General features: G+C 68.6%; 50 protein-coding genes and 2 pseudogenes (1 of these 52 running past the window's edge). 20 read left to right on the plus strand and 32 right to left on the minus strand.

The genetic code is table 11. The features are described 5' to 3' along the window. On the minus strand, positions 1–675 hold the 5' portion of the coding sequence (locus tag AC0685_RS05820) for a sulfite exporter TauE/SafE family protein (RefSeq protein ID WP_478224521.1). It extends 117 nt beyond the left edge of the window; 675 of the gene's 792 nt are visible here — the first part of the coding sequence; it begins with the start codon at positions 673–675; its stop codon lies off the left edge, out of view. Between the two features lie 10 nt (positions 676–685). Then, on the minus strand, positions 686–2,044 hold the full coding sequence (locus tag AC0685_RS05825) for an MBL fold metallo-hydrolase (RefSeq protein ID WP_478224522.1): 1,359 nt from the start codon (positions 2,042–2,044) through the stop codon (positions 686–688). A 263-nt stretch (positions 2,045–2,307) separates the two neighbouring features. Between AC0685_RS05825 and AC0685_RS05830 the strand changes: the two genes are divergently transcribed. Continuing rightward, the gene (locus AC0685_RS05830; protein ID WP_478224523.1) at positions 2,308–2,469 is read left to right on the plus strand and encodes a hypothetical protein; all 162 of its coding nucleotides are present in this window, start codon (positions 2,308–2,310) and stop codon (positions 2,467–2,469) included. 90 nt (positions 2,470–2,559) lie between these two features. On the opposite strand, the gene AC0685_RS05835 is transcribed toward AC0685_RS05830, so the two are convergent. Further along, the gene (locus AC0685_RS05835; protein WP_340681391.1) at positions 2,560–2,823 is read right to left on the minus strand and encodes a metal-sensitive transcriptional regulator; all 264 of its coding nucleotides are present in this window, start codon (positions 2,821–2,823) and stop codon (positions 2,560–2,562) included. A gap of 168 nt (positions 2,824–2,991) precedes the next feature. Beyond that, positions 2,992–3,591, minus strand: coding sequence for an Rv1733c family protein (locus AC0685_RS05840; protein ID WP_478224524.1), 600 nt, complete (start codon positions 3,589–3,591; stop codon positions 2,992–2,994). Between the two features lie 422 nt (positions 3,592–4,013). Between AC0685_RS05840 and AC0685_RS05845 the strand changes: the two genes are divergently transcribed. From AC0685_RS05845 to AC0685_RS05870, 6 genes are all read left to right on the plus strand, one after another. Then, positions 4,014–5,513, plus strand: coding sequence for an APC family permease (locus AC0685_RS05845; RefSeq protein ID WP_478224525.1), 1,500 nt, complete (start codon positions 4,014–4,016; stop codon positions 5,511–5,513). Further along, positions 5,510–6,730 carry an arginine deiminase gene (locus AC0685_RS05850; protein WP_478224526.1) on the plus strand — a complete coding sequence of 407 codons (1,221 nt, stop codon included), beginning with the start codon at positions 5,510–5,512 and terminating at the stop codon, positions 6,728–6,730. The genes AC0685_RS05845 and AC0685_RS05850 overlap by 4 nt, the downstream gene beginning before the upstream one ends. A gap of 11 nt (positions 6,731–6,741) precedes the next feature. Beyond that, positions 6,742–7,743 carry an ornithine carbamoyltransferase gene (argF, locus tag AC0685_RS05855; protein WP_478224527.1) on the plus strand — a complete coding sequence of 334 codons (1,002 nt, stop codon included), beginning with the start codon at positions 6,742–6,744 and terminating at the stop codon, positions 7,741–7,743. Between the two features lie 2 nt (positions 7,744–7,745). Further along, a complete protein-coding gene (locus tag AC0685_RS05860; RefSeq protein WP_478224528.1) occupies positions 7,746–8,666 on the plus strand; it encodes a carbamate kinase in 921 nt (306 codons plus the stop codon). Positions 8,667–9,461: 795 nt separating this feature from the next. Further along, on the plus strand, positions 9,462–9,941 hold the full coding sequence (locus tag AC0685_RS05865) for a DUF6069 family protein (protein ID WP_478224529.1): 480 nt from the start codon (positions 9,462–9,464) through the stop codon (positions 9,939–9,941). Between the two features lie 93 nt (positions 9,942–10,034). Continuing rightward, complete coding sequence (locus AC0685_RS05870) at positions 10,035–10,370, plus strand: cupin domain-containing protein (protein ID WP_478224530.1); 336 nt, start codon at positions 10,035–10,037, stop codon at positions 10,368–10,370. A gap of 8 nt (positions 10,371–10,378) precedes the next feature. Here AC0685_RS05870 and AC0685_RS05875 read toward each other — a convergent pair whose 3' ends face one another. After that, positions 10,379–10,801: a pyridoxamine 5'-phosphate oxidase family protein gene (locus tag AC0685_RS05875; protein ID WP_478224531.1), complete on the minus strand. Its 423-nt coding sequence runs from the start codon at positions 10,799–10,801 to the stop codon at positions 10,379–10,381. Positions 10,802–10,942: 141 nt separating this feature from the next. On the opposite strand from AC0685_RS05875, the gene AC0685_RS05880 reads away from it, so the two are divergent. Then, on the plus strand, positions 10,943–12,730 hold the full coding sequence (locus AC0685_RS05880) for a GAF domain-containing sensor histidine kinase (protein ID WP_478224532.1): 1,788 nt from the start codon (positions 10,943–10,945) through the stop codon (positions 12,728–12,730). A gap of 231 nt (positions 12,731–12,961) precedes the next feature. Here AC0685_RS05880 and AC0685_RS05885 read toward each other — a convergent pair whose 3' ends face one another. Further along, positions 12,962–13,981: an Acg family FMN-binding oxidoreductase gene (locus tag AC0685_RS05885; protein WP_478224533.1), complete on the minus strand. Its 1,020-nt coding sequence runs from the start codon at positions 13,979–13,981 to the stop codon at positions 12,962–12,964. Between the two features lie 182 nt (positions 13,982–14,163). On the opposite strand from AC0685_RS05885, the gene AC0685_RS05890 reads away from it, so the two are divergent. Continuing rightward, on the plus strand, positions 14,164–14,826 hold the full coding sequence (locus tag AC0685_RS05890) for a response regulator transcription factor (protein ID WP_478224534.1): 663 nt from the start codon (positions 14,164–14,166) through the stop codon (positions 14,824–14,826). Positions 14,827–14,832: 6 nt separating this feature from the next. Here AC0685_RS05890 and AC0685_RS05895 read toward each other — a convergent pair whose 3' ends face one another. The 5 genes from AC0685_RS05895 to AC0685_RS05915 all read right to left on the minus strand — a co-directional run bounded on the left by AC0685_RS05895 (position 14,833) and on the right by AC0685_RS05915 (position 20,752). Then, complete coding sequence (locus tag AC0685_RS05895; protein WP_478224535.1) at positions 14,833–16,560, minus strand: sensor histidine kinase; 1,728 nt, start codon at positions 16,558–16,560, stop codon at positions 14,833–14,835. Positions 16,561–16,661: 101 nt separating this feature from the next. After that, on the minus strand, positions 16,662–17,819 hold the full coding sequence (locus AC0685_RS05900; RefSeq protein ID WP_478224536.1) for an ABC transporter permease: 1,158 nt from the start codon (positions 17,817–17,819) through the stop codon (positions 16,662–16,664). Continuing rightward, positions 17,816–18,967, minus strand: a complete 1,152-nt coding sequence (locus AC0685_RS05905) for an ABC transporter permease (protein ID WP_478224537.1) — start codon at positions 18,965–18,967, stop codon at positions 17,816–17,818. The genes AC0685_RS05900 and AC0685_RS05905 overlap by 4 nt, the downstream gene beginning before the upstream one ends. A gap of 9 nt (positions 18,968–18,976) precedes the next feature. After that, the gene (locus tag AC0685_RS05910) at positions 18,977–19,936 is read right to left on the minus strand and encodes an ABC transporter ATP-binding protein (RefSeq protein WP_478224538.1); all 960 of its coding nucleotides are present in this window, start codon (positions 19,934–19,936) and stop codon (positions 18,977–18,979) included. A 12-nt stretch (positions 19,937–19,948) separates the two neighbouring features. Next, on the minus strand, positions 19,949–20,752 hold the full coding sequence (locus AC0685_RS05915; protein WP_478224539.1) for a ribosome hibernation promotion factor: 804 nt from the start codon (positions 20,750–20,752) through the stop codon (positions 19,949–19,951). Between the two features lie 130 nt (positions 20,753–20,882). Between AC0685_RS05915 and AC0685_RS05920 the strand changes: the two genes are divergently transcribed. Then, the gene (locus AC0685_RS05920; protein WP_478224540.1) at positions 20,883–21,356 is read left to right on the plus strand and encodes a GyrI-like domain-containing protein; all 474 of its coding nucleotides are present in this window, start codon (positions 20,883–20,885) and stop codon (positions 21,354–21,356) included. Between the two features lie 35 nt (positions 21,357–21,391). On the opposite strand, the pseudogene AC0685_RS05925 reads toward AC0685_RS05920, so the two are convergent. After that, positions 21,392–22,154 (minus strand): annotated as a pseudogene (locus AC0685_RS05925) (universal stress protein). 174 nt (positions 22,155–22,328) lie between these two features. Between AC0685_RS05925 and AC0685_RS05930 the strand changes: the two are divergent. After that, entirely contained in the window at positions 22,329–23,369 is a 1,041-nt protein-coding gene (locus AC0685_RS05930) for a zinc-dependent alcohol dehydrogenase family protein (protein ID WP_478224541.1), read from the plus strand. Between the two features lie 275 nt (positions 23,370–23,644). Here AC0685_RS05930 and AC0685_RS05935 read toward each other — a convergent pair whose 3' ends face one another. The 5 genes from AC0685_RS05935 to AC0685_RS05955 form a co-directional block, all read right to left on the minus strand. Then, entirely contained in the window at positions 23,645–24,340 is a 696-nt protein-coding gene (locus AC0685_RS05935) for a CBS domain-containing protein (protein WP_478224542.1), read from the minus strand. A 22-nt stretch (positions 24,341–24,362) separates the two neighbouring features. After that, complete coding sequence (locus AC0685_RS05940; protein ID WP_478224543.1) at positions 24,363–25,952, minus strand: ABC transporter permease; 1,590 nt, start codon at positions 25,950–25,952, stop codon at positions 24,363–24,365. Continuing rightward, positions 25,949–26,845, minus strand: a complete 897-nt coding sequence (locus tag AC0685_RS05945) for an ABC transporter ATP-binding protein (RefSeq protein WP_478224544.1) — start codon at positions 26,843–26,845, stop codon at positions 25,949–25,951. Before AC0685_RS05945 ends, AC0685_RS05940 begins: the two co-directional genes overlap by 4 nt. Then, entirely contained in the window at positions 26,842–29,082 is a 2,241-nt protein-coding gene (ppsA, locus tag AC0685_RS05950) for a phosphoenolpyruvate synthase (RefSeq protein WP_478224545.1), read from the minus strand. Before ppsA ends, AC0685_RS05945 begins: the two co-directional genes overlap by 4 nt. 120 nt (positions 29,083–29,202) lie before the next feature. Further along, a complete protein-coding gene (locus AC0685_RS05955) occupies positions 29,203–29,469 on the minus strand; it encodes a DUF1876 domain-containing protein (RefSeq protein WP_478224546.1) in 267 nt (88 codons plus the stop codon). Positions 29,470–29,672: 203 nt separating this feature from the next. Here AC0685_RS05955 and AC0685_RS05960 point away from each other — a divergent pair, with 203 nt between their 5' ends. Continuing rightward, positions 29,673–30,830, plus strand: coding sequence for a site-2 protease family protein (locus AC0685_RS05960; protein ID WP_478224547.1), 1,158 nt, complete (start codon positions 29,673–29,675; stop codon positions 30,828–30,830). Between the two features lie 142 nt (positions 30,831–30,972). Here the strand turns inward: AC0685_RS05960 and AC0685_RS05965 are convergent, their stop codons facing one another. The 4 genes from AC0685_RS05965 to AC0685_RS05980 all read right to left on the minus strand — a co-directional run bounded on the left by AC0685_RS05965 (position 30,973) and on the right by AC0685_RS05980 (position 35,016). Further along, a complete protein-coding gene (locus tag AC0685_RS05965) occupies positions 30,973–33,174 on the minus strand; it encodes a heavy metal translocating P-type ATPase (RefSeq protein WP_478224891.1) in 2,202 nt (733 codons plus the stop codon). 71 nt (positions 33,175–33,245) lie between these two features. After that, on the minus strand, positions 33,246–33,902 hold the full coding sequence (locus AC0685_RS05970) for a CBS domain-containing protein (RefSeq protein WP_478224548.1): 657 nt from the start codon (positions 33,900–33,902) through the stop codon (positions 33,246–33,248). Further along, positions 33,899–34,093 (minus strand): hypothetical protein, encoded by a 195-nt coding sequence (locus AC0685_RS05975; protein WP_478224549.1) that lies wholly within the window; start codon positions 34,091–34,093, stop codon positions 33,899–33,901. Before AC0685_RS05975 ends, AC0685_RS05970 begins: the two co-directional genes overlap by 4 nt. Continuing rightward, positions 34,090–35,016, minus strand: coding sequence for a universal stress protein (locus AC0685_RS05980; protein ID WP_478224550.1), 927 nt, complete (start codon positions 35,014–35,016; stop codon positions 34,090–34,092). Before AC0685_RS05980 ends, AC0685_RS05975 begins: the two co-directional genes overlap by 4 nt. 176 nt (positions 35,017–35,192) lie before the next feature. Between AC0685_RS05980 and AC0685_RS05985 the strand changes: the two genes are divergently transcribed. Next, positions 35,193–35,816 (plus strand): hypothetical protein, encoded by a 624-nt coding sequence (locus AC0685_RS05985; protein ID WP_478224551.1) that lies wholly within the window; start codon positions 35,193–35,195, stop codon positions 35,814–35,816. Then, positions 35,813–36,391 carry a hypothetical protein gene (locus tag AC0685_RS05990; RefSeq protein WP_478224552.1) on the plus strand — a complete coding sequence of 193 codons (579 nt, stop codon included), beginning with the start codon at positions 35,813–35,815 and terminating at the stop codon, positions 36,389–36,391. The genes AC0685_RS05985 and AC0685_RS05990 overlap by 4 nt, the downstream gene beginning before the upstream one ends. On the opposite strand, the gene AC0685_RS05995 is transcribed toward AC0685_RS05990, so the two are convergent. The 3 genes from AC0685_RS05995 to AC0685_RS06005 form a co-directional block, all read right to left on the minus strand. Continuing rightward, positions 36,378–37,862: a WS/DGAT domain-containing protein gene (locus tag AC0685_RS05995; RefSeq protein ID WP_478224553.1), complete on the minus strand. Its 1,485-nt coding sequence runs from the start codon at positions 37,860–37,862 to the stop codon at positions 36,378–36,380. The genes AC0685_RS05990 and AC0685_RS05995 overlap by 14 nt on opposite strands. Then, positions 37,859–38,125 (minus strand): DUF1918 domain-containing protein, encoded by a 267-nt coding sequence (locus tag AC0685_RS06000; protein ID WP_478224554.1) that lies wholly within the window; start codon positions 38,123–38,125, stop codon positions 37,859–37,861. The genes AC0685_RS05995 and AC0685_RS06000 overlap by 4 nt, the downstream gene beginning before the upstream one ends. A gap of 1,083 nt (positions 38,126–39,208) precedes the next feature. Next, positions 39,209–40,279, minus strand: coding sequence for an acyltransferase family protein (locus tag AC0685_RS06005; protein WP_478224555.1), 1,071 nt, complete (start codon positions 40,277–40,279; stop codon positions 39,209–39,211). 48 nt (positions 40,280–40,327) lie between these two features. Between AC0685_RS06005 and AC0685_RS06010 the strand changes: the two genes are divergently transcribed. Beyond that, positions 40,328–40,993 (plus strand): CPBP family intramembrane glutamic endopeptidase, encoded by a 666-nt coding sequence (locus AC0685_RS06010; RefSeq protein WP_478224556.1) that lies wholly within the window; start codon positions 40,328–40,330, stop codon positions 40,991–40,993. A 3-nt stretch (positions 40,994–40,996) separates the two neighbouring features. On the opposite strand, the gene AC0685_RS06015 is transcribed toward AC0685_RS06010, so the two are convergent. Beyond that, on the minus strand, positions 40,997–41,521 hold the full coding sequence (locus AC0685_RS06015) for a flavodoxin family protein (RefSeq protein WP_340681354.1): 525 nt from the start codon (positions 41,519–41,521) through the stop codon (positions 40,997–40,999). After that, positions 41,521–42,912, minus strand: coding sequence for a DUF4389 domain-containing protein (locus tag AC0685_RS06020; RefSeq protein WP_478224557.1), 1,392 nt, complete (start codon positions 42,910–42,912; stop codon positions 41,521–41,523). Before AC0685_RS06020 ends, AC0685_RS06015 begins: the two co-directional genes overlap by 1 nt. A 168-nt stretch (positions 42,913–43,080) precedes the next feature. On the opposite strand from AC0685_RS06020, the gene AC0685_RS06025 reads away from it, so the two are divergent. The 4 genes and pseudogenes from AC0685_RS06025 to AC0685_RS06040 all read left to right on the plus strand — a co-directional run. Then, complete coding sequence (locus AC0685_RS06025; RefSeq protein WP_478224558.1) at positions 43,081–44,100, plus strand: Acg family FMN-binding oxidoreductase; 1,020 nt, start codon at positions 43,081–43,083, stop codon at positions 44,098–44,100. A gap of 15 nt (positions 44,101–44,115) precedes the next feature. After that, entirely contained in the window at positions 44,116–44,346 is a 231-nt protein-coding gene (locus AC0685_RS06030; RefSeq protein WP_478224559.1) for an SHOCT domain-containing protein, read from the plus strand. 27 nt (positions 44,347–44,373) lie between these two features. After that, the gene (gene ftsH / locus AC0685_RS06035; protein ID WP_478224560.1) at positions 44,374–46,254 is read left to right on the plus strand and encodes an ATP-dependent zinc metalloprotease FtsH; all 1,881 of its coding nucleotides are present in this window, start codon (positions 44,374–44,376) and stop codon (positions 46,252–46,254) included. Positions 46,255–46,272: 18 nt separating this feature from the next. Further along, a pseudogene (locus tag AC0685_RS06040) lies at positions 46,273–47,568 on the plus strand (wax ester/triacylglycerol synthase family O-acyltransferase); the annotation flags it as partial. Between the two features lie 69 nt (positions 47,569–47,637). Here the strand turns inward: AC0685_RS06040 and AC0685_RS06045 are convergent. From AC0685_RS06045 to AC0685_RS06065, 5 genes are all read right to left on the minus strand, one after another. Further along, positions 47,638–50,178, minus strand: coding sequence for a cation-translocating P-type ATPase (locus tag AC0685_RS06045; protein WP_478224561.1), 2,541 nt, complete (start codon positions 50,176–50,178; stop codon positions 47,638–47,640). Then, a complete protein-coding gene (locus tag AC0685_RS06050) occupies positions 50,175–51,077 on the minus strand; it encodes a universal stress protein (RefSeq protein WP_478224562.1) in 903 nt (300 codons plus the stop codon). The genes AC0685_RS06045 and AC0685_RS06050 overlap by 4 nt, the downstream gene beginning before the upstream one ends. A gap of 103 nt (positions 51,078–51,180) precedes the next feature. Further along, the gene (locus AC0685_RS06055) at positions 51,181–51,696 is read right to left on the minus strand and encodes an N-acetyltransferase family protein (protein WP_478224563.1); all 516 of its coding nucleotides are present in this window, start codon (positions 51,694–51,696) and stop codon (positions 51,181–51,183) included. Positions 51,697–52,254: 558 nt separating this feature from the next. After that, positions 52,255–53,628 carry an MBL fold metallo-hydrolase RNA specificity domain-containing protein gene (locus AC0685_RS06060; protein ID WP_478224564.1) on the minus strand — a complete coding sequence of 458 codons (1,374 nt, stop codon included), beginning with the start codon at positions 53,626–53,628 and terminating at the stop codon, positions 52,255–52,257. A 25-nt stretch (positions 53,629–53,653) separates the two neighbouring features. Next, entirely contained in the window at positions 53,654–54,634 is a 981-nt protein-coding gene (locus AC0685_RS06065) for an Acg family FMN-binding oxidoreductase (RefSeq protein ID WP_478224565.1), read from the minus strand. A 218-nt stretch (positions 54,635–54,852) separates the two neighbouring features. Here AC0685_RS06065 and AC0685_RS06070 point away from each other — a divergent pair, with 218 nt between their 5' ends. Next, entirely contained in the window at positions 54,853–55,518 is a 666-nt protein-coding gene (locus tag AC0685_RS06070) for a response regulator transcription factor (RefSeq protein WP_478224566.1), read from the plus strand. Here the strand turns inward: AC0685_RS06070 and AC0685_RS06075 are convergent. Next, complete coding sequence (locus AC0685_RS06075; RefSeq protein WP_478224567.1) at positions 55,515–57,236, minus strand: sensor histidine kinase; 1,722 nt, start codon at positions 57,234–57,236, stop codon at positions 55,515–55,517. The two genes, AC0685_RS06070 and AC0685_RS06075, sit on opposite strands and share 4 nt — an antisense overlap. Positions 57,237–57,267: the final 31 nt, after the last annotated feature.

The raw sequence follows: 57,267 nt of genomic DNA on the forward strand, positions 1-57,267 counted from the left end.
GACCTTCCCGGCCACCAATGACGCCAAGAGGGCCACCGCGGCGAATACCGCGACGATGTCGTAGGGCAGATCCGGCATCGTGGTGGCGTGGGCGGCCAGCCCGCCCAGTGAGGTGAGCACGATGACGACCAGTGAGGTCGCGACCGCTTCCGGCGCGGTGAGGCCGAGCAGCATGGTCAGGGCGGGGACGATGACGAATCCGCCGCCGACCCCGAACAATCCGGTCAGCACCCCGACGACCGCGCCGACGGCGAGGGCCTTGGGCACGCAACTTCGCCAGTTCACCCCGCCCGCACTGGTCCGGCAGGCGCCGTCGCGCTCCGACGCGGCGGTGAGCATCCGTACCGCTACCACCGCCATGAGCACGGCGAACGCGACCAGCAGCCAGCGGTCGGGCAGCAGTTTCCCCAGCGCGGTGCCGGCGAACGCGGCCGGGACACTGGCAGTGGCGAAGACCAGCGCCACCGGCCAGCGGATCACCTTCGACCGCCACCGCCCCACCAAGCCCCCGGCCGCGGACACCGTGACGACCAGCAACGACGTCGGGATCGCCGCGGACAGCGGGAGGCCGACCCCATAGACCAGTGCGGGGATGGCGAGGATGGAGCCGCCCGCGCCGAGCAGGCCCAGGGCGGCGCCGATGATCAGGCCGAACGCCGCCGCCAGGATCATCATGGTGGCCGCCTCAGCCGGTGGCCATGGCAAGCCCTGCCAGGGCCGCCCGGTCGAACTCGTCATCCACCGCGACGACCCGGCGCCCGGCCGCGGCGAGGACGGAGGCCGCGATCGACGCGCGGTAGCCGGCCTGACAATGCACCCACACCTCTCCGGAAGGCACCTCACCGAGACGACCCAGCAGGTCGTGCAGCGGGATGTGCACGGCACCGTCGATGTGGTTCCGCGCCCATTCCAGGTTGCGCCGGACATCGAGAACGGTCACCGGCCGATGGTGACGGACCATGGCCAGCTCACCGAAATCCGCTCGGTGGAACGACCCGAGCGGCGCGGCGCCCGACCACGCTTCGGGCGTGCCGGTGGCCGCGGCTTCGACACGATCGATTCCGATCCGGACCAGTTCGCGCTGCGCGCCGGCGACCTGCTCCGCGGTGTCGCCGAGCAGGGACAGCGGCGTACCCCAGGGGATCAGCCACCCCAGATAGGTGGCGAAATTGCCGTCGGCACCGAAGTTCAGCGTGCCTGCCACGTGCCCTGCCGCGAACGCGGTCCGCGACCGCAGGTCCACTACCCACTCCCCTGCCTCGATGCGCGAACGCAACTCGGCCGGATCGGCGGTCTTCGGTGCGGCGAGGTCGGGGAGGCCCGGGCCGGCGCTGTTCGCCGGTCCCATATGAGCGTAGTAAGCCGGGTAGGCGTCCAGCCCGGCGAGCAGGCTGTCCACGTAGTCGCGCTCCTGCTGCGTCAGGACCGGGTTGATCCGCTTCTCCCGACCGATCGTCGACCGATCCGCGTCGGACTGCGTGGCCGAGCAGAAACTGCCGAAACCGTGCGTCGGGTAGATCTCGGCGTCATCCGGCAGGATCTCGGCCAGCCGATGAGCCGACGCGTACTGCCGCTTCACCAGCTCATCGGTGTGGGCGGGGCCGAGCAGGTCGGGACGGCCCGTGGAGCCGTACAGCAGCGAACCGCCGGTGAACACCGCCGGGACCCGTCCAGGCGCCTCCAGCACGTAGGACAGGTGCGTGAAGGTGTGCCCTGGTGTCGCCAGCGCCCGTACGCGCATGTGTGGCCCGACTTCCACCACGTCCCCGTCCTCGATCGACGCGCGTTCGAAGGACACCTTGTCCGCGGCGTTCACGTGGTAGGCCGCGCCGGTCACACGGGCCAAAGCGAGCCCGCCGGTCACGTAGTCGTTGTGGATATGGGTCTCGAACACGTCCGTGATCCGCAACCCACGCACTTGCGCCAGGTCCGTCACCCGGTCGATGTCGCGCTGCGGGTCGACCACGAACGCCGTCTCGCCGTCCTCGACGAGGTAACTGCGGTCTCCGAGGCTCGGAGTGTCGATGGCGATGATCTCGATCATAAAGCCTCCTTATACCCCCGGGGGTATCTAACCTCCAGTGTAGCGCATCGGCCGGCACTTCGCCGGACACCTTAAAAGGCACTGCGACAGAAGGTGATTCGCCCCATCGAGACAGCGTCGCAGCACCGAGGACACATCTCCAGAGACCATGGTCCCCACTCCACCGCCGACGGCTCATCCGGACCGCGGCAGGCGTACACAGGTACCCCTGGGGGTATAGTGGCCGCAAAGGCCTTGTCGTGAGCCCCTTGGAGGAACACCGAATGTGCCAGCGAATCGTCTGTCCGAAATGCGGAAAGCCGTCCTATCGGGGCTGCGGCAACCACGTCGAGCAGGTACTGGGCGATGTGCCCGCAGCCCAGCGCTGTTCCTGCGCCACCGAGCAGCCCGCACGGAAGCCGTGGCGACTGTTCCGCCGTCGCTGAAATCCCGGGCGACGACGGCGGTTCGTCCCACTCGGCGCGACGCGGGCGTCTCGGTGTCGCGCCGAGTCCGCCCGCGGCCGGCCCGGACCCTCAGGCCAGGGTCATGAACAGCTTTTCGAGCTCCTCGCGATCGGCGGCCCCTTGCACGGAGTCATCGGCGAGGCACTGCTCCAACCCGCTGGCGATCAACCGGAAACCCGCCCGGTCCAGCGCACGGGAAACCGCGGCGAGCTGGGTGATGACCTCCCGGCAGTCTCGTCCGTCGTCCATCATCTGGATCAGGCCACCGACCTGCCCTTGCGCCCGCCGCAGCCGCTTGCGCACGTCCGCGACGACATCTTGGTTCAGCTCCACACCGACCTCCTCAGGTACCCCCCAGGGTACCTGGAACGCGTGTGCGGTGTTCGGCGGCGCGCGGTCGGGGCCAGCTCTCCTTGCCCGCCGGGAACCGCGGTCTTGAATGATCCGGCTCGGGCTCGGGGAGAGAACAGGACGAGGGCCGACGCGACAACTCCGTTCCCCTCACGCCGCGGTCCAGGTTTCCGACACCCGCCGCCATTCCCGCTCCCACGCGGCACCGCGCAGGCGACCCAGCATCGAACGACCGGCGAGAAAGAAGCCCGTAAGCAGCATCACGCACACGATCCAGAAGGCGACGCCGACGCCGGCCCCCTGGCCGGCCACGTCAGCGGGCGTCGCGGGCGCCTCGACCGCGTTACCCTTCGCGTCGAGCCAGATCCGTATTTCGTTGCCGGTGGTCAAGCCGGGGTCCACGGTGACCACACCCTCCCGGACAGGCCCGCCGGGGACCGTCCAGCGAGCATGCGCCTTCACCGTCTCTTCGACGGGCACTCCATCGAACCGGACCTGCGCGGGCGGCGCGTCGGCCACCAGCATCGCAGTCGACTCGTGCCGGTTCGCGGCCTGCTCACCCGCTCGCCGCAACCCGGCGTCGTAGGCCTCGGACCCCACTGCCACGGCGAACGGGATCACCAACAGGGCGACCAGGACCACACCGATCACCAGCGCGGCCTCCAGCCGATCCGACGGCCGGGCAAGCGGGTTCCGGCCGACATGAAGCCGCCGCCACACCGCCGTGGCGATTCCCGGCTGTGCTCGCATGATTCTCTCCTCGGTCAGGGGCCGATCCAGGAACGAATGTCGACGCCTGGCTTCCAGCCTCTCTCCTTGAGGGAGCACACGGGAGTGGCTGTGGACCCCTGCGAACCGGGACCTTCGGCATGCCACCGTCCGATCCGGCCCTTAGGCCCATCGACCGCGGACCTAAGCCCCATGGCACTGCCGCGCCGGACGTAGATCCTCTATTGGAGGGAAAGGCGAAGGTGTCATATCGGCCGGGTTCGCCGTGAGTGGCGATCCGGATCGCCGAGGCCTTGGCTGGCTGACTGTGCCGAGCTTGTGTCATCCAACGCAGCGAAATACACACGGTCCTGCCGCGGGGCTGCGGAAACGGGGGCACTCGACGTCACACGCCACCTTTGCCTCAGGTAAGTGGGCTTACGGACGGAAGATCGGAAAGACCGATGGCACAGCAGGAACAACCCGGAGACCTCGACGGAGCCGAGCCAGGCGCCGAGGCCCCGGCGGGCGGCAAGGAGTTCTCGAACCGGTTCGGCTTGCCGGCCGCGACGGCGCTGGTGGTCGGTTCGATCATCGGAACGGGTGTGTTCGCCCTTCCCTCGTCCTTGGCCCAGTACGGCTTGTCGAGTCTCCTGGCCTTCGCCTTGGTCACGATCGGCGCCTTGGCTCTGGGATCGGTGTTCGGTTGGCTCAACAAACGCGTGCCGGGCTCGGGCGGGCCGTACTTGTACGCACGGGACGCCTTCGGTGACTTCGGCGGCTTCGTCACCGCCTGGGCCTATTGGCTGACCGCCTGGGTGGGCAACGCCGGTATCGCGGTCGCCTGGGTCGGGTACGTGGAAGTGTTCGTCAACAAGGATCACAACCCGTGGTGGTCGATCGCCATCGCGCTGGTCGGTCTGTGGCTGCCCGCCGCGATCAACATCTCCGGCGTCCGGAACCTCGCGTGGTTCCAGATCGTCACCACGATCCTCAAATTCGTGCCGCTGGTGTTCATGGCGACCATCGGTTTGTTCTTCGTCAAGGCCGAAAACCTCGGTTCGTTCAATCCCAGCGGACTGTCGTGGGTGGGCGCCGTCTCCGCGGCGGCCGCGATCGCCCTGTTCAGTTACCTCGGCCTGGAGACCGCCTCGGTGGCCGCCGGACGCGTCCGCGACCCGCGGCGCAACGTGTCCAGGGCGACCGTGCTCGGCACCCTCGTCTGCGCCGTCGTCTACGTCCTGGGGACCGTCACGGTGTTCGGCACGGTCGGACAGCAGGCGCTGGTCGACTCCACTTCACCGTTCTCCGATTCGGCCACCGCCATCTTCGGGGCGAGCTGGGCCGGGCAGGCCATGGCCGTGGTGGCGATCGTCTCCGGGCTCGGCTGCCTGAACGGCTGGACGTTGATCTGCGCCGAGATGCCGATGGCCGCCGCCCGTGACCGGCTGTTCCCGACCCAGTTCGCCAAGCTGAGCAAGAAGGAGATCCCGGTCTTCGGCATCGTGGCCGCCACCGTGCTGGCGTCGGTGCTCACGGCTTTCGGCTACTGGAACTTCCAGTCCGTATTCACCAACGTGGTGCTGCTGGGTGTGTTCACCGCGGTGATCCCTTACCTGTACTCCGCCGCCGCGCATCTCTACTGGCTCATCGTCCAGGGTCGCGCGCTGAACTGGCCGCATTTGATCCGCGATCTGGTCGTGACCGCCTTCGCGTTGCTCTTCAGCTTCTGGGCACTGGCAGGCAGCGGTTACCAGGCGGTGTACTACGGAGTGTTCGCCTTCTTCCTCGGTATTCCCGTCTACGTCTGGATGAAATCCCAGCGCAAGGAGTACGGCGAAACCCCCGTCTCCCCTATCCGCTACCCCGCGGACAGCCCATATTTCCTCTCCCCGAACGGGAACAACGGCGCAAGCGACAAGAACGCTTCCCCGTCGCCGTCCGATACGCAGGAGCAGTCATGACTTTCGCCGTTCATTCGGAGGTCGGCCGGTTGCGGCAGGCCATCGTGCACCGTCCCGGACTCGAGCTCACCCGGTTGACCCCACGCAACATCGGCGATCTGCTCTTCGACGACGTCCTCTGGGCCAAGCAGGCGAAACAGGAGCACGACGCGTTCGCCGAAGCCCTGCGGGACAAGGGCGTCCGCGTGCACTACTACGGTCAGTTGCTGGCGGAAACGCTCGCGCTGCCCGAGGGCCGGACGTTCGTGCTGGATCGGGTGTGCACCCCCGAAATCCTCGGCCCGGCGCTGGTCGCGCCGCTGCGGGCCCTGTTCGACGACCTCGACGGCGAGAACCTGGCCGAGTATCTGGTGGGCGGAGTCCTCAAAGCCGACCTTTCCCCGCTGCGAGCGCGGAGTCTCCGATGGGACACCCTCGCCGCCGACGACTTCGTCCTCCCGCCGTTGCCCAATCACCTGTTCCAGCGTGACGATTCCTGCTGGGTGTACCGCGGTGTCTCGATCAACCCGATGGCGAAACCGGCCCGGCAACGCGAATCCCTGCACACCCGGGCCATCTACCGCCACCATCCGATGTTCGCCGGGGCCGGCTTCCACACCTACTACGGTGACGACGACGTCAGCCACCAGCCGGCCACGATCGAAGGCGGTGACGTGCACGTCCTCGGCGAGGGCGCCGTCCTCATCGGCATGGGAGAGCGCACCACGCCCATGGCCGTGGAGATCCTCGCCAAGGCGCTGTTCTCGTCCGGACAGGCACACACCGTGGTCGCCGTGGAGCTTCCGCACTCGCACGCCACGATGCATCTGGACACGGTGATGAGTATGGTCGACCGCGCCACCTTCGTGGTCTACCCCTACTTCGACCGCGGCGCCCGCAGCTGGACCATCACCGCGGGCGAAGAGCCCTCCACGCTGAGCGTGAACGCCAACGACAGCCTCTGGCACACCATCGCCGAAGTCCTGAAAGTCCACGAGGTCACCCTGCTCAGCACCGACGAGGACATCCGGGCCGCCGAGCGGGAGCAATGGGACGACGGTACGAACTACCTCGCCGTCGCACCGGGGGTCGTCCTCGGCTACGAACGCAACGTCGCCACCAACACCATGCTGCGCAAACACGGCATCGAAGTCGTCACCATCGCCGGAAGCGAACTGGGACGCGGCCGTGGCGGCCCGCGCTGCATGACCTGCCCGATCGACCGCGACCCGAGCTGAACGGATCCGAAATGGCCTTCAACCTGCGCAACCGCAGCTACCTCACCGAACTCGACTTCACCAAGGAAGAACTCGTCTTCCTGCTCGACCTCGCCGCCCAGCTCAAGTCCGCGGCCTACGCCGGAATCGCGCAGAACCGGCTGGTGGGCAAGCATTTGGCGCTCATCTTCGAGAAGGCCTCCACCCGGACCCGATGCGCGTTCGAGGTCGCCGCAGCCGAGGAAGAAGCGACCACGACCTACCTCGGCCCCCAGGACGCCCACTTGGGACACAAGGAATCCGCCCGTGACACCGCTCGCGTGCTCGGCCGCATGTACGACGGGATCGAGTACCGCGGCCACGAGCAGGCCACCGTCGAAGAACTGGCCCGGCACTCCGGCGTACCCGTCTACAATGGACTCACCGCGACGAGCCACCCCACGCAATCACTGTGCGACGTGTTCACCATGCGCGAGCACAGCACGAAGCCCTTGCCGGAGATCGCTTTCTGCTACCTCGGCGATACCCGGAACAACGTCGCCCGTTCCCTGCTCGCGATGGGTGCCAAACTCGGCATGGACGTCCGGCTGGCCGGACCCCGCGCGCTCTGGCCCGATGAGGAGCACTTGGCGGCCTGTCTGGCCGAAGGCGCGGCCAGCGGGGCCCGGATCACCGTCACCGACGACGTCGAGGAGGCCGTGACGGGCGCGGACTTCGTCTACACAGATGTCTGGGTGTCCATGGGCGAACCCGCCGGCACCTGGCACGCCCGGGTCGAGCTGCTGGCGCCGTATCAGGTCACGGCCAAGACGCTCAGCGCCACCGGCAATCCCGGCGTCCGGTTCCTGCACTGCCTGCCCGCACTGCACGACCGCGAGACCGAGGTGGGAGCCGAAGCGTTCAAGGAATTCGGGCTGGACGGTGTCGAGGTCACCGACGAAGTCTTCGAATCCCCGGCGTCGCTGGTGTTCGAACAGGCGGAGAACCGGATGCACACCATCAAGGCGATCCTGGTCGCCACGCTGGGGAGCTGACCATGCGGATTCTCGTCGCGCTGGGCGGCAATGCCCTGCTGCGCCGCGGTGAACGGCCGGACGCCGACCTCCAGCAGGTCAACGTGCTCGCCGCCGCCGAGGCCCTCGCGGAACTCGCCACCGAGCACGAAGTCGTGCTCACCCACGGCAACGGCCCCCAGGTGGGGATGCTGGCCCTGGAAAGCGCGGCGGACCCCGCCCTGACCCGGCCGTACCCACTCGACGTCCTCGGCGCGCAGACCCAGGGCATGATCGGCTACCTGCTCGGCCAGGCGCTGCGGAATGTCGTGCCCGGTAAGCAGGTCGCCACGCTGATGACGCAGACGCTCGTCTCCGTCGCCGATCCCGCGTTCGGCGATCCCACCAAGTTCGTCGGCCCGGTCTACGCCGAGGAGCAGGCCGCCTCGCTGGCCGCCGAACGTGACTGGACTGTCCGCCAGGACGGCCCGTCCTGGCGCAGGGTCGTTCCTTCGCCAAGACCGCAACGCGTGGTGGAGACCCCGGTGATCCGCGCGCTCGCCGAGGCCGGAACGATCGTGGTCTGCGCCGGCGGGGGCGGTGTTCCCGTGGTACGGGACGAACACACCGGACGGTTGCGGGGTGTCGAAGCCGTCATCGACAAGGACCAGACCGCCGCCCTGCTCGCCGAAGCCCTGGACGCCGACGCGCTACTGCTGCTGACCGACGTACCCGCGGTCATCGACGACTACGGCACCCCGCACGCCACTCCGATCCACCACACCACTCCGGCACGGCTGCGGTCCCGCGGTTTCCCGGACGGTTCGATGGGCCCGAAGGTCGACGCCGCCTGCCGTTTCGTCGAACTCACCGGCAACACAGCCGCCATCGGCGCCCTCGACTCACCCGCCGCGATGCTGCGGGGCACCGAAGGCACCGTCATCACACCCGGCGGCAAGGCGTGAGCGGTGGGCCACTCAAGCCTCGACTGACACCTTGCCATCGAGGGGTAGGTCGAAGGTGGCGTGACCGAGCCTCTGCGGTGAAGGCCTTCGCTGGGTCAAGGCAGGGAGGCGGCAGTCAGCTGCACCCTGAGTGTCCACAAGGGACACTTTCGCTGACTCAATGTCTGATTGATGCCCGGATGAGCGATTTCACGAGGGGGTCGTGAGTGGCGTTTCGGGTTAGAACCCGAAACGCCACTCACGACCAACCCGACCCACGACCAGGGGAGCCTTCACCTCACCCGTCAACCTCGCCCAAGATCAACTTAAGCTACGCGACATTGGGGTTCTAACCCTCTTTGCCACTCACGACCCCTCGCCAAACCGCACAAATCGCTCAACTCGGGCACCGACACCTCGGAAAATGCCCCTTATGGACAGTCAGGAGGTATCTCTTCGGCGAGTCCCGCCCCTGCCGCCGACTCCGGCACGCCACGTTTGACTTACCCCCCATAACCCGAACCGCCACTCACGACCCGGCAGGAACCGTGCATACAGGCATCATCCGGCCGCTCGCCCGCCCGAGTACGTCCCTTGTGGACACTCAGGACACGGCCGGCTTCCGTCGGACAGTTCACAACCACACCGCGGAGACCACCTCTCGGCCATGAAGCCGGTGACGAGGGCTGAGCCGGTGAGCAGCCGGAACGCATGCGCGGCGGCGCACGGAAGCATCCGGGCACGCAGGCCGTTGGTCCCGCCAACGGGGTTCCTCTGCCCCTTCTGCACGGCGGAGCCGACGAGCAAGGTTTCACCATGGACAACGACTTCGAGGAAGAGGATCGACCTACTGTCAACGGAGCAAGGCTGTGGGCGGGCGGGGCCGCGACGGCGGTGACCGCCGGCCTGACCGCGATCGTCGGGATCCTGATCGCGCGCGGCCTGGTCAAAGTCGCCGTGCTGGCACCCAGCCGCGAAGGTGCGTGGGGTGGGGCAAGCACCCTCACCTACTCCCTCGCGTCGGCGGCCATCGCACTCGCGGCGACCGCTCTGCTGCATCTTCTTCTGCTCACGGCACCGAAGCCCCGGAGGTTCTTCGGCTGGATCATGGTGCTTTTCACCGCGATCTCCGTCGTGATCCCGCTCAGCCTGGGTGCCGCACTGGACGCGCGGCTCGCGACGGCGATCATCAACCTGGCCATCGGGCTCGCCATCACGATCACGCTGTCCGGCGTCGCCGGTTCGGCCATCCGCCCCCGGCGGACGACCGGATCGTTCGAACACGAATCACCCTGACCCACGGTCAGCGGCGATCCACCTTTCATCCCGGGACAGGCCGCCGCACAGGAGAAGGAGAAACACCATGACACCGAGCGAACAGGAACAGCGATGAGCGGCCGTCCCGAGGTCGCGGACGTCGGCGTCCTGGCAGCCGAACTGCTCCAGCAAGCCCGCGAACACCACTCACGGCGTGCCGCCAGGACCCTGGTGGCAGGCAACTCCCAACGGGTCACCCTCATCGCGCTGGCCGAGAGCGCCGAACTGGCGGAGCACGACTCGCCCCCGGCCGCCACACTGCACGTCATCACCGGAAGCGTTCGCCTGAGCACCCACGACCACGACTGGCTCCTCGGCCGCGGTCAGCTGACCGCCCTCCCACCCGAGCGGCACAGCCTGGCGGCGTTCCTCGACAGCGCCGTCCTGCTCACCGTCGCGCTCCACTGAGCGTCCGGTCAAGCGGTGGTGGTCACCGGCGTGTGCAGACGTCGTCCGGTCACCTTCTCCACCTCGATCCGGACGAAATGGTCGCGGCGACCGTCGACCCAAGGCGCCAGCCATGTTCCGGACACGTCCACAAGCTCGGTGACTTCCGTGATCAGGTTCGCGCGGCCGACGACGGTCACACTCCATCCGGTCCGCAGCTCGGGATCGAGTTCGTCGGCCTGGAAGGCCACCACGGTGTTGCCGGTCGCGGCGGCCAGTTTCGCCCCGCCGGCCACCCGGATCACGACGTGGTCCCGCTTCAACCGGAAGTTGACCGGCTGCACCGCCGGCAAGGCGTCTTCGACGAAGACCAGACGCCCCACCCGCACTGTCCGCAGAAGGGCAAGGCACTGCTCGCGGTCCAGGACCTCGAGCTGTTGTCGATCCGCCACGATGACTCCCTGAAGACGTTGAAGAACAAGCACTTTCGAGCATGACCACCAGTTCGCCCACCGGTCAGGGCCGGACGTCCCGGTCTGCGAGGTCCATCGGCCATGACCGTGCTGTCAGTCGCAGCTCCGAAGCGGGCAGGCGTGATTGAATGGAAAACGCACTCTCTGCGGTGGAGGACAGCCGACCCGCTTCAGTTCCCCGACACCGGCCGGCTGAAACTCGACCAGGCGATCGACGTTCTGCTGGAGCACGCCCGCACAGTCCGTGACACCCAGGAGCGCCTACGGTCCTTGTTGCGGGCCAGTCATGTCGTGGCCTCGCACGTCGACCTGTCGCGGGTGCTGGGTCATGTCGTCGACGCGGCGAAGGATCTGGTCAACGCCCGCTACGCGGCGCTGGGCGTACTCGGACCGGACGGAACGGTGGACGAGTTCGTTTACAGCGGCCTCGACGATCAGCGCGCCGCCCGGATCGGGCAACCGCCCCACGGCCAGGGGATCCTCGGCCTGCTCATCACCGAACCCCGCCCGATCCGCCTCACCGACCTGTCCACTCATCCCGCATCGGCGGGCTTCCCACCCGGCCACCCGCCGATGCGGTCCTTTCTCGGAGTACCTCTGCTCGTCCGCGGCCAGGCGTTCGGAAACCTCTACCTGGCCGACAAGCAGGACGAGGACGAATTCAGCGCCGACGACGAGCAGCTTCTGCTCTCGCTCGCCGGGTTCGCCGCCGTGGCCATCGACAACGCGCATCTCTACGAGGAAGCCCAGCGCCGTGCCGCGTGGCAACGCTCGAGCGCCGAGATCACCGCCGCCCTGCTCGCGGGTACCGAAACCGGAGACGTGTTGCGCCTGATCGCCGCCAAAGCCCACGAGGTCGCCCGCGCCGATCTCGCCGCCGTCATGCTCCCGGCGGACGAAACCAACGTGCTCACGGTGCAGGCGGCCGCCGGCGAGGACGATGTGGAGGGTTTGGTCGGCCGGCGGTTGGACACCGAGAACTCCTTGTGCGAGCTGGCAATGACCGGCTCACAACCGCTCCTCAGTGAGAACTTGGGCAAAGACGAGCGCGGTCCCTTGTCCGACGAGACATGGGCGGGCAAGGCCGGGCCCGGCATGGTCGCCCCGCTGATGGCCCCTGACCGGCCACCGACCGGCGTGCTGGTCGTGGCCAATGCTCCTGGCCGTCGCGGCTTCCACGAACGCGACCTCGAGATGCTCGCGGCCTTCGCGTCCCAGGCCGCGTTGGCCCAGCAACTCGCACAGCACCGTGCGTACTCCGAGGAGCTGCAACTTCTCGAGGAGCGCGATCGCATCGCCCGCGACCTTCACGATCACGTCATCCAAGAGGTCTTCGCCACCGGCCTGTCCCTGAGCAACCTCGCCTCGGCCATCGACTCCGGCCAGAGAGATCGTCTGCTGACGGTCGTGCGCAAACTCGATCGGGTCGTCAGCGAGATCCGCGGCACCATCTTCGATCTGCACGCCCCGATGGGAGCGGGCGGGGAAGCCGAGCACAGCTTGCGCCGGGCGCTCTCCGAGATCGTCCGCACCACCACCGACTCGCTCGGCTTCACCCCCGTTCTGCGGCTTGACGGCCCGCTCGACACTCTCGTGCCGACCCGGCTCGCGGTAGATCTTTCCGCGGTCGTCCGCGAAGCCCTCTCGAACATCGCCCGCCACGCCCATGCGACCACCGCCACCGTGCAGGTCTCCGCGACGCCCACCACGCTCACAGCCCGCGTCGAGGACGACGGACACGGCCTCGGCGAGACCACCCGCCGTAGCGGCCTGGCCAACCTCCGCGCCCGCGCGGAGAAACACGGCGGCACCCTCAGGATCGACAGTGCTCCCGGCCAGGGCACGATCCTGAACTGGACGGTGCCGCTGCCCCACGGTGACCAGACGGGGCCGGGCTCGAACAATTAGCTTCCCGGCCAACGACGGGTTGAGCCCGAGCCGTACCGGGTACCTCACCGATCATGTGGATGGCGCTGCTGACCCCGCTGCTGGTCATGGCGTTCGCCTTGACCATGGAGCGCGTCGAAGCGATCGTCCCGAGCCGGGCCGCGCGCTCGATGGACCAGCTTGGCCGGCCCGGTCACCTCGCTACAACGCAGCTACACAGGCGACGTAGCGAAGGCCTTCACGGGCCGGTGATCACCGGCCACCACCGGCTTCGCCACCCCGGAAGCCGGTACCGAGCAGTTCGTCGATCGAGCGCCGCGGGGAATGCGGGACGGCACTCGAGGGATAGCCGAATCGCATGAGCACCTGGAGGGAACCGGGGAGCTCCAAGTCCTCGGTCAGGGCGGCACGCACCTCGGGCAGGTGCAGTGGCTGTGTCAGGACCGAGCCGACGAGTCCTTCGTGGACCGCGTCGAGCCAGGTCAGCTGCAACGCCCGCCCGGCACGAAGATGATCGTGCCGGGTGTCACCTGGTGTGACGAACGCCAGCAAAGTCTCCTCGGCCAGCCCGCGCTTGAGAAACTCACGATCGGGCAGCGCCGTCGACTCAAGGACCAGCCCCGCCCACGGCAGCGAACCGGCCGATCGCACGCTCGCGGCCAGGCCGGCGCCGTTGCGCTGGTCCTGGTCGCGGACGGTCCACAAGGCCAGCTCCCGCTGGTAGCCGAGGTCGTGCCGGTAGGCCTCGGCGGCGAACTCGAGCCGGTCCGCGACCATGGTCAGCTCGATCTCGTCGAGGATCGGCCTGGTCTGGACACCTTCGGCCGCCGCACTGTCCCGCAGATCCACGATCTGGTGCCTGGTCAGCGACCGCCCCGAAAAACGACGGCGATGACTGTGCCGCCGCTTGATCGCGGAATAGCGGTTCACCTCCGCGACCGAAGGGGGCAGCAGCCCGTTCGGTTCGACGGCGGCCACCACTTCGGGCCGGTCCGGATCGGGGAACTCGGCGGTGTACGTCCGGTGGCCGAGCACCCGGATGGCCAGTTCCAGATTGGCCAGCGCGGCACCACACGACATGAGGCGGTCACGACCGTGCGGGTCGTGCTCGGGGAGCTCCAGATCCCGGCGCTCGACCAGGACGAGCAGGCCTTCCTCGAAGTTCAGCCGCCACGGCTGGATGTTGTGCACCGACGGCGCGCGCAGCACCGCGCCCGCCAATACCTCCAGCTCCGCGGGCGACCAGCGCTCCGCCGGCTTTCGTCCGACCATTTCAGTCCTCTCGTACCCACGTCACTTACCTCTACGATGCGCCGCCGCGGCTGACCGGCAGCAGATTCGGAGGACTCGGGTCACCAGGACCAAGGACCCGCGACGGTGTGACGGCTGCGCCGGGCGGAACGGACGAGTACGGTCGAATTCGCGGCCGGTACCACGCAGTGGGAGGAAGCGGCATGACGACCAAGGTGTTTCTGGTCGACGACCACGAGATCGTCCGGCGAGGGCTCGCCGATCTCCTCGGCAACGAACCGGATATCACGGTGGCCGGTGAAGCGGCCTCGGTTTCCGAAGCCCTCACTCGAATCCCGAAGAGCGACGCGGACATCGCGGTACTAGACGTCCGGCTCCCCGACGGTAACGGCATCGAACTGTGCCGGGAGCTGCTGTCCACCCAGCCGGACCTGCGCTGCCTGATGCTCACGTCCTACGCCGACGACGAAGCACTGTTCACCGCGATCATGGCCGGAGCATCCGGCTTCGTCCTCAAGCAGGTACTCGGCAACGACCTCATCTCCGCCATCCGCACCATCGCCTCCGGCGGCTCACTGCTCGACAGCCGCACCACCGCCGCCCTGATGAACCGCATCCGCCGCGAACGCGACCGCGACGACCCGACCAGCGGCATGTCCGAACAGGAACGCGCGGTCTTCGAACTGATCGGCGAAGGCCTGACCAACCGCGAGATCGGTGAACGCATGTTCCTCGCCGAAAAAACCGTGAAGAACTACGTCTCGCGCATCCTCGCCAAACTCGGCCTCCAACGCCGCACACAAGCCGCGGTCCTGGCCACCGAACTCAAAAAGAACTCCGGCCCGTCGCTGTTCGGCGATCAGTAGGTCTCGTCAGGACAACGGCACGTGCCACAGCACCCGGCTACCGCCACCGGTGACCGGAGTGATCTCCAACGTCCCGCCGCATCGCAGGGCACGCTGGGACAGGTTGTCCAGCCCGCTGCGCCGCCCCGGCCCGGGAATGCCGACACCGTTGTCCGTCACTTCGATGACGAGTTCGTGTCCGGCCTCCATACTGACCGTGATCCGGTCGGCGCCGGAATGCCGGACCGCGTTGCTCAGCGTTTCCCGTAACACCGCCACGGCATGCTCGTGCAACTCCGGACCCACCAGCGTGTCGACCGCGCCGGTGATCCGCACCGACGGCGTCACGGTGACCTCAGTCGTCACGTCCTCGACCACGTCCAACAACTTCCGTCGCAGGCTCATCTCGGCTTCCGCACCCGAGGAATGCAGATCGAAGATCGACGTCCTGATCTCGCGAACGGTCCGGTCCAGCTGCTCGACGGTGTGCGCGACGCGGTTGCGCGCGAAGTCCTCCGCCACACGCGGCACGACACTCTGCAGGCTCATCCCCGTGGCGAACAGCCGCTGGATCACGTGATCATGCAGATCCTGGGCGATCCGGTCCCGATCGGCCAGCACGTCCAGCAACCTCTGGTTCCGCTGCTTCTCCGCGAACTCGAGGGCGACCGCCGCCTGGTCGGCGAAAGACATCAGCATCGGCACCTGCTCCGCCTTGAACTGCCGTGCCCCCTTCTCCCGCCCGGCGATCAGTATCCCGCCGACGACCTCTGCTCTGATCAACGGCACGGCCACCGCGGGCCCGGACAGCGCGGGCTCCTCGTCCGTCGGGAAGGCCGCTCCCAGATCGGCGATGAATCTCGCCTTGCGTTCGGTGACGACCTCGTCGAGCACCGCTCGGCCACCGGAGAGCGAATTCCCCAGCAGTGGATCGATCCGCTCCCCCGAGTTCGCGGTCACGGACAGTGATCCCGCGTCTGTCACCCCGGTATCCGTCAGCAGAATCATCACGCCTTCGGCCTCGGCGAGTTCGCGGACGCGGTCTGTGATCAGGTTCAAGAGCTCGGTCACCGAAGCCCCGCCGAGCAGTTCCCCGTTCACCTCGGCGACCGCGGCCAGCCACCGTTCCCTCGTCCGGGACTGTTCGAACAGCCGCGCGTTGTCCACAGCCACTCCGGCGGCGGCCGCCAAAGCCTGCAAGACGACCTCGTCATCGGCGGTGAACTCGGCGCCACCCCGCTTTTCGGTGAGATACAGGTTGCCGAACACCTTGTCCCGCACGCGGACGGGGACGCCGAGGAAGCTGCTCATCGGCGGGTGGTTCGGGGGAAAGCCGACCGATGCCGGATGCGCGGACAGATCCGGGACCCGAACCGGACGTGGCTCGTCGATCAGCAGGCCCAGCAGGCCACGCCCTTCCGGAAGGTGTCCCATGTTCGCCCTGGTCTCGGCGTCGATTCCGACATGAACGAACTCGGACAGACCTTCTTCGTCATCGAGCACGCCGAGAGCTCCGTACCGCGCGTCCACCAGTTCGACCGAGGCCTGAACGATCCGTTGCAAGGTCGAATCGAGTTCGAGCCCGGCCGCCACCGCCGGCACGGCGTCGAGCAGCCCCTGAAGCCGATCGCGGCCTTTCACGATCTCCCCGAGCCGCTCCTGCACCTCGCGGAGGAGCTCGTCGAGCCGTAGCCCGGTCAGCACGGCTGAAGCGGGCGCCGGTCGTCCCTTGGCGGGTTTCGGTTCGGCGGGCATCCTCGACTCCCTCCCGGCGGAGGTGACGGCATGACGTGGACCGGTTACCCGGAGGGACCGGCTCTACACCACACGGACGCCCGGAACCTTCGCCGCCGGGCTCAAGCGGTCAAGGACCGCCGCAGCCGCAGAGTCGCCGCGCCGAGGAAGAGGGCCGCGAAGGCACCGAGCACCGCCAAGGGCCGCAAGATGTCGACGAGTCCGCCGCCCCGCGACAGGATCGTGGTCCAGGCGTCGACCGCCCAAGCGTGCGGCGTGACGTGTCCTGCCGCACGTACGGCGGGCGGAACGATTTCCAACGGCCAGGTGCAGCCGCCGAGCATGCCCGCCCCGATGCCGACCGCGGGACCGATGGCCGACGCCTGCTCAGGGGTGCGGAACAGCGCGCCGCTCAGCATCCCCGCACCGGCACCGACGAGACCCCACATGAAGGTCAAGGTCACGGCCGCGAGCGGGTCACCCCAGTTCACTCCGAAGAGCAGGCCACCCACCCCGATGATCAGACCGGATTGCAGCAAGGTCAGCGCGAGGTAGCAGAGCGTTTCGCCGAGTATGACCTCACGCGGACGGACCGGTCCGGCGAGGATCCGGGCGTGGATACCCAGCCGTCTGGTCTGGATCAAGGCCGCTCCACCGGCGAGCGCGTTGATGAAGACGAAGAACACGAGCATGGTCGGCGCGCTGTAGCTGAATCCCGGAGGCAGGACGTCACCCGTGCTTCCCACCGTTTCGGCCCGCACGGCGACCTGAGGCACCGTGCGGTCGAGCGAGCGCGCCAGCGGCACCAGCTCGTCGAAGGAAGCAGAGGTCCGGGTCGCGGCGAAGGCTGCGGCCTGGACGGTCGCCGCGTGGTCCGCGACCACCGACGCGACCGCTGACCAGGCCCCCTGCCCGGCGCCCGAAGCGGCGGTGGTGAGCAACGGGAGTTCGACCGGCGCCCCGGCCGTCAGGGTCCGGTCCATCCCGGCGGGGATGAGCAGTACCGCGTCGACTTCGTTGCGCCGCAAGGCGTCCTTCGCCGCCGACTCATCGGTGAACGGACTGGTGACCAGCGTTCCCGCGGCGGCGAGACTCTGGGTCAGCTCGCCGGCGAAACGCCCTTCCGCCGCCACGACAGCGACCCTGAACCCGTTCTGACCGCGCATCACCGCGCCGATCACCAGGATCACGACGACCGGCAGCAGCACGATGAAGAACAACGCGATCCGGTCTCGCGCCAGTCTCCGGAGTGACACCAACGCGATGGTCACCACGTTCACCTGAATCTCCTCCGGTAGATCGGCACCGTGATGGCCGAGATCACCACGCAGAACAACAAGATCGCCAAGGCCGGCTGCACGACGCTGATCCAGCCCGCTCCCCCGGCGAGATCCGTGAAGGCCCGCAACGCCCACCCGTTCGGCGTCAGCAAGGCGAGCTTCCGCATGATCTCCGGCGCACCGCCGAGAAGGATGAAGTTGCCGCCGAGCAGGACCAGCCCGAAGATCACGAGTGAGGCGATGCCATCGGCCTGCCGGTCGTTGCCTGCCACGGCGATCACGAAGGCGGTCAGGCAGACCAGCGTCAGTGCCAGCGCGACGATCACCATGCCCACGGCGAGTGGCGGGCCCCACCCCTGACCGAGGACCAGGGCGGTGATCAGCGCGACCGACGACAGGCTCGCGACGCCGTAGGCGAAGGTGGCCAGCGCCTTCCCGAGGAGCAACGCACCGGCGCCCACCGGGGCGACGGCGATCCGGTCGAGGGTGCCGTTCTCACGCTCCTCGAAGTATCCGCGCGCACCGAAACCGATCGCGAAGAACATGAAGAAGATCCCCATCGCGGGACCGTAGTACCCGGCCGCGGTGAGCTGCTCGGTTCCGGCCGCCTTGGGCACGACCTGTTCGGGGAGCCGCAACCCGGCGGTCGCCGATGGATCCACGGGTCCGGCTCCGGCGGCCAGCGCCGTCGCCATCGAGAGGCGGTCCGCGTTCAGCTGAGCCACGAACGACTCGCCGATGGATCGGGCGACCGTTCCGGCGAGCGGCGAATCGACTCCGGAAAGCACGGTCATCGGCTCAGCTGTCCCATCATGTGCGGCGGCGGTGAAGCCCTCAGGCACCAAGAAGACCGCACCGAGCTCGCCCTCGTCGACCAAGGCGCGGGCTTCGGCTTCACTCGTCACGGGGACCACGTCGAGTACGGAGTCCAGCTGTGGTCCGGCGAGAAACGCCGTGAACGCCGTCGCCAACGCCCCGCCGTCCTCGTCGACAACGGCCACCTTGGTGTGGAAGTGCTCCCCTCCCTGGAAGGCGAAGCTCATCAGCAAGGCCACGGCCACCGGCGCGACGAACCCGAGTACCCACGCCGATCGGTCCCGCAGCCGCTGGCGCAGGTCCTTGGCCGCCACGACGAACGCCGCATGCATCTTGGCTCCTCAGTCTCGGAGTGCGGTGCCGGTGAGGTGAAGGAAGACCGCCTCGAGGTCGGGCTCGGTCACTTCGACCGAACGCACTCCGACTTCGGACCTCTCGGCCGCGTCGAGAACCGCGGGCAGCGCGCGACGGCCCTCGCGCACGATCAGGTGGACTTCGTCGCCCGCGGAATCGACTTTCTCGATGCCCGCGACAGAGCCGATCCGGTCCACCAGCCGGGCCGGATCCCCGTCGGTGGAAAGCGTGATGCGGTCATGCTCGCCGAGCCGGTCGATCAGCTCGCGGCGGGTGCCTTCGGCGATCAGGCGGCCGCGGTCGATGATGCCGACCCGGTCGCACAGGCGTTCGGCCTCTTCCATGTAGTGCGTGGTGTACAGGACGGCCATCCCGCTCGTGCCGAGCGACCGCACGTTCTCCATGATCGCGTGCCTGCTCTGCGGATCGACCCCGACCGTCGGCTCGTCGAGGATCAGCAGCGTCGGCCGGTGCATCAAGCCGGCTCCGATGTTGAGCCGGCGGCGCATCCCGCCAGAGAAGGACTCGACCCGGTCCCCGGCGCGGTCGGTGAGGCCGATCAACTCCAGCACTTCGTCGACCCGCCGGTCCAGCGTTTTCCCGCGTAGCCGGTACAACCGGGCGAAGAACCGCAGGTTTTCCCGTGCAGTGAGATCCGGGTACAGCGCGATGTCCTGCGGAACGTAGCCGATCCGGGCACGGGCCGCCGCGGCCGCGCCGTCGGCGGCTCCCGCGATCGCGATGCTGCCGGCGTCCGCGCGCAGCAGGCCGCACACCAGCCGGATGATGGTCGTCTTCCCGGCGCCGTTCGGGCCCAGCAGGCCATAGGTCTCGCCGGCGCCGATGGAGAACGCGACATCGTCGACGGCGACCCGTTCGCCGAAGCGCTTGGTCAGCCCGGCCACCGCCAGCACTTCGGCCTGCCCGGCGCGCGGTGACTCGGTCATGCGAAGAGTCACCTAGGCCGCCGGGGTGATCAGGCCGTAGTGACCGTCGTAGCGGTGGTACAGCACGCTGCCCCGGCCCCGTTCACCGTCGAGGTAGAACAGGAACGGCAAGCCGGTCAGGCCGAGCCGCTCCACAGCCTCCACTGTGGACAGCACCGGTGCGGGACACCCGCTGATCGTGAGGGGAAGTTCGACGGGACTGAGGCCGTGCGAGCCCGGCGGAACGGTCTGAGCGAGCCGGTGCATGGTCGGCCCGGCGTGGTAGAGCACGCTGTCCTGCCCGGTACCGGTCTCGGTGAACAGATGGAAGTCATAGTCGAGGAGGTGCATGTCGACGAATGCCTCGTCGACCGTCGACCGGGCCAGCGAGTAGGACTTGTGCCGCACGATCTCACGTTCCTTCTCCGGCCTCGGAAACCAGGGCTCCCGCACGGCGGGAACCGACTCGTGGCGCCATTCGCCGGGATCCGGAACAGGACGCCCTCCTCGCCGGGCTTCCCAGTGCAGGGCACTTTTCTCCAGTTGCCTCCGGAGTTTCGCGTCCATCCGATCGATCGCCTCGTCCACCGACGGCGCCGCCGCCTGCGCGCGTACCGGCCTGCCGTTCACGTCCAGGGACGCCTGCGCCGTCACCGACCGCTCCCGTGCGGGGTCTCCGTACTTGGTCAGTCGCACCGACGCCGCCAGTACCGGCCGGTGGGCGAGCCTCATCAGGCGCGAGACCTTGGCGGCCGCACGGCTCGCGGAAGCCGGCTCGACATCGCCACGTACCACCACCCGCACCTCGGGCATCGTCCTGGTTTCCTTCGTCCGCATCGATCGTCCTTCCCAAGTCGGTGCCCTAATCGGTACGCCGGTCGACCGGCGTGTCACCAGGGACCTAGGACGCCGCGGGAAGGGACCTTGGGGTCTCTGCCGCGGTCGCCCGGCAGCTGATGCTCGTGTCATGACTTACGCAGTGGAACTCACCGAACTCGACTCCATCGACGCCGCACATCTGCGGCGCCACACCACGACGGCCGACATCGGCGAGTGCGTGGGGGTGGGACTCGACGCGTTGTACACCTTCGTCTCCGAAGCAGGTAGCGCTCCGAACGGCCCTCCCCAAGCGGCCTATCCGGGCGATTTCCAGCCGGGCGAAGAACTCGATCTCGACCTCTACCTGCCCATCACCGGCAGCCTCCCGTCGCAGGGCGATATCGACATCGTCACCCTCGACGGCGGACCTGCCGCCCGCACCTCGCATCACGGGCCTTACGACAAGATCGGTGCGGCGTATGAAGCCGTGTACGAATGGGTTCGTGAAAACGGCCGCCAACCCGCTGGAGCTCCACGGGAGTTGTACCTGTGTGGTCCGGAAAGCACGCCGGACTCCGCCGACTACGTCACCGACGTAGTCCTGCCGTTACGGAACGAGTGAGCGCGAGCCGACCGGCGCGCAGGCCGGGTCCTCAGTCATCGGGGCGCCCTTCCCGTCTCCCGGACGACCATGACCGGGCACTTCGCGTGATGGATCAGGGCGTGGCTCGTCGACCCGACGGCCAGAGCGGCGAAACCGCCTCGGCCACGAGTGCCCACGACCACCAGTCGAGCTTTCTCGCTCAGCTCGAGCAGGCGGTGCCGCGGCTTGTCCCTGACGACGACTTGGTCGACAGGTACCTGCGGGTATTTCTTGCGCCAACCCGCGAGCCGCTGCCCCAGAACGCGGTTTTCGGTCTCACGTACCGATTCTCCGGGGAAAGGCAGAGCACCTTCACCGGTGAAGAGTCCTGCGACATCGCCGTCGTGCCACGCATGCAAGGTGACCAAGGGAGCCTTCCGGTTGGAAGCTTCCGCGAAGGCCCAGGCGAGTGCTTCCTCACTCAACGGACTGCCCGCCGATCGCCAGAAGTCGCGCCGTGGCCGAGATTTCGGTCAACGCGGCGACCGGGCCCGTATCGACTGCCGCGGTGGTCACTTTTACCTCGGGAACCGCCGATTCACAGGCCTCGCGGAACTCGTGCAGCACTTCGCCGGTGATGGCTTCCTTCGCTTTCAACCAGGTGTCAGGCGGAAACGACCGATTCCCGAAGGGACCGCCATCGACGCCGTAGGCCATCAGAAGCAGCAGCTCCGTCTTGCACAGCAACGCTTCTTTTGCCGCCCACAACGCGGCCGCCATGGAGTGAGCCGAACCGTTCACCGCCGCGACGACCGGCCGGGAACCGAATGTCGTCATGGAGCACTCCTTCAGCCGACCGGTTTCGGATACCGACTCCGTCGACGCTGGGCACCCCGTCGCGGTGGTGATGCGGCCGTACGTCGCGGCCCGCAGGGGCTTTGGGCTCTGTGTCGCGTGGCCGCATGGCGACACGCTCGAACCGGCAATCCCTTCCGCGAACAAGGAGAAGACATGAAGGCACTCGTTTACGACGGACCGGGGCGGCGGGCTTGGACCGACCGGCCTCAGCCGGAGCTCGCCGCGGCGACCGACGCGATCGTCCGCGTCGACGCGGTCACCATCTGCGGGACCGATCTGCACATCCTCAAAGGCGACGTGCCTGCCGTGGCACCTGGCACGATCCTGGGCCACGAAGCCGTCGGCACGATCATGGAGGTCGGCAAGGCGGTGACGACCTTGAAGCCGGGCGATCGGGTGCTGATCTCCTGTATCACCGCGTGCGGACGCTGCGAATACTGCCGGAAAGCCGTCTACGGGCAGTGCCTCGGCGGTGGCGGCTGGATCCTGGGTCACCGGATCGACGGCGTGCAGGCGGAGTTCGTGCGCGTTCCGTTCGCCGAGACCTCGACCTACGTGCTACCGAACGGTGTCGCGAACGAGGCCGCGCTGATGCTGGCCGACATCATGCCGACCTCCTACGAGGTCGGCGCCCGCAACGGACGGGTCCAGCCCGGTGACTGCGTCGCGATCGTCGGGGCGGGGCCGATCGGGCTCGCCGCGATCACCACGGCGCACCTGTTCGGGCCGAGTTCCATCGTGGTGATCGACAAGGAACCCAGCAGGCTCGCCGCCGCGAAGACCTTCGGCGCGGACGTGCTCCTCCAGCCCGGCGAGAACCCGGCAGCGGTCATCGCCGAGCTCACCGGCGGACTCGGCGCGGACGTCGCGATCGAAGCGGTCGGCGTTCCGGAAACCTTCGAACTGTGCACGAAACTGGTCCGGCCAGGCGGACATGTCGCGAACGTCGGTGTCCACGGCGCGCCCGCCACGTTGCACCTGGAGGATCTCTGGATCCGCGACATCACCATCACCACGGGCCTGGTCGACACGTCGAGCACCTCGATGCTGCTGCGGATGCTCGCCGCGGGCAGGCTCGACACGACCAGGTTCATCACCCACCGGTTCGGGCTCGACGAAATGGACGAGGCCTACGACGTCTTCGCCCGGCCCCAAGAAAGCGACGCCCTCAAAGTCGCCCTCTTCCGCGGCTGAACACGCTGACGGGGGGCCTGCTCGGTGTTGCGAAAGCCACTTTCGCAACACCTCGGTGCGGGCTTGGAGTGGCTGGTCGCGCTAGGGGCGTGAGCGGGAATCCAGAGCCGGGCAGGTCCCCAATGTGGCATTGGAGACGCTCAGTGTCACCAATGCCGCTTTGGGGACGTCGGACCGCAGCGGCGCGATCCGACGTCACATGCACCACGTCGCATTCGCCTCGCCCCTCCATAGACCGGAAACGCCACTAACGGACGGAAGCGGGCCGCGTTCGGTCACGAACGACGCTTCAACGCCTCGATGACACCTGTACCGACCGGTTCCTCGATCGGCAAGCGGCTGTCGTCCATCTCCGCGGTGAGGTGTTCGCGGACGTCCACCACGCCGTCGAGCCGCCTGATCAACGCCACGATCACCGGGATCATGCCCGTACGTTCGACCTGACCGCGCACCGTGACGACACCGTTGTGCACGGAGATCGACAGCGTGTCCGGATCGATCGACATCGCCCGTTCGACGACCTCGGTGCGGACCTCCTCGCGCACTTCCGAGTCGGATCGCAGAAAGCCGCGCAGAAGGTCTGATCTCCCGACGATGCCCACCAGTTTCGCGTCGTCGTCGAGGACCGGCAGACGATGCACCCGATGGTTCTCCATCAGCCGGATCGCTTCGTCCACCCCGGCATCCTGTGCCACGGTGATCGCCGGCCGGGTCATCAACTCGTCGGCTCGGCTTCCCTCCACCTTGCGCCGTAATCGGGGCCGGAACCGCAGCAGCCGGTGCTGGATCTCCCGTTCCAGCAGATCACGCTGGGAGACGACGCCGACCACCCTGCCTTCGTCGTCCACCACGGGCGCACCACTCACTTCCCACGACGCGAGCAGGACGGTGATCGCCTTGAACGGGGTCTCCGGTCGCACGGTGAGCACCTGGCCGCGCATCACCTCGCGCACTCGACGACGTTTGCTCATCTCGCTCTCCTTTCCGAAAGTGTCAAGCCGCGATGTCCCGGCGTCTGAAGCCCGCCACACCGGCCGCGAGCAACGCGCAGGCGACCAAGACGAGCCAGGGAATGGACGCCATGCCCTCCGTCGAACCCGGCAGGTTCGGCAGGTGGGTGAACGGCGAGAGGTTCAGGACCACTTGAGGGACGCCGAAGAGCACGCCGAACTCGCCGACGACGACGATCGCCACGAGTACCACCCAGATCAGGCCGAGCTTGCGCGGAAACAGTCCGAACAAGGCGCAGGCCAGCCCGGCCAGCACCCACACCGCGGGCAGCTGCACCAGCGCGGCCGCTGTCAGCCTGCCGATCTCGGCGCCGGGGTACCCGGTCTGCAGGCCGCTGGCGAGTCCCGCGCCCAGGCCCGCCGCGAGCATCGGGACCACGCTTCCGGCGATCGCGACAACCAGGTAGCCGGTCAGCAACCGGGTCCGCGAGACCGATGCGGTGAGGAGCGGCTCGACCCGGAGTGCCTCTTCCTCGGTGTGCAAGTGGGTGAGCGCGGACATCGCGTACACCGAGACGACGACTCCGGCGATACCCAGTTCCAGAGCGAAGAACGCGTCCGAAAGGGCCTTCTCCCCGCCCAACGCGAGAATGAGTTGCTCGGCCCTGGGATTGTCGACGAACCTGCCGATACCGTTGGCCAGATTGCCGATGACGAGGCCCAGCACCAGGTAGACCGCCGTCCAGGCGAGCAGACCTGCTCGGTTGAGCCGCCAGAGCAGACCACCGATGCTCCGCAGGCCACGACCGGCGTGAGCGGGGCCGACGCGGTCGGCCAGCAGGCCCGCCCCGAGATCACGGCGATCGCTCAGCCTGACCGCGATCAGCACCAGCACGGCGGCGAACGCGAGGGGAAGTGCCATGACCCACCAGCGTTCCCCGGCGAACGGCCGGATCTGCTGCGCCCAGCCGATCGGGGACAGCCAGGACAGCCATTCCGGGCCGGAGTCCCCGATGGCACGCAGAAGATAGGCGAGCCCGAGGATTGAACCGGCGATACCGGTCGCCAGCCGCGCGGACCTGCATAACTGCGCGGTGACCGCCGCGATCGCTCCGAAGGCCCACCCCGTCGTCATCCAGCCGGCGCCCAACGCCACCGAGCCCGCCAAGGGCAGCCCCGCGACGGCCAGTCCACCGGCGGTCAGGATCCCGACGGCCAGTCCGGTGACGGCGGTGACCGCGAGCGCCGCGGCGAGCGCCGCGTGCCTGCCGAGCACGCCGGAGCCGAGCAGATCGAGCCTGCCGGACTCCTCCTCCGCCCTGGTGTGGCGGACCACCGTGGTGATGAGCAGCAACGCGACCAGTGCGGCACCGAAACCGGTCAGCTTGAGCACCGAGGCGGCACCGAGCGACGTGGGGTCGTAGATGCGGCCGTAGAAGGCGACCAGCGCCGGCACCGCGTTGACCGCCTCGGCCAAGACGGTCAGTTCCCGTTGCGACGGATAGAGGTCCGCGGTGGCGGCGGCCGCTCCGGCGGTGGTCGCCGCGCAGGCGAGTGTCCACAAAGGAACTCGTAGCCGCTCGCGGCGCAGGGCGAGGCGGAACAAGACGCCGGTCCCGGTCATTGTGCTCATCGGGACTCCAGGACCGGCGCGCGATAGTGGCGCAGGAAGAGTTCCTCGAGGGTCGGAGCCTGACTCGTCAGTTCCAGGACTCCGAGGCGGCTGAGCGCGGCTAGGACCACACTGAGTTCGGAGTTGTCGACGGTCATCCGGAAGGTGTCCCGGTCGTGGCCGAAGTCGTGGACGCCCGGCAAGGCCGCGAGCCCGTCCGGCGGCCCGGCCAGCCGCACGGTGAACGACGTGCGCGTCAGGTGCCGGAGCTCGCCGAGGCTCCCGGTGTCGACCACGCGCCCGCCCCGGATGATGCTGACGCGGTCGGACAACGCCTCGGCCTCGGCGAGGATGTGGCTGGACAACAGCACGGTCCGGCCGCGGTCGCGTTCCTCCCGGATGCAGTCGCGGAAAGCGTCCTCCATCAGTGGATCGAGACCGGCCGTCGGTTCGTCGAGAAGGAGCAGTTCGGCGTCTGAGGCCAACGCCGCCACGACGGCCACCTTCTGGCGATTCCCCTTGGAATAGGTGCGCCCCTTGCGGGTCGGATCGAGGTCGAACAGGTCCAGATAGCGATCGCGGAGACGTGGGTCGATTCCGCCGCGGAGCCTGCCGAGCAGGTCGATCACCTCACCGCCGGTGAGGGTCGGCCAGAGGGCCACCTCGCCGGGCACGTAGGCGAGGCGCCGATGGAGCGACACGGCGTCACGCCAGGGATCCGCGCCCAGCACTCGCATCTCCCCGCCGTCGGCACGCAGCGATCCCAAGAGAAGGCGCAGGGTGGTCGTCTTGCCCGCACCGTTAGGACCGAGGAATCCGTGGACTTCGCCGGTCCGGACGGTCAGGTCCAGTCCGTCCAGCGCCTTGGTGCGGCCGAAGCTCTTCCGCAGGCCGCGGATCTCGATCGCGTTCATCGGGCGGCGTCCAGCAGGACCCGGCGTTCCGCGGCCGCGATCGCGCTCCGGGACGCGTCGACCGCGTCGGGGTTGACGGAGATCGACGTGATCCCGAACCGCACGAGATGCTCCGCGAAGCCAGGCTTCGCGGAAGGTGCCTGCCCGCACAGCGAGGACGTGATTCCGGCGTCTCGCGCGGTGCCGACGATACGTTCGATGGTGTCGAGCACGGCGGGGTCGGCTTCGTCGAACAGTTCCGCGCAGACCGCCGAGTCCCGGTCCACCCCGAGAACCAGCTGGGTGAGGTCGTTGCTGCCGATGGACACACCGTCGATGCCCATCCCGGCGTACTCCGGAAGCCAGTGCACCACGGACGGGACCTCCGCCATGATCCAGCGACGCAGGCCTCGTTGCCGTCCGAGCGGGCTCGCGTCGATCAGCTCGAGACAGGCCTCCAGTTCCCATTTCGTGCGGACGAACGGGATCATGAGATGCAGGTTCGGCGTCTGCTCGCGGACCCTGGCGAGCGTGCGGAGTTCGAGGTCGAACAGGTCCTTCTCCCGTACGTAGCGGAAGCAGCCGCGGTAGCCGATCATCGGATTGCTCTCGACGGCTTCGTAGGCCTCGCCCCCGGCGAGGCCGCGGAACTCGTTGCTGCGCAAGTCGGTCGTCCGGTAGACGACCGGGCGTGTGCCGAAGGGGCGCGTGATCCGCAGCAGGGACTCGGCCATCGAGTCCACAAAGGACTCCTGTTCGCCCTTGGCGATGAGGTCACGGGGATGACGCCCGCCGAGCGCCTCGGTCAGCAGGAACTCCGCCCGAAGCAGTCCGACCCCGTCGACCTGCCGCGCGGCGACCTCTTCGGCGTGTTCGGGCATGGCGAGGTTGACGTACAGCCTGGTTCCGATCGTCTCCGGCACGGCGGACACCACTACGGGTTCGGTACGCGCCGGCGGCCGGACGTAGCCGGACCGCACCTCGCCGGTGGTGCCGTCGACCGTGACGGGTCCTCGTCCCGCGAGGACCCGTGTCGCGTCGCCGGTGCCGACCACGCAGGGAACCCGTAGCTCCCGCGCGACGACCGCGGCGTGACAGGTCATCCCTCCTCCGTCGGTCACCAGCGCCGAGGCTCGCCGGATGGCGGGTACCCAGTCGGGGTTGGTCATCGGGGCGACCAGCACCTCGCCGTCCCGCAGCTGTCCGCCTTCGGCCGGATCACGCAGCACCCGTACCGCTCCACCGCCGATGCCCGGCGACGCGGCCAGCCCCGTGACGAGAACGTCCGGCGCCGGCTCTCGCCTGGACGGAAGAGTCGTCACCGGCCGGGACTGGACGACCCAGATTTCCTTGCCCGTCATGGCGAATTCGATGTCCTGGGGCGTTTCGTAGTGGTCTTCGATCCTGGTCGCGAGCCGCGCCAGTTCGAGGACGGTCGCGTCGTCGAGGACACGGCGGCCCGCCGTATGCGCGGGAAGCTCGACTTTGACGTCTCCCCCGCCCACCTCGGCGATGATCTTGTGGGACTTGCTGCCGACCCGAGCCGAAACCAGCCGAAGATCGTCTTTGGCCACCAGATAGGTATCCGGTTCGACCGCCCCGGAAACGATCGCTTCGCCTTGACCGAAGACCGCTTCGATCACCAGACGGTCCCGATCGCCGGAGCGCGGGTCCGCGGTGAAGATGACCCCGGAGCGATCGGCGGTGATCATTCTCTGCACCACCACGGCGATCGCGGGTTCGCCGGTGAAGCCACGGCCGGCCCGGTATCCGATCACCCTGGGCGAGAACAACGACGCCCAGCAGTCGACGATCCGCTCACGAACGGCGTTGTCGCCCCACACGTTGGTGAAACTGGCGTTCATTCCGGCGAACGAGGCTTCCGCGCCGTCCTCGCCCGTCGCCGAGGACCGGACCGCGATGGGCGTCGACTGCCCGATCCCGTGATAGGCATCGATCACGTCGGTCAGGACACCGGCCGTCATCCCCGCCTGGTGGACCAAAACGCGCAACTGGTCGCACAGGCCTGACAGCTGCTCCGGCGCGTCCGCGGACGCGAGCGCCTTCTCGTGCAGATCCGCGATCTCACCGCGCACACCCGCTTCGTCGAGCGAAGCGAGGTACGCCTCGCGAAGCACGACGAACCCTGGAGGGACGGAGAATCCGGCGGTGATCAGCTCACCGAGATTCGCGCCCTTGCCGCCCGCCGATTCGGCGTCGGCGAGGCTGACCGTCGACAAGTCGCGTACGTAGGTCATCGCTTTCCCTCCGGACGTTGGCCTTCCATGGAATCCATGCTCGCCGGAGGTGCGGTCGCCGCTCTGCTGTCCAAGGTCCCGGCGCGACGGGACTTCGTCCCCACGCCGGGCTTCGGCGGGTCAGCGGCCGAGATGAACGGGTTTGCCGGTGACGCCCTCGATATCCGCCGCGGCCGCGTCGAGCAACCGGTGTGCGAGCTCGCTCAACGCACGGGAGACGGCCAGTTCGTCACCGATCTCGGGCACATTCGCGTCCACCGGATTGAGTCGCGCGGCTCCCACGCCCGTCAAGCCGGTGTCATCCCGGTTGACCAGTCTCGCGGTCGCTCGCGTCTGCGCTTCGTGCTCGTCGATGAAGATCTCCACGGTCCAGCGTTTCCCCTGCATTCGAACCTCCTTGGTTCGTTGTCCGTCCGAGGGATCCACCGTGTTCCGGCGGCGGCACCGGTCGAAAGTGCCGAAGGTCCCGGCTCGGCGGACGGCCCTGTGACCGAGGCTGTTCGGCCCTAGTCGACCGTCCGTGTCCCGAGAACCGTTGGGGGTCCGCTCCGCGAAAACACCGGACAGCGACGCCCGGGAAAGGGGACCCGATGTTCCGCACTGCCATCCCGCTCGGCCGGTGGGCCGGAGTCGTCGTACGAGCCCACTGGTCGGTACTCGTCGTGCTCCTCCTGATCACCGATCTCCTGGCGTCGGCCGTCCTGCCTCAAGCTGCTCCCGGCGCGAACACCACGTGGTACTGGGTGACCGGTGGGCTCACCGCGACGGGCTTCCTCGTTTCGCTTCTTCTCCACGAGCTTTCCCACGCCACGGTCGCGCGGCTCCACGGTGTGACGGTCAGGCGGATCACGCTGTGGATGCTCGGTGGCATGGCCGAGTTCGAGGGTGAACCACCGACGCCGAAAGCCGATTTCCGGATCGCGGTGGCGGGCCCGCTCGCCAGCCTGCTGATCGGAGGCACCGCACTCGGTGGCGCCTTCCTGGCCGCGGGTGCCCTGCCGCCGTTGCCGGTCGGCGGCCTGGCTTGGCTCGGGGTCAGCAACCTCCTGCTCGCGGTGTTCAACCTGCTGCCCGGCGCGCCGCTGGACGGCGGCAGGATCCTGCGAGCGGTCATCTGGTGGCGGCGGGGTGACCGTGCCCGGGCAGGCGCCATCGCCGACAGGTCCGGTCAAGTGCTGGGAGCCGTCCTGGCCATGGCGGGTTTCGCGCAACTGGTCTTCCTGGGGCAGTTCACCGGCCTTTGGCTCGTCCTGCTCGGCTGGTTCCTGATCTTCGCGGCACAGGCCGAGTTCGCCGCCGGTCCGTTGCGCGAACGGCTCGGCGGGTTGCTGGTGGGCGACATCATGAACTCCGCACCGGTGATCGCACCCGGCTGGTGGACAGTGGACGCCTTCGCCGAATACGCCGCGGGTGCGAGTCACGAACGTGTTTTTCCGGTCCTGTCGTTCAACGGCGTTCCTCTCGGCGTCGTCAGCCTCGGCGATCTGCTCAAGGTGCCCGCCGACGCCCGGTGCGCGACCAGGATCACCGACGTCGCGGGGAAGGATCGGGCGGTCACGGTCGTCGGCGTCGACGCACCGGTGGCCGCGCTGATGGAGCGTGGCTTTCCCCGATCCGGCCGCGATCTCGTCCTGGTCACCCGGGCCGGCGGTCTGGCCGGTGTGGTCGGAGCCGACGACCTGGCGTGGGCGTTCGAAGTGACCGCGTTGGACCACCGCCCTCGGATCGCCGGTGGTCAGCGTCTCTGAGCACGCGAGTTACGCTTCTGATCACGCGAGTTACGTCTCTGAGCACGCGAGTTACGTCTCTGAGCACGCGAGTTACGTCTCTGGGCCCGCACTGAACGCAGAGGCGAGAGCCGGCCAAGCGACGACAACCACATGCCGTCCCTCAAAGCGTGAAGTAGGCCTCTTCCTCCTGCGCGAAGTGGAGGGTGAGAATCGCGTCGAGGCCATAGAGCGTCGCCCGGAGGTCATCGACCTGGTCCGATCGGATGCCGTCCGGCGCCTCGTCGAGGTGCCTGCGCAATCGACGGATCAACCGCTCGATCTCGGCGTGCTCCCGGCTCATCGTGACCGTACTGTCCGGGCCTCCCAGCACTTCGGCCAGCGCCGGATACAGCTGTTCCTCCTCGGCCCGTTCATGCGGCAGAAGCCGCTCCGTGAGCAACTTGCCGGCGTGCCGGACCGCGTCGTCGGCGTCCTGCCCCGCGCCCTCGGCCAGTGCGTCGGCGGCCAGGCGTACCGCGGAACGGACCGGCAGCAAGGTTTCGTGCTCACCGGCGAATCGCCCGACCAACCCTTCCGGCGCGCGCGGGCGAGACGCTCGCGGAGCGAGAAGAGCCCGGAGCGAATTCCCGATGACGGCGATGTCGATCCCCTCCTGCACCAACGCCCCCAGCACGGGTGCCAACCATCCGCCCGCCGCCGCGAGCATGGCGAGCACCGACAAGCCGGTGCCGATCCCGGCGCTCTCCACCGCGAGCCGCCTCGCCCGGCGCGCGATGTCCACCGCATCGGCAAGCCGGTCGATGCGGTCGTCCAAGATCACCGCGTCGGCGGCCTGGACCGCGGCCGTCGAACCGCGCGAGCCCAGCGCGATACCGACATCCGCGGCAGCGAGGGCCGGCGCGTCGTTGATCCCGTCCCCGACCATGGCGGTGACCGCGCGCTCGCTTTCCCCGCGCACGAACGAGATCTTGTCCGCCGGGGAGCATTCGGCGTGCAGGTCGTCGAGTCCGAGCAGCGCCGCCACCTCCTCCGCGTTGCCGACGCGATCGCCGGTGAGCAGGACGATCCGCGTCAGTCCCGCCGAACGCAGACGGCGCAGCGTCCGGGCCGCGTCCGGCCTGAGCCCGTCCCGCACCAGCAGCGCGGCGACCGGCTTCTCATCTTGCTCGACCCAGATCACGGAGGCCAGGTCGAGCCTTCCTCGTCGTTCCACGCCAAGCGCCCAGCCGGGAAGAAGGCTTCCGGACCGCCTGCCCACCCGGACCCTCTTCCCGTTCACCGTCCCCTCGACCCCGCGCCCCGGTGTCTCGGACACGACCTCGGCGGGCGGGACCGCGACTCCGGCGGTCCTCGCCGCCCGCACGACACATCCGGCGAGCACATGCGGTGAGAACTCCTCCACCGCCGCGGCGATCCCGAGAACGCGATCGGCCGAGTCGTCCGGTGCGCAGACCACCGCGGTGATCTCCGGACGGCCCGCGGTCACGGTGCCGGTCTTGTCCATCGCGAGGGTGCGGACCCGGCCGAGCAGTTCCAGCGCGGCACCGTCCTTGACGACCACCCCCGACCGCGCCATCCGGGACATTCCGCCGGTCACCGCGACCGGTACGGCGAGCAGCAGCGGGCAGGGCGTGGCGGTGACGAGTACCGCCACCGCGCGTGTCGGATCCGCGGTGAACACCCAGGTGAGGGCGGCGATCACCAGTGCCGTCGGCAGGAACCAGACCGCCACCCGGTCCGCCAGCCGCGCGATCGGCGCGGTGGCCGAGGCGGCCTGCTCCGCGAGCCGGACGACTCCGGCGTAGGTGCTGGCGTCGGCGGTCGCGGAGGCCGACACCTCGACGACGGCGCCGGCGTTGACGACACCACTGCGGACCTCTTCCCCCGAACGATCGGCAGGCTCCGCTTCTCCGGTCAGGGCGGACTCGTCGAAGATCCCCGCACCCTGGACCAGCCCGTCCACCGGAACGACCTCGCCGGGCAGCACGACGACCACGTCGCCCGGTAGCACGGAAGCGGCCGGAACGTCCTCGACGAGGTCGCCTCGGCGCACATGGGCCGTGGCCGGCGCCCGTGCCAGCAGCGCGGAGAGGTCGCGTCCGGCCCGGCGACGCGCGGCCGCTTCGAGCAGCCGGCCGGTCGCGACCATCGCCGCGATGATCGCCCCGGCGAGGTACTCCCCGACCGCGACAGTGCCGCCCAGCGCGAGCACGGCGAGCACGTCGGCTCCCCACCTGCCCGCCCGCAGGTCGGCGAGTACCCAGAGCGTCGCGGGTACGAACATCACCGCGGTGGCGGCCGCCCACAGCACGGAAGCCGCCACCGGGCTCACGACGCGGGCGATCCCACCCGCGGCGAGCATCGTCAGCACCCCGGCCAGGAGAAGCGTTTCACGAGACGGAGGCCACCGGGGCGGCGATGGTGACCACTCAGTCATCCGGCCGGCCTGTTCGCCTCGTCGTCCCACCCGAACCGGACGCGATCGACTACCTCGACGACGCCCGCGATGCGACGCACCAGCGCCGCCAGCAGAACCGCCTGACTCCGTCGCTCGACCTCACCTCGCAGGGTCACGATCCCGCTCTCCACCTCCGCCCGCACCTCACCCCGCGACGGGCGACGGGCCAGTTCCGAGATGTCCCGCAGGACCTCGTCCCGGATCTCCGCGTCCGTCCGGACGAAGGCGTGCACGAGGTCGGCCCGGCTGACGATCCCGGTCAGCTTGCCGTAGCGGTCGACCACCGGCAGCCGCTTGACCCGATTGCCCACCATCAACCGGGCGGCCTCCGTGACCGGAAGGTCGGCTTCGACGGTGATCGCGGGGGTGCTCATCACGTCCGCCGCCGTACGCCCGTCCGCTTTCGAGCGGATACCCGGCACCCGTGGCCGCGGCGTGCCGACCGACTCGACATGTCTGAGCAACAGGTCGGCCTCCGAAACGACACCGACGACATCGCGATCGTCGTCCACGACGGGAACGGCGCTGATTCCCCGGCCCGCGAGGGTTCCGGCGACATCCGCGATCGGGGTACCTTTCCGCACCGAGCAGACCTCCCGGGTCATGACGTCGCGGACGGCCATTCCGGTCATGACGGACGCTCTTCGTCCTCTTCGTCCTCTTCGGACGGTTCCTCGCGCTTCCGAGCGCGATAGGACTCCGCGGCGAAATATCTCCGCATCGCCGCCTCCGCCAGTTCAGCCGAAGAACGGGACGGACCGGATCCGGCGGCGATCGCGTCCCGTGCCTCCTTGGCCGCGCGCGCGTTCTCGACGTCGTTCATGTGCTGCTTCCTTCCTTGGAGTGCGAATTCCGAATCCCGGTGTCCACCCGGACGACGGCGACCGGACACGGTGCCCGGCTTGCCAGGCCTTGGCTCACCGAGCCGAGCAGCATCCCGGCGAATCCGCTCCGGCCACGGGTTCCGACCACGATCAGGCCCGCTCGTTCGCCGTATTCCCGGAGGACCTTGCCCGCTCGTCCTCGGACCACCACGCAACCGAAGGGAACACCCGGGTACTCGTGTGCCACCGAGGACACCTCGGCGGCCAAGGCACGCCGTGCGGAGTCGTGGACGGCTCTCGATCCGCCGAGACGCCGCACGCCCGGCTCGACCGGGCCCAGCTCACTCCACGTTCTGAGTGCGGTCACCGAGGTTCCCAGCTCCGATGCCTCCTGGAAGGCGAATCGCACGGCGGCCGCCGAGTCGGGCCAGCCGTCGACACCGACCAGTACCGGACCTGGACGCGCGTCACCGTCCCGGACGACCACGAGCGGGCACTGTCCGCGGGCCGCCAGCGCGATTCCCGAAGAGCCGAGCAGGAATCTGCCGACGCTTCCGAGCCCGTGCGAACCGAGGACCACGAGGGCAGCCCGTCGCGATTCCTCGACGAGTACCTCCCTCGTGTCTCCCTCCACGACCTCGGTCGTGATGTCCAGGCCGGGCGCGGCGGCCGCGGCGGTCTTCCCGGCGGCACTCAAGCGCACGATCCCGGTCTCCCGCATGGCTTCACGCACCTCCGCCGCGGTGACCTCCAGAGTGGGATAGTCACGTCCGGCCGATTCGTACGCGTGCACGAGCCGCAACGGAAGTCCGCGACGGCGAGCCTCTCCGGCGGCCCAGCGCGCCGCCTCCACGGCCGACCACGAGCCATCGATTCCGGCCACCACCGGCTTCGACCGGCTGTCGTCGAACCCTTCTGCCATCTCTCGACCGCCTTCCACGAAGTGCTACGGCCAAGCCTGCCTTCGTCGTGGCGGGAAGGTCAGTGCCTGGCGCCCCGATACGCCGGGTCGTTGGCCCGCCCGGTGCGGGACGTTCGGCCCTCCCGCCGTGCACGGGTTCGGAGAACCCTTTGTCTTTCCGGAGAGGAGACCCCGCGATGCCCATCAGCGGAACGCGCTCGCCATCGACGGCCACCGCGGAACTACTGGCCGGCCGGTTCGCACCGAAACCCGCCTTTTCCGTGCTCCGCCACCGAGTGGTCGACGCCGACACCGTCACGACCTACGCCGCGATACGCGGATTCGATTTCATGGAGGTGAGCGGCCCGCTCGTTCGCGCCGCGGGCTGGGTTCGTGGCCTGCCCGAGCGATTCCGGCGCCGTCGCGGCCCGTCGGTGCCCACCCGGCTCACGTTCGACGACATGACGACGGATTCCGACTGGGTCATCCTCGGTGAACGACCCGGCGCCGAACTGGCCGCGGGCGTCGCGGGCAAGTTCTGGCGACCGGTGATCGAGTGGCGGCGAGTCGAGCCCGGTGAGTTCGCCGGCTTCCTCGAACCGGGTTACGGGAAGATCGTGCTGTCGTTGTCCGTCCGCCGATACGGTGAACGGCGCTCCCTGCTGTCCTACGACATCCGGGTCACACTCACGGACTCCGCGAGTCTCTCCCGATTCCGGCTGTACTGGGCCGTGGCCTCGCCGTTCATCAGGGCCATTCACGCCGCGACGTTGCGGACGATCGCTCGAGATGCCGAGAACGCGTGTCCGGAGGCGCGGTGAGTACCGGCCGCCACCCCACGCTGCTCGACGTCTTCGCGCCACATCCGGCCTTCGTTCTCACGGAGACCTCGCGGGTCGACGTTCCAGCCGACGCGCTGTACCGGGCGATCGGCGAGCTCCGGGCCGCGGACGTGCGTTCGCCGTGGGTCCGGACGCTCGTCCACGCGCGAGGCCTCCCCGAAGCGCTCCGCGAGCACGGGCACTTTCCCGATCTCGGCGAGACCATGCTCGGTGAACGATGCGCTTTTCTCGGCGAGCGGCCCGGGCAGGAGATGGTCCTGGGTGCCGCCGGGCGATTTTGGACCGCCGTTCCCGAGTGGTACGAGGTCACGGCGGAGTCCTTTCGCGACTTCACCCATCCCCACAGCGGCACGATCGCCGTGGGGTTCTCCGTGACACCACGGGAGGAAAAGGGCTGCCGGTTGACCATCGAGACCAGGATCACCGTCACCGACCCGGCCGCCCGGCACGCGATAGCGCTTTACTGGCACGCGATCCGGCCCGGGGCCCGGCTCACCACCCGCGCGTTGCTCGGCACCATCGCCGAGCGCGCCGCCGCGCTCACCGGTTCGTGAGCGCGGCGGCGTCGGTCACCGCGTCTTCCAGCGCGGCGACCAGCAGTCCGGGGTCGGGCACGAGTGACCGATCAGTCCCGAAACCGAATCGCACGAAACCCGCGTAGCTGAACACACAGACCGTGACGGCCTGCTTCCCGCTGCACGGCGCCCAGCCCACGACGCCTTCGACACGGGCCCCGGCGAGTTCGCCCGGCCGGCGCGGTCCAGGGACATTGGTCAGCACGCCCACCGTCTTGGCCGCGAAGAACCGCGTCAACGGTTCCGAGACCACCTCCGGTGCCCTGCCCGCCAGCCACTGGACACCGAACGTGAGGACCGGCTCCAGCGACTCGCGAATACCGGAGACACGGCGATGCACGCCATCCAACCGCTCCCGGAAGTTCTTTTGCCGCAGAGGAAAACCTGCCAGTATCAGCGCGAAATCGTTGCCGAGTTCCGGAGGAAGTGAAGCATCGAAGTCCGAACGGCTCACCGGGATGAGCCAATTCAGTTCCGCCTCGCCCCGCCCCGGATCGGCTTCTCGGGCGTACCGCTCGAACGCGGCCATGACCAGGGCGACGCACACGTCGTTCACGCTTGTTCCGGTGGCGCGGCCCACATCGGCGAGTAGCTCCAACGGCACGGCGTCTCCCCAGGCCGCGGCCTTTTCCGGTCCCGGGTCTCCCGACCAGGGCGCGGCGGGCGCCAGAAGCCCGACCACACCGTCGACGGTGTTGCGCGCGGTGAATCCCTGCGCCATCAACCATCTCACCACGGTGGCCGGACGTGACGGCAAGGCGGTGGTCACGATCTCGGCGACCGCCCCGGTGAGCCCCGCGGCCGCGGTCAGGCCGAGCAACGGCCAGCCCAGGGTCACGCGCGCGATCGGTCCCTCCAGCCGCTCACCGAACCCGTTGAGTGCCTTCACCACCTTCGCCGCGGCTCTGGAAGGCGCGCGGGAAAAGTCGGTCCCACGCGGCCCCACCCCGCCGATCCTCACCGGCCTGTCGTCCCCGTCCACCGGGTCGAACAATCCGAACAGGACTTGGACCAGGCGGATGCCGTCCGCCATGGCGTGGTGCGAGCACAGGACGACCGCCGACCCCGAGCCGTAGCCACGGTAGAGCTCCATCGTCCACAAAGGATGCTCCGGGTCGAGGAGCCGGCCTCTTCGCGCCGCGACCAGGTCCTGCAGGACCTCTCTGGTCCCGGGCGCGGGCAGCTCGCTCACCGTCAGATGCCTGTCCAGGCTGAACTCCAGGTCGTCCTCCCAATACCAGGCACCACCTTCGCGGACCGGACGCCGGGTGAACACCGGATAGCATCCGACCAGCCGGTCGGCGACCACCCGCTTCAGGCGCTCAGGATCCACTTCGCTCGCCGTCCACAGCACGGCCGTGATGAGCATCGGGTTGGCGGGTTCGTCCAGCTTGAGCCACAACCTGTCCTGCGCGCTGATCGGGCGGCGCGGCCGACGGTCACCGGTCACGACCAGTGCCGCACGGCGATGGCCTCCCTCGCGGCCGCGAGCCGGGCGCGCTCCGCCTCGTCCGCGGCGTTCTGCTCCGCCTCCGTCACGACAACGGCGTCGGGGCCGGGAAAGACCGTCGACACGTGGTCGTCCTGTGGCCAGCGCACGACGTAGGGCGGTGTTCCGTCCGGATTGCGGACCTCGATGATCAGGCCACGCTGGTCCGGTTTCCCGACCACCGGACCTTTGATGACCAGCCAGTCTCCTCGCTGCGCATGCATGGGTTCCCGCCTTCCGCCCCGCCGCCCGGTGTATCCGGTCACGACTCTCTCGGTCACACGCCGTTCACCGTCCTCCTCATGCCGTCGTCGATGGAGGGCCGAAGGTCCTCACGTCTCAGAGCCTGTTGGCGGAGCTGAGCCGCGAGTCGAACGTGTCGTGTGCTGGGCGGGCTCGGTGGTGGGGTGAAGGCCTCCCTTCGCCGCGTCCGATGCGATGAAGAGAGCTACGGCCCTCGCCGGGCGCGGGTCGTGAGTGGCTATTCGGGTTATCGAGGGGTAAGCCGAAGGCGCCCCGAAGTGTGTCGCGACAGGCGCACCGGCGTCGTGAGGGCCTCCTTGCCGACTCTGGTCCCGAGAAAGTCGCATAAACGCCGGCCGGTGCCGCTCTCGGTGATTCGAACGGGGCAGGCGACAGGGTGCCTGAACGGACAGTGTCCACAAAGGACGCCAGCCGACAGCTGGATTTCCGTTTGATGCGCATCTGTACGGTTTTCGAGGGTTCTACTTTGTCATGGTCGCGAGTGGCGTTTCGGGTTCTATAGCGAGGTAAGGCGAACGTGGCGTGCCGCAGTTGGCGACTGGAGCGGGACTCGCCGAAAAGACACCTTCCCGACTGTCCACAAGGGACGCTTCTCGAGGTGCCAGTGCCCGAATTGAGCGATTTGCACGGTTGTCGATGGGGGTCGTGAGCGGCAAAGAGGGTTAGAACCCTACTTGCCACTCACGACCCCCTCGCCAAAACGGGCATATGGCTTTGAAGCAGACATTTCGTCACTGGAAAGCGTCCCTTGTGGACACACAGAGTGCAGCTGTCTGCCACCTCTCTGCCTTGACCAAGCGGACGGGTCCTTCACCGCAGAGGCTCGGTCACGCGATATTTGTCTTACCCATCGATAACCCGAAACGCCACTCACGCCCACAAGCGGATAGCCGACTTTGCCGAGACCCTGAAGGCGGGGAAGGAGGCCCTCACCACCCGCCGATGTGGTCCCTGGTGACGCCGGAACAACCGTGACGCCAACCCGGGCCGGCCATCGGACACGACACTTCTCACTTTCGGCTCAAGAGAACCCGAAACGCCGATCACGCCACGTTTGCCTTACCTGTCAATCGTGCCACGATCCGCCCTCCTCCGAAGAGCACCAGAAATGGGAGCGTGCACAACAACGAACCGAGTACCGCGATCGGCCGTTGCAGCCACCAGATCAGATCAGGGAGCCGGTCGTCGGAGAGGCCGTTCCCGAAGATGAAGTAGACGCAGGCCTTCGCCAGCGCCATCCCGGTGGTGTGGAAGAGGAACAGCGGCAGCGCGTAGTGGTCGAGCAGACCGATGAACCGGCGCCAGCGCCGCCTCGCGAGCCGTCGTTCGAAGAACGGGCGGGTCACCTCGGCGAAGCCGATCTGGAACGTCAGCAGCGCGACGATCACGAACGTCGGCGGCCCCATGTTCGACAACCGGTCCCCGGGAACGCCGACCATCGAACCCGGGTACAGACCGGAGAACACCAAGCCCGCCAGACCGAACAGGCCCGTCCAAAGCAACGCATGCCCCCACCGCCGCGGTGCGTCGACGAGCCGTCGATGGAAGAAACCGGCCTGATGGGCGAGACCCCAGACCGCGATCATGTTCACCCAGCCCGCCTCGTCGACGCCGTAGCGGAATCGCACCACGTCGGCGCCGAGTGCGGCACCACCCAGCCAGACCAGGACCACGACGTCGAACTTCCGGTGCAGCCACAGGCTCACCGGCAGCACGGCCAGAAGAACGACATACACCGCGAGAAACCACAACGGGCTGATGATCAACAGCACCGCTCCGCGAATCCAGCGTAGATTGGACAGGGACGCCGCCGTCACACCGAAAGCCGTCCAGATCAGCACCAGGGCTCCGGCCGGCACGACGAGACGCCTGATCCGGTGCCGGACGTATCGCGAGAGTGACTCCCCGCGTGCCCGCGCCCGTCGCCAGGACACCAGGTGCACGTATCCCCCGACATAGAAGAACATCGGCATCACCTGCAGAAGCCAGGTGAAGATCCACAAACCCGAGAAGAACCCGAGCGGGCTCGTGGGCATCGGCCCGTCCGGTGACCACCGCAGGATGGTGAACGCCCAGTGCCAGAGCACCACGACGATCAAACTGACCGAACGCAACCAATCGATATACGGCTCCCTCGCCGGGTTCTGGCCGTCATCGTCTCGGTGCTGCTGCTCGCCGCCGCCACGGTGCTCGCGAACCGGGTGCTGCCAGGGTGGGCGTATCCCGTGTGCGGTGTCGTGACGGCTGCCGTGCTGATCGCCGTGGCCAGGTTCTCCGGCCTGCGGCTCGCGTCCATGGGTCTCGGCAGGCATACCCTCGGCCGCGCCGCCGTCATCGGCCTCGTGGGCGCCGGGCTGGTCGGCCTCGTTTTCGCGGTGGCGCTGGCCGTTCCCGCCCTCCGGACGTTCTTCGAGGACGGCAGGGTCGGGACGCCGGGGATCGGTCAGCTGTTGTGGCTCGCCCTGCTCCGTATTCCGCTCGGCACTGTCCTTGTCGAGGAAGTGGCCTTCCGCGGCGTTCTCCCCGCGCTGCTCGGTGCCGGCGAGCGCTGGCGCTGGGCGCCGGTCCTCGGCGCCGCCGCCCTGTTCGGTCTGTGGCATCTGCTGCCCTCGCTCGCCTTGGTCCGCAACGCCGCGGTCGGCGCCACCATGGGCGGTCTCCCGCTTCCGCTGATCTCGGTCCTGGCGATGGTCGCGGCGGCCGGCGCCGGGATCTTCCTGTACTGGTGGCGGCACTGGGGAAAGGGCGTACTGGCGCCCGCGCTCCTGCACTGCGCGACCAACTCGGGTGGCCTGCTCGTCGCCTGGTGGGTGCTTTCTCACCCGTGAGGGTCATCCGGCCGCGGTCTCCAGAAGGCGTGCCGCGAGCCGGGCACCCCAGGCTTCGGCTCGTTCCTGCTCGCCATCGCACAGGATCGTGGCGTTCTTGCCGACGTCCACGAAGAAGCTCTCCGGCGGCAGCAACGGAACCCCGTGGCGCTTCAGCAGCAGCTTCCGCGCACCGACCGCGGCGGAACCGGTGAGCCACCGAGCCCGGCGAAGTCTCGTGTCGAAAACCGCGACCGGCACCCGCCGCGACGCCGGCGGCAAGGCACTCAACCACTCCCGTACGCCGGTCGCGGAACGGACTCCGCCCTCGACCTCCTGCCGCGCGCTCTTGCGTGTCCCGGGGCGGGTCATGCCGTGCGCATGGGTGGGGCCTCCGACGACGAGAAGGCCAAGGCCGTCCCACTGGACCGGGGCGTCGTCGACGTTCACGACGTCGACCTCGCAAGAGGCGGCCAGGCCCTTGCCGATCGCCCTGGCGATGATCTCGGTGTTGCCGAACATCGACTCGAACACCACGAGTACCTGCATCACGATTCTCCTTGGCTGATCGGTGAAAGTTCGTTCGAGACACGGGTGACGGCGACCGCGGCCAGCGCCACCCCGGCGGCGAGCAGCAGCGCCCCCGAGAGGAGCAGGACCCAGGACAACCAGCCGAGTATCGGTACGGTCGCGCCCGCCTCCGCGCGCACGTCCACGCCGGCCGAGGCGTCGGCGTTCATCACCACGATGGTCCAGTCACCGGCCTGGTCCGGCCAGGTGATCGTCTGTGTGCCCGGGCCGACCGCCGACACCGTCCAGATCCCCACTTCCCACGGGAGCACCGGCGACTCCGTAGAGCGGTGTACGGCCAGCTCGCCCGAAGCGAGATCGGTGACCGTCGCGTGGTCGGTCCCACTCAGATAGCGTTCCGCCGCCGGAGCCGGCGCGACACCGACGAAAACGTCCTTCGGGCCGAGAGCGGTCACACGTACGCGGATGTCGCCGAGCGCACGCGTGACGGGTACATCGCCGGCCGCGGTGGCGACGAACGTGAACCGTTCACTCGCCAAGGCAGCGGTATCGGTGCTGTAGGCACTCGAGACCGTCAGGTATCCGTCGTTGTCGCGATCGGCCCGATCCAGCCACAGCGAGGCCGCACCTCCGCTGATCAGACCGGTCGCCAGAACGGCGAGCGCCACTCCGATCACGACCGACACGACACGACCGGGCGTCCACCCCGCCGTACCCGGACGGTGCCGTGCCGGTTCGGCGGGGCCGGCGACCGGCGGGTCGGGTTCGGTACCGCCCGAGTCCAACCGGAACGGCGGGTACTCGTCGGTCATGAGAGCGGCGTACGCGCCTACGCGGATCACCCACCGATCCATGCCGAGTACGAAGTCGAAGATCGGCCTGGGGTATTCGCCGCGTACCAGCAAGACGACGCCCGCGATGAGCACCAGGATCCCGATCAATCCGCCCGCTCCCCACTGGAAGCCGTCGTCCGAGGTGTTCCACAGCCACAGCCCGCCCCCGGCGAAGAGAGCGACGACGAGGTAGTGCGGGATGGCGAGCAGCCACCACTTCACCAGCACGAGACCGCGGGAAAGCCGCTCCGGGTAGTCGATCTCGAGCCGGGCGGGGTAGCCGGGATCGTCGGCCAGGGTGAACGGCGGGTAGCGATCCGTGCCCAGCGCGGCGTAGGCGTAGTAGTGCACCCGCCACGCCCAGCGGAGAACCCCGACATTGAACTCGAAGATCGCCCGGGGATACCGCCCGGTGAACAGGATGGCGAAGAACGCCACCGTCGTCAGCGGCACGAACGCGAGCCACAGCACCGCGAGCACGAGATAGTGCGGGATCGCGAGCAACCACTTCACCAGCCACAGCCAGCGGGACAGATCAGGATCGAGCGAAGCCTCGACGCGGACGGGGGAACTCATGGGACGCCTCCTTGCGGGCAGCGGACCCTTCCGACGATCCTGCGCGGCCGCACGGGAGAACAGCAACGAACGGCCCGGCGAACCGGGCCCTCTGGCCCTCCACGACACACAGCGTCCGGAGAACCATGAAACGAGGCCCCTTCCCCCTTGAGCAGAGGCAGGTTTCCGATGGACCACGGCCTTCCCGACGACTACACGGTCGAAACCGCGGTGGCCCTGGCCGGCCGCGCCCCTTCGGTGCACAACTCGCAACCCTGGCAATGGCGCGTCGGAGATCGCACCGTCCACCTCTACGCCGACCGGGTCCGGCAGCTGGCCGGAACCGATCCGGACGGCCGGGACCTGATGCTCAGCTGCGGCACGGCGCTGCACCACCTCCGGGTCGGCTTCGCGGCCTTGGGCTGGCGGGCCGAGGTGCACCGGTTGCCCAATCCGGCGGAGCCGGACCACCTGGCGTCCGTCGAGCTGCACCGGCACGAGCCGACCCAGGAGGACATCACGCTGGCCGCCGCCATTCCCCGGCGCCGCACCGACCGGCGCAGGCACAGCTCCTGGACCGTGCCCACCGGGCACCTCGAAACCCTCGCCCGGCACGCGGCCGACGAAGGCGCCATCCTGCGTCCCGCCCTCGACGCCGCCCGCTACCACCTCGCACGCGCCATCTTCGAAGCCGCCGAGGTCCACGCGGCGGACCCGGCGTACCGCACCGAACTCGCCGCCTGGAGCGGCAGGCACACCGCTCCCGACGGCGTCCCGTCGGCGAACGCACCCGCACAGGACGACACCCCCGGCGCCCTGCCCGCGCGTGCGTTCGCCGACCCCCTGCTCGGCCAGCCCGAAGGCTCGACCGGTGAAGCGGACGAGACCGTGCTCCTCGTGCTGAGCACGGCTTCGGACGACGCCATGTCGCGACTTCGCGCGGGCGAAGCCACCAGCGCGGTGCTGCTCGCCGCTACCAGCCTGGGCTTGGCCACCTCTCCGCTCACCGAACCGCTGGAAGTCGCGGACACCAGGACGAAGGTGCGCGACCTGGTCACCGGCGGCACCTTCCCGCAGATGGTGCTGCGGACCGGCTGGGCCCCGGTCAACGCCGATCCCCTGCCCGCGACCCCGCGCCGGAACCTCGACGAGGTCCTCGCACCGCTCGGGACGCCGGCGACCCGCGAAGTGCGCTACCGGAGCCACTGATCGAAAGGAACAGTCATGCCTTACTGGCACTACTCCAACGGCGGCTGGGTCAGCATGCTGCTCATGCTGATCACCGTGCTCATCCTGGTCGGCGGCCTCATCGCCGTCTCGGTGATCCTGTTACGCCGCACCACCAAGACCTCGACCGGTCACGACGACGCGATCGAGATCCTGAACGAACGGTTCGCGCGTGGGGAGATCGACAAGGACGAGTTCGAGACACGGCGTGCCGTGCTTCGCGGGTGACCGGGCCCGCGCACGAAGGGACAAGCGATGTCACGGACGGCCAAACCCGGCCCGCCCCCCGACCCGATCCCACCCGCGGGCCCGCCTGAATCCTCAGGCCGGCACCGCTGGGCGGTTCCCGCGGCTTTCCTGGTGATGCTGCTCCTGTTCTTCCTCCCTCATCTGCTGACCGCCGAGACTCCCACCTTCGGTTACACGGAACTTCTGTCCAAAGTAGACGCGGGGCAGGTGGAGAAGGTCACGGTCGACGACGAAGGGGCGATCAAGGGCAATCTCCGTGACGGGACCGCGTTCACCACGCAGCTTCCCGTCGCGCTCGAGGACGACCAGTTGCTGCCGAAGCTGAAGGAGAAGGATGTCCAGGTCACCGGCGCGCGAGGGGGCACATCGGGCGTGCTTTCTTGGGTCGGCAGTCTGCTCCCCTTGCTTCTTCTGGTGGGTTTCCTGATCTGGATGGGCAAAGGTGCGCAACGGTCCCTCGCCGGGGCCGGGGGTTTCGGCCGGTCGAAAGCGAAGATCATCGAGGCACAGCGGCCCACCACCCGGTTCGCGGACGTAGCGGGGTACGAAGGGGTCAAGCAGGAGGTCAGTGAGATCGTCGACTTCCTCCGCGACCCGGATCGCTACGCGGCGGCGGGTGCGAAAGGACCGCGCGGCGTCATCATGGTCGGGCCGCCGGGCACCGGGAAGACGCTGCTGGCTCGCGCCGTCGCGGGCGAGGCCAGCGTGCCGTTCCTGTCGGTCACCGGTTCCGAGTTCGTGGAGATGTTCGTCGGCGTCGGTGCCTCGCGGGTCCGCGATCTGTTCACCGAGGCCAGGAACCGGGCGCCGTCCATCATCTTCATCGACGAGATCGACGCCGTCGGAAGCCGCCGGGGCGTCGGCGGTACGGGCGGGCACGACGAACGCGAACAGACCCTGAACCAGCTTCTGGCCGAAATGGACGGTTTCGATCAGGGCAGCGGGATCGTCGTGCTCGCCGCGACCAACCGGCCGGAGTCCCTCGACCACGCGCTCCTGCGTCCCGGCCGGTTCGACCGGCAGGTCACCGTGCCCCTGCCGAACCAGGACGAACGCGCGGCCATCCTCGCCGTTCACGTGCACGGCAAACACCTCGGTCCCGACGTCGACCTGCGGCGCATCGCCCGCGGAACGCCCGGATTCTCCGGCGCGGATCTCGCGAATCTGGTCAACGAGGGAGCGATCAACGCCGTCCGCGCCGGGCGCACGACCATCACGGCGGCCGACCTGGACTCGGCACGAGACCGGATACTGCTCGGACGTCGCGAAACGTCCAACGCCTTACTGCCCGAGGAACGGCACGCCGTGGCCGTGCACGAATCCGGGCACGCGCTGATCGCCGCGTTGTGCGAACACGCCGATCCGGTCGCGAAGGTCACCATCCTCCCGGCGGGAATGGCGCTGGGCGCCACCGAGCAACTCCCCGAAGCCGAACGTCATCTCTACAGCGAGGCTTATCTCACCGATCTGCTGACCGTCCGGCTGGGCGGACGCGCCGCGGAACTGGTGGTGTTCCGCCAGGGTTCCACCGGCGCTGCCGACGATCTCGCCGGTGCCACCGCGCTCGCGGTGAAGATGGTGACGGAGTTCGGCCTGTCCACCGCGCTCGGTCCGGTCGCCTATCCGGCCGCACACGCCCGGTTCCTCGCCGATGCCCCGACCGAGCGGCGGCACGGCGGTTTTTCCGAGAGAACGCAGCAAGTGATCGACCGGGAGGTCGCCCGGCTGCTGCGCGCGGCCGAAGACCGAGCCGTCAGCGCCTTGCGCGGACATCGGAAAGCGCTGGACCTCCTGACCGCCGAATTGATGAGCGAGGAGACCGTCGACGGAAGCGTCGTCCTCGACGCGCTGCGGCAGGAAGCCGAAGCCGGCGATCTCGCGTCCTGAACGAACCGGGAGGCACCGATGGACCATCTGAGCCCGCTCGACGCGGCGTTCCTGGAGCTGGAAGACGGGGATTCCAACGCTTCCCTTTCCATCGCGTCGGTGGCGGTGCTCGAAGGCCCGCCACCGTCACACGCGGACTTCGTCCGGTCGATCACCGCCCGGTTGCCGCTGATCCCGCGCTACCGGCAGAAGATCCATCGTGTGCCGCTCGATCTCGGTCCACCGGTGTGGGTCGACGACGACCGGTTCGACGCGGCCCGGCACTTCCACCGGATCGCCGTTCCGGCACCTGGCGGGGAACGGGAGCTGTGCGAACTCGTCGCCCTGCTGATGGGAGAACGCCTCGACCGGGATCATCCGCTGTGGGAATTCTGGGTCATGGAAGGGCTCTCCGGTGGCCGCTGGGCGGTGCTGTCGAAACTGCATCACTGCGTCGCCGACGGCGTCACCGGCAACGAGCTGCTGAAGGTCCTCTTCACGGACGGGCCCCAGGCCGCCGCGCCCGCCGAACCGGTCCCCGACCCCGGCACCGCGAACCTGCTCAAGGACGCCGCACGCAGGCTCCTGATGACTCCCGTCGAACTGCTCAACTGGGTGGTACGGCCGGTGCTTTCGCCTTCACGGGCGATGCGCGGCATCGCGGATGCCGTCTCGGGCCTGACGGCGTTCGCCTCCGCGCTCATCCCCGCGGCGCGGTCGTCGCTCTCCGGCCCCATCGGCCCGGACCGGCGCTACGAGGTGGCGCATACCGCCCTCGACGACGTGCACGCTGTCTGCCGTGCCTTCGAGGTCACCGTGAACGACGTGGCACTCGCGGCCGTCACGGGTGCGTTCCGGGCCCTTTTGCGCCGAAGAGGCGAGAAGCCGGTGCCGGACGCGATGCGGGCGCTCGTGCCGGTCTCCGTCCGCGGAAAGCACGACAGCGTCGACAACGAAGTCTCGCTGATGCTGCCTTTGCTCCCCGTCGACGTCCCCGATCCCGCGGGACGGCTGGTCGCGGTTCATCGGCGCTCGGCCGCCTTGAAGGCGAGCAAAGAGGCGGAGGCCGGCGCCGCGTTGACCGGTGTCGCGGCCTCCGTCCCGTTCGCACCGGTCGCGTGGGCCGTCCGGCTCGCCGCCGGTCTTCCCCAGCACAACGTGGTCTCGGTGGTCACGAATGTCCCGGGGCCGCGGACACCGCTGCGGTTGCTCGGACGCGAGGTGGCGGACCTCTATCCCTACGTCCCGGTCGCCTTGCGGCTGCGGACCGGCGTGGCCGCTTTCTCCTATCGCGACAAGCTCAATTTCGGGATCACCCTGGACTTCGCGAGTGCGCCGGACGCCGGTTTCCTCGCCAAGGCCATCGAGAACGAGCTCTCGGCCTTGGCGAGGATCGCGCGCCGCTCACGACCGGGCACGAACGGCCTTGTGGATGGTGTCGGCGAGCAGGACGACCGGGACGGTGGCGAAGGCCAGCACCCAGCCGAGCGGGCTCGGCACGGTACCGCCGAGAAGCCCGGGCAGGGGCGGCATCAGGAGGAAAGCCGCCAGCATCGCGAGTTCGAAGGCGATCGCGAACCACAGCAGAGGATTTCCCCGCAGTCCGATCCTGCCGATCCAGCGTGACTCGCTCCGGCAGGCGAAGGCGTTCGCGAGCTGGCCGAGCACGATCGCGGTGAAGGCGGTACCGGACGCGGTCGCGAGGAGCGCGGTGTCCGGGACCTCGCCGAACCACCACCCGCCGCCGAGGAGGACCACCAAGAACGCCGCCATCGACGCGAGCGCCTCGGCCGGGCCGAGCACTCCGAAGGCGCGGCGCGCCAACCTGCCGTCGATCAGGGAACCGCCCTTCGCGGGCCCCTCCATCGTGCGCCGGTTCGGCGGCTCCGCGCCGAGCGCGACCGCGGGAAGGAGATCGGTGCCGATGTCGAGCGCCAGTACCTGCAGGACCGTGATGGCCAGCGGGATCTGCCCTCCCGCGAGCGCCCACACGACGAACGGCGTGAGCTCGGCGACGTTGTCGGTCAGGTGATAGGTGAGAAAGCGCCGGATGTTCACGAACGTCGCGCGCCCGAGTTCCACGGCGGCCACGATGGTGCCGAAATGATCGTCGAGGAGGACCAGGTCTGCCGCTTCCCTGGCGACGTCACTGCCTGACGCCCCCATCGCGACACCGATGTCCGCTGTGCGCAAGGCCGGCCCGTCGTTGACGCCGTCGCCGGTCATCGCCACGACGTGTCCTCGGGCCTGGAGGACCTTCGCGATCCGGAGCTTCTCCTCCGGGGCGACCCTGGCGACCACCACGCCATCGACGTCGAGCAGCCTGCCGAGCGCCTCGTCGTCGGCCGGCAGGTCCTTGCCCTCCAATACGAGCCGGTCCGGCCCGAGCAGCCCGACTTCGGCGGCGATGGCCGCGGCCGTCCCCGGATGGTCGCCCGTCACCATCGCCAGCCGGATCCCGGCACGACGGCAGGACACGATCGCGGCGCTGACGTCGGGCCGGGGCGGGTCCTCCAGCCCGACGAGGCCGAGCAGTGTCAGCCCTCCCTGCTCTTCTTTCGCTGCCGGTTTGGTGTGGTGCGCCACCGCGAGCACCCGCAGGCCCGCCCTGCTGAACGCGGCGACGGCTTCGTCCGCTCCGGAAACCTCCGCGCACAGTGGCAGGACGGTGTCCGGCGCGCCCGAGACATGGAGGCCGTCGACGTCCGCGACCGATGACCGGCGCCGGCGCGGATCGAACGGCCACCGCCGGACCGGCGGCGGAGCGCCGGTGACTCCGGCACGTGCGGCGAGGACGTGCAGCGCCACCTCCATCGGGTCGCCGACCGGCCGCCACCCGTTCGCCTCTTCGACGGCATGCGCGTCCGGAGAGCATCGCGCCGCGGAATCCGCGAGCGTCGCCGCCGCCCGCACCGCCGCCGGAGAGCCGGTGAGCTCGCCGACCGGCCGGTATCCCGTACCGTCGACCTCGACGGTCCCGGACGGCGTCCACACCCGGACGACGGACATTTCGTTGCGGGTCAGCGTGCCGGTCTTGTCGGTGCAGATGAACGTGGTCGCCCCCAGCGTCTCCACGGATTCGAGCCGGCGTACCAGGGCGTTGCGGCCCGCCATCTTCTGCGCCGCCCGCGCCAGCGACAGCGTCACGGTCGGCAGCAGCCCCTCCGGGACGAGCGCGACCGTCACGCCGATCGCGAGCAGGAAGCTTTCCGTTCCCGCGCGGCCGAGACCGAGGGCCGCGGCGAAGAACACGCAGCCGACCGCGACCGCCATCAGGGCCACGAGCCGCACCACGCGGTGCAACTGCGTGGCCAAAGGACTTCTCGGCCGCACGGCGTTCGCGGTCACCGCGGAGATACCGGCGAGGCGGGAGCGGGCGCCGGTGGCCGTCACGATCGCGACGCCGTGCCCTTCGGTGACATACGTACCGGCGAAAACGGATCCGCCCACCTCCGGCCGCACCGGTCTGCTCTCGCCGGTCAGCATGGACTCGTCCACCGAGAGCAGGCCGCATTCGGCGAGTTCCCCGTCGGCGCACACGCGGTCCCCCGCCTCGAGCAGGACCACGTCGCCCACGACCAGGTCCGCCGCGTCCACGACGACCGCACGCCCGTCCCGGCGCACCGTCGCGCGCACCGGCAGCAGATCCCGCAACCGCTCCGCGGCACGGTCCGCGCGGTACTCCTGGGCGAACGAGAACGCACCGTTGAGCACCACGACCACGACGATCGCGATCGACAGCGCCGGCATCCCGGCGAGCAACGCCAGCCCCGCCGCCGCCCACAGCATCAACGCGAAGAAATGGACCATCTGACCCGCCAGCGTCAGCAACGGATTCCGCTGTTTCGCGGCGGGAAGGGTATTCGGTCCGTCCCGGCGAAGCGCGGTCGCCGCTTCGTCTGCCGTGAGACCCGCCGTTTCCCGGACCATGGCCGAGCCGGTCACCGGTCCGCTGCCTCGCGGGCCACGATCACCGGGCACAGCGCGTAGGACATCACCGCTTGGCTGGTCGAACCGAGGAGCATTCCGGCGACGCCGCCGCGGCCGCGACTGCCCACGACCAGCAGTTGCGCCCGGTCGGCGTGCCCGAGCAGTTTGTCGGCGGGACGACCTCGCATCACCTCCCGGTGCACACGCACGTCGGGGTACTTCTCCCGCCAGCCCGCCAGCCGTTCGGCGAGGACCTCGTTCGCGCTCTCCTCGATCTCGGACCGCTCCAGGCTCCAGTGCGTTTCCTCGAAGACCGCCGAAAGGAATGCGTCGTCCCAGCAATGCAAGGCGACCAATTCGGTCTGCCGCCAGGACGCTTCCTCGAAGGCGAGCGCGAGGGCGGCTTCGCTGGTCCTTGTCCCGTCGACGCCGACGACGACCGGTCCGTCCTGCGGTGCTTCGGCTTCCGCGACGTGCGGGCGGATCAGCGCGACGGGGCACGCCGCACGTGCCGCCAGCGCGATGGACACCGACCCGACCAGCACCCGGCCCAGGGGACGCAGACCTTCGGTCCCCAGCACGAGCAGGTCCGCGTTCTCGGCCGCGTCTTTCAGCGCTTGCACCGGGCGCTCGTGCCGCAACAGGAGTGAGACGTGGAGGTCCGGAGCGATCTCCCTGGCGGCGTCACGGGCTTGCCGCAGGAGGCGATGTCCGCGCATCCTGATCGTTCCCGCGAGATCCTCCCGGGTCGGCATCGGCCTCGGATGGCTCAGCGACTCGTCGTCGATCGCGTGTACCAGCGTGAGTTCCGCGTGGCGGCGGCGCGCCTGATCCGCCGCCCAGCGGACGGCCCTGATCGCGGACTCCGAGCCGTCGACACCGACGACGACCCGGTGCCCCGAATTCTCCGGCATAACGGTTCACCCCATCCTGATTCGGCAACTGCCTTGGACGTTAGGAACTGACGCGTCAGGAAGGCAGCGGCGTTCGTAACCGGGGGACGGGACCTTCGACCTATCAGTCCACTGTGGAAGGACGGGGCGGCAGCCGCACCGCCGCGTCCGCGAGACCGTCCGTGATCACCTGTCGTGCCCCCGCCGAGTCGAGCAGATCGGCGACGGCGCGGTTGTCCGCGAGATAGGTGGCGGTGAACTCGCTGAACCCGTGCCGCGACGCCGCTTCCGCCAGCTTCGTGACCAAAGCCGTCGCCAGCCCTGCCCGGCGCCAGCAAGGCGTCACCGCGACCGCGATCTCCGCGACCCCTGGCTGGAGCGTCGCCTCGTACCGCGCGATCGCCACGCCCTTCCCGGCCTCGTCACGCGCGACAAGCGCGTAACGGCGATCGAAATCGAGCTCGGTCAGGTGTGCCAGCAAGCGCGGTGTCACCTTCGGAGGCGGCCCGCAGAACCGGCGGTACAGCGTCTCCCGATCCGCTTCGACGAGCGCCTCGCCGAGTTCTTCGGCGTCGGCCGGGCTCACACGGGTCACGAAGACGGTCCGGCCATCGCGCAGGCACACCGGCTGTCCGTCCATCGGCTCAGCGTAGGACCGCGGACTTTCGCGGCGCTACGGCCGAAGAGGCTGCGCCACCGGGACCAATGTCCCTCGTCTTCCGTCCGGCGTCGACCACGTTCGAACGACGTCGGAATCACTTTCCGAGGGGTCGTGAGCGGTAGGGACGGCTATTGAGCCGAAGGTCAAACGTGTCTTTGTCGGGCGGGGCGTCCTGAAGGCCACCTTTTGAGGGGTAGGGCAAAGGTGGCGTGATCGAGCCTCTGGGCAGGAATGGGGTCGACAAGGGGGGAGCTGGCGTATTCCTGACCGTCCACAAGGGACATCAAGCAAGCAACGGTGTCCCTTGTGGGTACTTTGACGGGGGTCGTGAGTGGTAATGAGCGTTCTAACCGTCATTACCGCTCACGACCCCCGTCGAAAATCGCACATTTAGACACTAAACGGGCATTTCACCGCCCGTAGGGGTCCTTCACCGCAAAGTCTCGGCCACGCCACCGTTGACTTACTCCTCAATAACGACACACAACACTCACGACGACCCCGGCGGCTGTTGACCCGGCGACCCACGCGTAGCCGTCAGATCAGCACCCGCTCCCGATCACGGGGAACGACAGCCTGCCAGTCATGCTCGGTACGAAGCCGTTCGGCGACCGCCGCCGACGCCTCGGGCTCGCCGTGCACGAGATAGGTACTCTTCGGCGGCGCTCCCGCGGTGGCCCACCGCACCAGCTCGTCCGCGTCGGCATGGGCACTGAAGGCGTCGAGCTGGGCCACGTCGGCGCGGACCGTGGTGTAGCGGCCATGGATCTTGATCTGCCTCGCTCCGTTCGCGAGGCTGCGCGCGCGGGTGCCAGGGGCGGCGTAGCCGACTATCAGCACGGTGTGCCGGTGATCAGGCAGCATGTGTTCGAGGTGATGCAGTACCCGGCCTCCGCTCGCCATCCCCGACGCGGAGATGATGATCGAAGGCATCCTCGGAGCATTGACCCGCATGGATTCTTCCACCGTTCGCAGTTCCGTCAGCGAACGCGGAGTCAGCGGATCGTGCCCGGCGAGTTCGGGCCGGATCTCCGGCCAATGGTCACGGAATGCCTCGCGGTACACCCGCAGCGCCGCCAACGCCATCGGGCTGTCCACGTAAACCGGCAGGTCGGGGATCGTGTGCGACCGCATCAACTTCGCGAGCGCGGCCAGTACCACTTCGGTCCTGTCGACGGCGAACGCCGGGACGAGGACACTGCCGCCGCGTCTGGCCGTCCGCCTGATGACTTCGCCGAGCTGGTCCATGGCGTCGGTGTCGTGGTGGACCCGGGAGCCGTAGGTCGATTCGAGTACCAGCGCGTCGCAGGGAGGCCGCGGCGATGGCGGGCGCAGGAGACTGTGTGCCGGACGGCCGAGATCGCCGCTGAACACGACGTCGCGCCCATCGGACCGCAGCTGTGCCCAGGCGGAGCCGAGGATGTGACCGGCTTGCCCGAAACGCAGCGTCATGTCCTTGCCGACCGTCGTCTCGATGCCGTACTCGAGTTCTTCGAGAAGACCGATCGCTTTCCGCGCGTCACCCGCGTCGTAAAGAGGCAAGGCCGGCCGGTGCTTCGACCAGCCGTACTTGTTGGCGTGCGCGGCCTCCTCGGTCATGAGATGGGCACTGTCCTCCAGCACGATCGGAACGAGAGCCGCGGTGCCCGGTGTCGCGTACACCGGTCCGCGCCAGCCCGATCGCACCAGGACCGGCAGGTACCCGCAGTGGTCCAGATGGGCGTGGGTGATCACCACGGCGTCGACGTCGGTCAAGGCACGCGGCAGCGGTGCCCAGTTCCGGCGGCGCAGATCGGCGAGTCCCTGGAAGAGCCCGCAGTCGACCAGGACACGGGAACCGGGCGTTTCCAGCAGGTACTTGCTGCCGGTGACGGTTCCGGCTCCGCCATGGAAGGTCAGCGCGATGGTCACGATGACGCCTTTCTCGGTGAGGAGCTCAGAATCCGTTCCCGAGGATTTCGTCGACGGCACGGCGCGGGCTCGACGGCACGAGCCCGGTGGGATAGCCGAAGCGCATGACGGCCTGCGGAAACCCGGGAAGCTCCAGATCCTCGGTCAACGCGGAACGGACTTCGGGCAGGTGGAACGGCTGGGTCAGCACCGAACCGGCCAGACCGTCGTCGACCGCTTCAAGCCAGGTGTCCTGGAGCGCGTGTCCCGCGTGCAGGTGGTCGTACCGGCCATCATCGACGGTGAGGAAGACGAGCAAGGTCTCACCGGCGAGGCGACGCTGAAGGACTCGGCGATCGGGGAGAGCCGTCCCTGGACGGACCAGTCCCGCCCAGGGAAGCGATCCGGCGGGAAGCGCGCTCGCGGCCAGCCCGACGCCATGGCGGTGAAAGTGCTCGTCGTGGATCGTCCACAGGGCCAGTTCGCGCTGGTACGCCAGATCGTGCTGATACGCCTCGGCGGCGAATTCGAGCAGATCCGCGATCCGGGAGAGTTCCAGCTCGTCGTGGATCAGCCTGGCTTCGACCCCGCTTTCGTTCGCGGCGGCGATCAAGTCACCGATTTTCTCTCGCGAGACTCGTCGGCCGGAGAAGGGGTGCCGGTAGCTTCCTCGCCGGGCGATCGCCGAGTACCGGTGCAGGTCGACATCGGACGGCGCCGAACGCCCCGTGGTCTCGATCGCGGCGACGATGTCCGGCTCGCCGTCCTCCGGGAACATCCGCGTGGTCAGGTCGTAGCCGAGAACCCGGACCGCCAGCTCCACATTGGCGAGGGCGGCACCGCACGAGATGAGCCGGTCACGGCCTCGGGTGTCGTGTTCGGGCAGTGCCAGGTCGCGGCGCTCACGCAGGAGAAGCCGGTGTCCGTCGGGCTCCAGCCGCCACGGCTGGATGTTGTGCACGGAGGGCGCCCGCAGCAACGTCCTCGCCAGTACCTCGGTCTCGGCCCTCGTCCACCCGTTTGCCATGTGTCCCGTCCTCAGTCGTCCTTCGATCGAGTTCAACGGTGCACCTGTCCCACGAGGATGGAGCAGGTACCGAGGGCACCGATCGCCGGGACCAAATACCCGGGTGCGGTCCCGCCAGGGCCCAAGGTCCCGGTTCGTTGGGACGTCTAGGTGGCTGTATCAGCCGAAGTGCACGGGTACCGTCGGTCGAGAAGCAGGGACCCCTCAGGAGGGACGAGATGGCGACCAAGGTGTTCCTCGTGGACGACCACGAGATTGTCCGGCGAGGGCTGGCGGATCTGCTCGGGAACGAACCTGACATCGAAATCGCCGGCGAAGCCGCGTCCGTCTCCGAAGCACTCGCCCGCATCCCGCAAAGCGATGCGGACATCGCCGTGCTCGACGTGCGGCTCCCCGACGGAACCGGCATCGAACTCTGCCGCGATCTGCTGTCCACCGAGCCGGAGCTGCGGTGCCTGATGCTCACCTCGTACGCCGACGACGAGGCGCTCTTCACCGCCATCATGGCCGGCGCGTCGGGATTCGTCCTCAAGCAGGTCCTCGGGAACGATCTCGTCTCGGCGATCCGGACCATCGCGGGCGGCGGCTCGCTTCTCGACAGCCGGACCACCGCCGCGCTGATGAACCGCATCCGGCGCGAGCGCGACCAGAACGATCCGACCTCCACCTTGTCCGAGCAGGAACGAACGGTGTTCGATCTGATCGGCGAAGGCCTGACCAACCGAGAGATCGGTGAGCGGATGTTCCTCGCCGAAAAGACCGTGAAGAACTACGTCTCCCGGATCCTGGCCAAGCTCGGCATTCAGCGCCGGACGCAAGCCGCGGTCCTCGCGACCGAACTCAAACGAACCGCGGCGGCGTCCCCGGTATTCGGTGACCGCTAGGTCAGCGGAACGCGCCAAAGCACCCGAGCGCCGCCACCGTCACGGTCTCCGAACTCGGTTTCGCCGCCACACTTCGTCGCTCGGTCGGCGAGGTTCACCAATCCGCTTCGCCTGCCCGCTTGGGGGATGCCGATGCCGTTGTCGGTGACCTCGATGATCAGCTCACGGTCGGCCTCGACGCTGATCGTGATCTCATCGGCGCCGGAATGACGGACCGCGTTGCTCAGCGCCTCACGGACCACCGCCTCGGCATGTTCGTGCAGCGTCTGCGGCACGAGCGTGTCCACAGCCCCGGCGATCCGGACCGAAGGAGTGAGCGTGCTCTCGGTCGTCAATTCCGTGACGGCGTCGAGCAGCCGGCGGCGCAGGCTCTTCGAGGCGTCCGAGCCCGAGGTGTGCAGATCGAAGATGGACGTCCTGATCTCGCGGACCGTCCGATCCAGTTGTTCCACCGCCTGTGTCACCCTGTCCCGCGCGAACGTGTCGGGTACCCGGGGCACGATGCTCTGCAGGCTCATCCCGGTCGCGAACATCCGCTGGATGACGTGGTCGTGCAGGTCCTGAGCGATCCTGTCCCGATCGGCGAGAACGTCCAAAAGCCGCTGATTACGCTGTTTCTCACCGAACTCCAGCGCGACCGCGGCCTGATCGGCGAACGACGACAGCATGGGAAGCTGATCGGCCTTGTACTGCGAAGCGCCCTTGTCCCTCCCCGCGACGAGCACCCCTCCGACGCCGGAAGTGCTGTTCAACGGAATCACGGCGGCCGGTCCGAGACCGTCGAAAACAGGCTCGGCCGGCCCAGGGGAGACCGTACCCAGGTCAGGGATGAGACTGGGCTGGCCGGATTCGAACACCTCGTCTATCGCGGGGTGCCCTCCCGTCATCGAAGATCCCGCGAGGGCGTTCGCCCGCTCTCCCGCGACGACACTCACGGTCAAGGCCTGCCCGGCACCTCCGGCCAGCAGGATCAACACCTCGTTGGCCCCGGAAAGTTCACGAACCCTGGCGGCGATCAGGTTCAGCGTGTCGGTGACCGACGCACCCCCGAGGAGCTCACCGTTGACCTCCGCGACCGCTTCGAGCCACCGTTCGCGCGTCCGTGACCGTTCGAACAACCGGGCGTTGTCGATGGCGACACCGGCGGCCGCGGCCAAGGCCTGCAGAACGACCTCGTCGTCGGCGGTGAACTCGGCGGCTCCCCGCTTCTCGGTCAGATAGAGATTGCCGAAGACCTCGTCCCGGACACGCACCGGTACGCCCAGGAAGCTGTGCATCGGGGGATGGTTCGCAGGGAAGCCCACCGAAGCGTGGTGCGCGGTCAGGTCGGGTACCCGGACGGGGTGCGGCTCGTGGATGAGCAGCCCGAGCAAGCCCCGGCCTTCGGGCAAATGCCCCATATGAGACCTCGTTTCGGCATCGATGCCCACGTAGACGAACTCCGAAAGCCCGTCTTCGTCACCGAGCACGCCGAGCGCGCCGTACCGGGCGTCGACCAGCTCGACCGCCGCCTGCACGATTCTCTGCAGGGTCGAGTCGAGTTCCAGCCCGGTGGCCACGGCCAGGACCGCGTCGAGCAGGCCTTGGAGCCGATCTCGGGTCTTGACGATCTCCGACAGCCGCTCTTGGACCTCGTGCAGCAGTTCGTCGAGCCGTAACCCGGTCAAAACCGCCGCGCTCGGTGGCGCCTCGTCGGCCGAACCTCGCTCCGACGACATTCGGTTGCTCCTCCCGGATCGGCAAAGTGTG

It is taken from the genome of Amycolatopsis sp. NPDC043889, assembly GCF_056435645.1.

Bases quoted from the DNA above. Each gene is read 5' to 3' on its own strand.
- AC0685_RS05825 (WP_478224522.1), bottom strand. From the start codon at position 2,044: ATGATCGAGATCATCGCCATCGACACTCCGAGCCTCGGAGACCGCAGT.
- AC0685_RS05830 (WP_478224523.1), top strand. From the start codon at position 2,308: ATGTGCCAGCGAATCGTCTGTCCGAAATGCGGAAAGCCGTCCTATCGG.
- AC0685_RS05840 (WP_478224524.1), bottom strand. From the start codon at position 3,591: ATGCGAGCACAGCCGGGAATCGCCACGGCGGTGTGGCGGCGGCTTCAT.
- AC0685_RS05845 (WP_478224525.1), top strand. From the start codon at position 4,014: ATGGCACAGCAGGAACAACCCGGAGACCTCGACGGAGCCGAGCCAGGC.
- AC0685_RS05850 (WP_478224526.1), top strand. From the start codon at position 5,510: ATGACTTTCGCCGTTCATTCGGAGGTCGGCCGGTTGCGGCAGGCCATC.
- argF (WP_478224527.1), top strand. From the start codon at position 6,742: ATGGCCTTCAACCTGCGCAACCGCAGCTACCTCACCGAACTCGACTTC.
- AC0685_RS05860 (WP_478224528.1), top strand. From the start codon at position 7,746: ATGCGGATTCTCGTCGCGCTGGGCGGCAATGCCCTGCTGCGCCGCGGT.
- AC0685_RS05865 (WP_478224529.1), top strand. From the start codon at position 9,462: ATGGACAACGACTTCGAGGAAGAGGATCGACCTACTGTCAACGGAGCA.
- AC0685_RS05870 (WP_478224530.1), top strand. From the start codon at position 10,035: ATGAGCGGCCGTCCCGAGGTCGCGGACGTCGGCGTCCTGGCAGCCGAA.
- AC0685_RS05885 (WP_478224533.1), bottom strand. From the start codon at position 13,981: ATGGTCGGACGAAAGCCGGCGGAGCGCTGGTCGCCCGCGGAGCTGGAG.
- AC0685_RS05890 (WP_478224534.1), top strand. From the start codon at position 14,164: ATGACGACCAAGGTGTTTCTGGTCGACGACCACGAGATCGTCCGGCGA.
- AC0685_RS05895 (WP_478224535.1), bottom strand. From the start codon at position 16,560: ATGCCCGCCGAACCGAAACCCGCCAAGGGACGACCGGCGCCCGCTTCA.
- AC0685_RS05905 (WP_478224537.1), bottom strand. From the start codon at position 18,967: ATGCATGCGGCGTTCGTCGTGGCGGCCAAGGACCTGCGCCAGCGGCTG.
- AC0685_RS05910 (WP_478224538.1), bottom strand. From the start codon at position 19,936: ATGACCGAGTCACCGCGCGCCGGGCAGGCCGAAGTGCTGGCGGTGGCC.
- AC0685_RS05915 (WP_478224539.1), bottom strand. From the start codon at position 20,752: ATGCGGACGAAGGAAACCAGGACGATGCCCGAGGTGCGGGTGGTGGTA.
- AC0685_RS05920 (WP_478224540.1), top strand. From the start codon at position 20,883: ATGACTTACGCAGTGGAACTCACCGAACTCGACTCCATCGACGCCGCA.
- AC0685_RS05930 (WP_478224541.1), top strand. From the start codon at position 22,329: ATGAAGGCACTCGTTTACGACGGACCGGGGCGGCGGGCTTGGACCGAC.
- AC0685_RS05935 (WP_478224542.1), bottom strand. From the start codon at position 24,340: ATGAGCAAACGTCGTCGAGTGCGCGAGGTGATGCGCGGCCAGGTGCTC.
- AC0685_RS05940 (WP_478224543.1), bottom strand. From the start codon at position 25,952: ATGAGCACAATGACCGGGACCGGCGTCTTGTTCCGCCTCGCCCTGCGC.
- AC0685_RS05945 (WP_478224544.1), bottom strand. From the start codon at position 26,845: ATGAACGCGATCGAGATCCGCGGCCTGCGGAAGAGCTTCGGCCGCACC.
- ppsA (WP_478224545.1), bottom strand. From the start codon at position 29,082: ATGACCTACGTACGCGACTTGTCGACGGTCAGCCTCGCCGACGCCGAA.
- AC0685_RS05955 (WP_478224546.1), bottom strand. From the start codon at position 29,469: ATGCAGGGGAAACGCTGGACCGTGGAGATCTTCATCGACGAGCACGAA.
- AC0685_RS05960 (WP_478224547.1), top strand. From the start codon at position 29,673: ATGTTCCGCACTGCCATCCCGCTCGGCCGGTGGGCCGGAGTCGTCGTA.
- AC0685_RS05965 (WP_478224891.1), bottom strand. From the start codon at position 33,174: ATGCTCGCCGCGGGTGGGATCGCCCGCGTCGTGAGCCCGGTGGCGGCT.
- AC0685_RS05970 (WP_478224548.1), bottom strand. From the start codon at position 33,902: ATGACCGGAATGGCCGTCCGCGACGTCATGACCCGGGAGGTCTGCTCG.
- AC0685_RS05975 (WP_478224549.1), bottom strand. From the start codon at position 34,093: ATGAACGACGTCGAGAACGCGCGCGCGGCCAAGGAGGCACGGGACGCG.
- AC0685_RS05980 (WP_478224550.1), bottom strand. From the start codon at position 35,016: ATGGCAGAAGGGTTCGACGACAGCCGGTCGAAGCCGGTGGTGGCCGGA.
- AC0685_RS05985 (WP_478224551.1), top strand. From the start codon at position 35,193: ATGCCCATCAGCGGAACGCGCTCGCCATCGACGGCCACCGCGGAACTA.
- AC0685_RS06000 (WP_478224554.1), bottom strand. From the start codon at position 38,125: ATGCATGCGCAGCGAGGAGACTGGCTGGTCATCAAAGGTCCGGTGGTC.
- AC0685_RS06015 (WP_340681354.1), bottom strand. From the start codon at position 41,521: ATGCAGGTACTCGTGGTGTTCGAGTCGATGTTCGGCAACACCGAGATC.
- AC0685_RS06020 (WP_478224557.1), bottom strand. From the start codon at position 42,912: ATGAGTTCCCCCGTCCGCGTCGAGGCTTCGCTCGATCCTGATCTGTCC.
- AC0685_RS06025 (WP_478224558.1), top strand. From the start codon at position 43,081: ATGGACCACGGCCTTCCCGACGACTACACGGTCGAAACCGCGGTGGCC.
- AC0685_RS06030 (WP_478224559.1), top strand. From the start codon at position 44,116: ATGCCTTACTGGCACTACTCCAACGGCGGCTGGGTCAGCATGCTGCTC.
- ftsH (WP_478224560.1), top strand. From the start codon at position 44,374: ATGTCACGGACGGCCAAACCCGGCCCGCCCCCCGACCCGATCCCACCC.
- AC0685_RS06050 (WP_478224562.1), bottom strand. From the start codon at position 51,077: ATGCCGGAGAATTCGGGGCACCGGGTCGTCGTCGGTGTCGACGGCTCG.
- AC0685_RS06055 (WP_478224563.1), bottom strand. From the start codon at position 51,696: ATGGACGGACAGCCGGTGTGCCTGCGCGATGGCCGGACCGTCTTCGTG.
- AC0685_RS06065 (WP_478224565.1), bottom strand. From the start codon at position 54,634: ATGGCAAACGGGTGGACGAGGGCCGAGACCGAGGTACTGGCGAGGACG.
- AC0685_RS06070 (WP_478224566.1), top strand. From the start codon at position 54,853: ATGGCGACCAAGGTGTTCCTCGTGGACGACCACGAGATTGTCCGGCGA.
- AC0685_RS06075 (WP_478224567.1), bottom strand. From the start codon at position 57,236: ATGTCGTCGGAGCGAGGTTCGGCCGACGAGGCGCCACCGAGCGCGGCG.